Origin of the sequence: Pontibacillus salicampi (assembly GCF_042434395.1) — a bacterium.
Classification (GTDB): Bacteria; Bacillota; Bacilli; order Bacillales; family BH030062; genus Pontibacillus; species Pontibacillus salicampi.
The window spans coordinates 460259-516972 of the sequence record NZ_JBHLTP010000011.1 but is presented as its reverse complement, the minus strand read 5'-3'; the positions used below and the strand labels follow the sequence as shown (position 1 = coordinate 516972).

Here is a 56714-nt window from a genome sequence, read left to right as displayed (position 1 = left end):
CCTTGTACTGAGTGAACAAAATGCCACAATTCCATTAAAAATGTTCTACTTCTTTGGACAATATACGAAGCAATGGCATTTAGCATTAGCAGGTTTAACGATTGCCATTATCCCGGTTATTATTGGCTACTTCTTTGCGCAGAAGCAAATCCTGAAAGGGGTTTCTGAAGGAGCAGTGAAATAACCACGGTTAGGAGAGTAGATGACAGTGTCGGTCACGATTAAGGATGTAGCAAAAAAAGCTAATGTAGCACCATCGACTGTATCGCGTGTTATATCAGATAGCAGCCGTATCAGTGAGAAAACGAAACGTAAGGTGCGGAAAGTGATGGAGGAGATGGGCTATCATCTCAATATTAATGGGAGAGTCCTTGTGCGACAGTCTACCCAAACCATCGGAATCGTCATGAAAAATTCCTCCAGTCATTCGTTGCACAATCCGTTCTTCTTCGAAGTGCTTCGCGGAATTAGTAACGTATGCCATGAGCACCAATACAGTATTAATTTAACTACTGGAGACTCGGAAGAAGCCATCTTTCAAGATGTAGTCCATATGGTCCAGGGAAAAAGAGTAGACGGCATAGTCGTCTTGTATTCCAAAGAAGATGATAAGGTCGTTCCGTATTTACAAGAACAAAATTTCCCTTTCGTAATGATTGGCAAACCATTACTGTACTCAGGAAATATTATGTATGTGGATAATGATAACGTTCAAGCAAGTAAAGAAGTTACCGATTTTTTATTTCAAAGAGGACATAGGAATATAGGGTTTGTAGGAGGAGACTTTCATTTTGAAGTTACCAATGCGAGACTATCTGGTTATCAACTGTCTTTAATGGAACATGGCAGGGAGAAACGAGAAGAATGGATCAAGCATATGGAGTTAGATAATCAAGATGCGAATAAGGTCGTTGCAGAATTGTTGGATTTACCGAACCGACCTTCAGCCCTTGTTATTACCGATGATTATCAGGCGCTATCCATTATGCAAGCACTGCAAAGCAAGGGGATAACAGTGCCAGATGACATAAGCATTGTCTGCTTTAACGATACAATTATATCTAAGCTGTCCAATCCTTCTATGACTACAGTAGATACACAATCCTATCAACTGGGTTATGCATCCGCCAGCAGCTTAATTGAATTATTAACCAATGAAGAAATGATGAAGCGAAGTATTATTATTCCAACCAACATTATCGAACGGGACTCCAGTACACGGTTAAATAATCCTGTCGGCTAGACCAGTCGACGGATTACATTACATAGACTTTGAACCACTCATTTTTATGAATGTGGGGAAAAGTTATTACATACTAAAAAGGAGATGGAACGTATGAACATAGTCGTTTGGAATGAATTTAGACACGAAAAAGAGAATCCTGTAGTTAGTGATATTTATCCGGAAGGTATCCATGGAGCTCTTGCTTCCTTTTTAGAAGAAGATGGCCATCATGTTACTACTGCTACATTAGATGAGGAAGAGCATGGATTAACAGATGAGGTACTAAATAAAACAGACGTAATGGTTTGGTGGGGCCACAAAGCACATGAAGAAGTAAGCGAGGAGATTGCTGAAAAGGTGAAGCAGCGTGTACTGGATGGTATGGGGCTTGTTGTACTGCATTCTGGACATTTCTCTAAAGTGTTTAAGAAACTGATGGGTACATCTTGTGATTTGAAGTGGAGAGAAGCAGACGAGAAGGAACGAATGTGGGTGGTAGATCCAACTCATCCGATAACAGAAGGGTTAGGGGAATATATTGAAATTGAGAAAGAGGAAATGTACGGAGAACACTTCGACATCCCAACTCCAGATGAGTTGCTGCTGATAAGCTGGTTCGAAGGTGGAGAGGTGTTCCGCAGCGGTGCAACCTTCAAACGAGGACGCGGGAATATTTTCTACTTCCGTCCTGGACATGAAACGTATCCTACGTACTACCACAAGGATGTCCAAAAGGTTATTCAAAATGGAGTGAAATGGGTGTACAACAACGGTACGCCAAAGCATGTGTACGGCAATGCACAGCCGTTAGAAGCGATTACGTCTAAATAATATGGAGGAGGATGAAATATGACAATGATAAATATTGCTGTTATTGGGTGTGGAAGTATTGCCAAGCACCGTCATTTACCAGAGTACGCTCAAAACGAACATGTCAACATTGTCGCTGTATGTGACATAGTGGAAACGCGTGTTAAGACGATGGCAGAACAGTATGGGGCGAAAAGCTATACGGATTATACGGAATTGTTGGCACAAGAACAGGTGGACGCAGTGAGTGTATGTCTACCAAACGCCCTTCATGCACCTGTTTCCATTGCTGCATTAGACGCAGGTGCTCACGTGCTTTGCGAGAAGCCAATGGCTACTTCAAAAGAAGAAGCAGATCAAATGATTGAAGCAGCTAAGCGGAATGGCAAAAAGCTTATGATTGGTCATAATCAGCGCTTTGTTCCATCCCATGAGAAGGCTAAGCAGTTAATAGCATCTGGAGAAGCAGGCAAAATTTATAGCTTCCGTACTGCTTTTGGTCATGGTGGTCCAGAGGCTTGGAGTGCAGATGGAGCTGAGAGCTGGTTCTTCCGCAAAAAAGACGCTTTTATTGGTGCGATGGGCGACCTCGGTGTTCACAAGGCAGACTTATTACGCTATATCTTAGGAGAAGAATTTGTAGATGTAGCTGGTTTTATTGCCAACAATGCTAAAGAAAACATCACAGTCGACGATAATGCTGTGTGCATCCTTAGGAGTGAAAGTGGAGTAATTGGTACGTTAGCTGCTAGCTGGGCATATAAGCCACAGGAAGATAACTCTACTATTATATATGGCGAAAAGGCGACGCTTCGTCTTGAGGACGATCCTGAGCATTCCCTAATAGTTCAATATGCTACAGGAGAAGTGGTAAAGTATCAGCTGGGTAAAATCCAATCTAATGAAGAGGGCGGACAGTCTAATTCTCATGTAATCGACCATTTCATAGAGGCGATTGTTACGGATACAGAACCTTTAATTAATGGGGAAGAGGGAAAGCGATCCTTAGAGATTATTCTAGCTGCTATCCAATCAGAAGATAATAGACAAATGACTACGGTAGTGAAGTGATAGCATGAGTAAATTGAAAATGGGCATTATTGGAGTCGGTGGGATTGCACAAGGGCGGCATATCCCTGCCTTCCAATACCTTTCGGACAAAGTAGATATAGTAGCTGTCCAAGATGTGAATGAAGAACGGGCTCTTGAAGTTGCTAAGCAGTTTCAAATCCCGCATGCCGTAAAGTATTACCATGATATGTTCCATAAAGTGGATGCTGTAACGATTTGCACTCCAAATAAATTCCACGCAGAGATTACGATAGCCGCATTAGATGCTGGCGTACATGTAATGTGTGAGAAGCCTATGGCTATGTCTACAGCAGAATGTCAATCGATGCTGGATGCTGCTCATAGAAATAACCGCTTGTTATCAATAGCCTATCATTACCGCCATATGCCTCAATCGCAATTAGCAAAAGCAGCTATCATAAACGATGAAATAGGTACGCCGCTAGTAACGAGGGTTCAAGCAATGCGAAGAAGGAAAGTTCCAGGCTGGGGTGTTTTTACTAATAAGGAGTTACAGGGCGGAGGCAGTTTAATAGACTTCGGATGTCATTTATTAGATTTAGCTTTATGGCTTCTTGACGATCCGACTCCGGTTGAAGTGATGGGCAAAACATATGACCAATTAAGCAAGACTCCAGGTCAAGTAAACGACTGGGGGACATTTGATCATGAAGCCTTTAACGTGGATGACCATGTCACAAGCTATATACTGTTTAATAATGGAATGAGTATGCAGTTTGAGTGCTCATGGGCAGCCAATATTAAAGAGGATCACACTACGCTTAGTATTTCAGGTGTAGATGGTGGTCTGGATGTCTTCCCGCTTGAGTTTTACAAGGCTAAATACGGTGCCCTTTGGGATAATCAGCCAGTAGTAAAGCCGGATGAGGAATCAGACGGCATTCGTCAAGCTCGAAATTTTGTGGAAAGCTGCCTTGGAAACGAGGAGCTGACTGTCCAGCCAGAACAAGCTCTTAAGGTTACGAAACTAATGGAAGCTATATATATAAGTAGTGAGACAGGCGCAAGTGTTAAGCTAGTATAATAGAAAAAGGAGGATCTTCCTGATGAAATTAGGTGTATTTACTGTACTGTTTTCCGATAAGTCCTTTGAGGAAATGCTAGACCATGTACAACAGGCTGGATTAAAGGCTGTTGAAATTGGAACAGGTGGATATCCAGGGAACGCTCACTGTAATCTAGATGAACTATTAGAAAGTGAAGAAAAGCGTAAAGAATATTTGGATAAAGTACACGCTAGAGGATTAACGATTAGTGCATTTAGCTGCCATGGCAATCCCATTTCTCCAGATGAGCAATTTGCAAAAGATTCTCATGACACATTCGTTAAAACGGTTAAGCTTGCCGGTCTTATGAATGTTCCAGTTGTTAACACATTTTCTGGCACCCCAGGGGGGCATGAAGGAGATACAACCCCGAATTGGCCTGTTACTCCTTGGCCAAATGAATATTCCGACGTACTAGAATGGCAATGGAATGTAAAGCTTGTTCCCTATTGGAAAGAACAAGCTCAATTGGCCGAACAGCATGATGTAAAAATCGGTCTGGAACTACATGCAGGCTTTCTTGTTCACACCCCTTATACGATGCTGAAATTAAGGGAAGCAACAGGACCAGCCATTGGTGCAAACCTGGATCCGAGTCATTTATGGTGGCAAGGTATAGATCCAGTCGCCGCTATAAAAATTCTAGGCCGTGAAGGAGCTATTCACCACTTCCACGCAAAGGATACCTACATTGATCAGGACAACGTAAACATGTATGGTTTAACAGACATGCAGCCATATGGTAATGTTAAAACGAGAGCATGGAGCTTCCGCTCAGTAGGTTACGGACATAGTGTACAAGAGTGGTCTAACATCGTCAGTGCCCTTCGTACATTTGACTATGACTATGTTATTTCCATTGAGCACGAGGATCCCATTATGTCGATTAGTGAAGGCTTCAGCCAAGCTGTGAAAAACTTAAAAGCTATTAACATAGAAGAACAGCCAGCCGAGATGTGGTGGGTTTAAATAAGTGAATTACAGGAAGGAGAGAGGGACACATGAAGAATGCAACAGGAGTTATGGGAGGTTTTTACACAGTTAGTGAATGGATTATGCAATTCTCACTAGTGAATCTGCAATGGTTCCTGTTCAATCTTCCTATCACTCTCCTTCTCCTTAATCTATTATATGTTGAGCGTGTGGCGGATGCGGTTGTCCTCCTTGTCCCCATTTTGCTTTTACTCCCTTTCATATTCTTCCCTGCTACTGCTGCGGTGTTTGCAAAAGCGAGAGAGTGGGTGCGGAAAGAGGAAATAGAAGGAGCTACGAGGTCCTTTTGGAGCTACTATAAGGAGAATTATAAGAAGAGCATGATAGGTGGAATTGTTTTTACAATTCTCTGGGCGGTGCTGATTGGAGATATCTATTATTTTTCTGCAGCAAATACAGTGATGATGAACATTATGTTCGTACTGGCATTTCTGCTTTTTGTGTTCACGATTCATTTCCTTTCCGTTCTTGTCCATTATGACATGCAATGGAAAGCGGTCTTCAAGCAAGCATTTCTCCTAACACTAGGCAGCCCGGTCCTATTTATTGCTACAGTAGTTAGTGTCGGTCTTATACTGTACATTAGTACGTATGTATTCCCGCTGATCATCCCATTCTTTACTTGCTCTCTTGTTGCATTTCTAGCCTTCTCCGCCTTCTATCGGTTACATTTAAAGCTCACTAGTACAACGGAAGGGTAGAGGGACTTAGTTTGGTATTTTAACATTTATAGTGTGGACTTCCTGTACAGAATACTTAACGGTAGGACTTAGATAGGGATAGTTCCGTCGGGTGACCATCATGGATACAATAACAAAAACGTCCGAACCTTCATATGGGTTCGGACGTTTTTGGTTTATACAGAAAGTACATCTTTAATTTGATCAATAGCCCAATCCAAATCTTCTTGTTTAATTACAAGTGGAGGAGCGAAGCGGATAATGGTTTCGTGTGTTTCTTTACAAAGCAGGCCTTTCTGCTTCAATGCCTCACAATATGGGCGAGCAGCTTCTGTTAATTCTACGCCGATAAACAGCCCTTTTCCGCGAACTTCCTTAATCTTTGGATTTTCCACTTTCCTTAGCTCGCTCTTCATATATTCCCCTAGCTTTTGAGAACGAGCAGCTAATTGCTCTTCTTCAATTACTTCTAATGAAGCTACAGAAACAGCACATGCTAGTGGATTACCACCAAAAGTTGATCCGTGCGATCCTGGCGTGAAGACTCCAAGCACATCTTTATTGGCAACAACACAGGAGATTGGAAAGACTCCCCCACCTAATGCTTTACCAAGAATAAGAATATCCGGAGATACATTTTCCCAGTCACAGGCGAACATCTTTCCGCTGCGGCCAAGGCCAGCTTGTATTTCATCAGCAATGTATAATACATTATGTTCCTTACATATGTCATAAGCTTCGGATAAGAACCCTTCAGGAGGAATGTTTATGCCAGCTTCTCCTTGAATTGGTTCGAAAATAAACCCAGCAGTGTTCTCGGTAATAGCATCTCGTAATGCTTGAGTGTCCCCAAATGGAATAATTTTAATACCTGGTAATGTTGGTCCAAAGGCGCGCTTGTCTTCCTCGTCCGTTGACAGGGAAACAGCCGTCATAGTTCGACCGTGAAAATTTTCACTGCAGGCAATGATTTCAGCCTTGTCCTCCGGAACTCCCTTAACATTATACGCCCATAGACGTGCTGTTTTAATGGCGGTTTCTACAGCTTCTGCTCCGGTATTCATCGGAAGAGCCATTTCTTTATTCGTAAGCTTACATACCTTTTCATACCACGGACCTAGCTGATCGTTATGAAATGCTCTGGAGGTTAAGGTAACTCGTTCAGCTTGCTCCTTGAGTGCCTCAATAATCTTCGGATGACGATGTCCCTGGTTCACTGCAGAATAGGCGCTCAACATATCCATGTAACGGTTGCCTTCTGGGTCTTCTACCCAAACGCCTTCCGCTTTGGAAATTACGACTGGAAGCGGATGATAGTTTTTTGCTCCGTATTCTTGCGTTTGTTCAATAATTTGTTCACTCGTACGTAGGCTTTCCATTGTATCTCCTCCATGTATAATAAATTCCAGCAATAATGACATTATAACAGGTTTACAGAATTTTTTGTTTTCTTTGGAGGAATAATGTGAAATTTCTCTCATTTTATTCAGGTTTAACTTATAAGAGGGGAGAGCATAAGAAGTATTAACACTCGCTTTAGAACATGTTTTTTGGTATGATTGCGGTGGTATGATATAGAAAAAGGAGGAAACGAGAATATGTCCACACACTTACATATTACATCGTGGGTGCTTGCACTTGTCTTACTTGGTTTGTCATTTTGGTTCTACCGTGGTGGCAGAGCAAAAGCTGGTAAAATCACCCATATGATTCTGCGTTTAGATTATCTATTAATTCTTTATTCTGGCGGTTCATTGTTAGGAGCTTACTTTGGTGGCAGTGCTATGCTGGGAGAAGCAATTGTTAAAGCTCTAGCCGGAGTATGGGTTATTTATGCAATGGAAATGATTTTAATCCGCTCTTCTAAGAGTACATCATCCCGTAATGGGTGGATTCAGTTTTGGATTGCAATCATCATAGCACTTGTATTAGGATTTGGCCGCTTACCTCTAGGTGTACTTCCGATTGCAGGGTAAATATAAAAAACACGATTTTCCTTATTAAAGGGAAATCGTGTTTTTTTGTTGAGGGGGGTAGGAAGATTATCTGTTAAGTAGCAATCTTTCTACTAAATATGATAATGAGAATCGTTATCAATGTCAATAATAAAAATGAAATTTTTATTATTGTTAAGAGGCAAATACCGATGGTGTATTTTATATACCGTTTGAGAGCATGTAAGTATTGTTTCTTCAAAGCCTGTCTGTCAGCAAGTTTTGTTGAATTCCGCATATGTATGAATCATAGTTGTTAGAAATATGCTAGTGATAAGAGAGGATGAGTAAACATGTGTGGCATTAGTGGCTGGGTAGATTATGAGAAGGATTTAACACAGCAGGAGCATGTGGTTCAGCATATAGCCAACACATTGCATTATCGAGGTCCAGACGAGGCCAATTCCTGGATTAAGCCTCACATAGCTTTTGGGCATCAGCGGTTAATAGTAGTTGACCCTGATGGCGGACGTCAGCCGATGACTTTTCAATCTGGTGCTAACGCATACACCATTTGCTATAATGGCGAGCTATATAATACAGAAGATATTCGCAAGGAATTACAGGCACGTGGGTGGAGTTTTTTATCTCATTCTGATACTGAAGTGTTGTTAAAAAGCTATATGGAGTGGAAAGAAAAATGTGTGGATCATTTGAACGGTATTTTTGCATTTGGTATTTGGGACGGAGAAACGGAGTCTTTATTCTTAGCTAGAGACAGACTTGGAGTAAAGCCCTTATTCTATACAGAAAATGCCGGAGGATTTTTATTCGGTTCAGAATTGAAGGCACTTTTGGCCCATCCAGATGTCCAGCCGATTCTAGATCGGGAAGGAGTTAGTGAAATATTAGCTCTTGGACCATCCAGAACACCTGGAAACGGTGTATTTAAGGGGATTAAGGAGCTTCGTCCTGGTCACGTTGCCCGATTTAATAGGGATGGGCTGAAGGTCTCCCGCTACTGGAATGTGCAAAGTCATGAGCATACAGATGATGTAGAAAAAACGTCCTCCACTATTAGAGAGCTATTTGAGGATGCTGTAACAAGACAGCTAGTTTCTGATGTACCAGTTGGCACCTTCCTATCTGGAGGGGTTGATTCAAGTGCCATTACCGCAATAGCTGCCGACCATATGAAAAAAGAAGGTAAAGATCCTCTATCAACTTTTTCCATTAACTATCAGGATAATGAGAAGTACTTCCAATCTAGTACCTACCAACCGAATAGTGATGAATCGTTTATTGATCTTATGACTCAGACCCATCAAACGAATCATCAAACTTGTATAATGGATAACAAGCAGCTGGCTTATATGCTGAAAGAGGCAGTTCATATGAGAGACCTGCCAGGAATGGCTGACGTAGATTCCTCGTTATTATGGTTTTGCCGAGAAATAAAGCAAAAGGTAACAGTGGCCTTATCAGGAGAATGTGCTGATGAGATATTTGGAGGGTATCCATGGTTTTATCGAGAGGAAGAGCTTGCACGAGAAGGGTTTCCTTGGATACGTTCCTCCAATGTTCGCCACGAGCTGCTGGCACCTGAATGGAGGGAAAAGCTAGATCTTCATGATTACATGATGGGGCGCTATCGAGATACCATTCGAGAGACGCCTACTTTTGAAGGGGATTCAAAAGAGGAAGCGCAGCGTCGTGAAATGTTCTATTTAAATCAGCTTTGGTTTATGACGACGCTGCTGGACCGAAAAGATCGCATGAGTATGGGGGCAAGCCTGGAGGTTCGTGTACCATTTAGTGATCATCGCCTCGTCGAATATGTCTGGAACGTTCCGTGGGAGATGAAGCGGTATAAGGATCGAGAAAAGGGGATTCTGCGAAAGGCACTCGAAGGGCTGCTTCCGAATGAGGTATTATATCGTAAGAAAAGTCCTTATCCGAAAACACATAACCCGGATTACACAAATGCGGTTGTAGAATGGATGAATTATATTCTGGAAGATAATTTATCACCGCTGTTACAGTTATTTGATAAGAGTAAATTGCAAGAGCTCATCGATACAGAAGGGAAAGCTATTAAGGCTCCATTTTTCGGTCAGCTTATGACAGGACCACAATTACTTGCACACCTTGGTCAAATTAATTATTGGATGGAAGCTTATAAAGTGAAAATCGAAGTTTAGAGAGTTGGAGTCAGGTCGGGTATTAGACCTGACTCTATTTTTTTAGGAATTTAGTCTGTTCATGCAGGTTGTTGATATATCTGTATAGAGCCTTATATGGAAGATTTGAGGTCGAGATAAACTTATATGAGAGGAGGGTTTAGTCTGGCAAACACTCTCTTTCCTACCCTACACGACGTCTGGGTAGTTCGGTTTTGCTACACGATGTAGCGATTTTAACCTAACCTCCTTCATTTAGTACTTTTTTAGATAAATAGAATGATAGGAAGGCGATGATAAGCGAATGTCTTGTAAGAAGAGCAGCATCCTCTTCTTATACTTCAGTTAAGGGATTTTCGAAAAAATACCTTCGTTGCTCACCCAATTTATTCTTAGACATAAAATTGTCCTAAACATTCCCCATATTTCTAGTTGACTGATGGTATGCAAAAGGGATAGGCTACTTGTATATGAAACTGTTTTCAATAGGAGGAACGGAGAATGCGCAACACGAGTGTAAGGAGTGTTATTCTACTTATTCCGTTTCTTCTTTTTTATGGCCTGCCATTCGCAGGTGCGGCTGAAAAAGAAGAACGTAAGGTAGAGGAAGAAGTAATTTATTCCATAATGGTCGATCGATTTCATGATGGAGAAAATAGCAACAATCAACAAGTAGATCCTGATAACCCCGATGCATATCATGGCGGTGATTTGCAAGGGATTATAGATAAACTAGACTACATAAAAGAGCGTGGTTTTACGACCATCATGCTGTCACCGATAATGGAGAATGCAGAAGGTGGGTATCACGGTTTTTGGATAGAGGATTTTCGTAGCGTTGAGGAGCAATTTGGATCGTTAGAGGACGCCAAGCGTTTAGTAGAAGCTGCGCATCAGCAGGATATGAAAGTAATTCTAACCACACCATTACGCTATACCTCTGACTCACACTCATGGGTAGAGGATAGCAGTAAGGATAATTGGTATGAGGAATCACAAGAGAATAATACAGGAGAATTTTCTCGAAACTATACAGAAGGTTTACCGAAGCTTAACTTTTCGAATGCTAGCGTACAAGAATATGCTTTGGAAACGCTACGCTTTTGGAAAGAGGAAACAGGAGCAGATGGCTTTCGTATCTCCTCTATGGACGAGCTCCCAATATCTTTTATAGAGAAAGTCGATACAGAAATTGAGAATACGATTATTATTGGAGATGTACAACAAGAAAATAAAAGAGCTTCTCTTCAAAACGCAGGAGTTGATTTGGTAACACAGTATTCGCTATATGAGCAGGCAGCTAGCTTGTTTTCTGCACCAGGAGGAAATATTTCAGATATAGCCGAATACCAGCTTAATGAAGAACAAGGGTCTGCTATGCTTACATTTGTAGATAATTTATATACAGAGCGGTTTACCAATCGTGCCTTTCAGCAAAAACATAATCCAACGACAAGATGGAAGCTTGCATTAACCTATCTATATGCTACACCTGGAACACCTTCTTTGTATTATGGCAGTGAAATTGCTTTGGATAGTGATCATACAAATAATCCTATTATGAACTTTAAAAGCGGAGAATCTGATATTAAGGCTCATATGGAACAGTTAGCGGCTATAAGGGGTAGATTTCCTGCCTTGCGAAAGGGGAGTTTCGAACAAATAATAGACGATGGAGCTTTTGCAGTATTTAAACGATCCTATCAGGGGGAGACGGTTTACATAGCTATTAATAATGATGTTACAACCAAATCCGCTACCCTGAGTAATATATCAGAGGATAAACAGCTTCGTGGATTGGTATATGATACGATAGTCCGGAATCAAGGAGATAATCAATATAAAATTGCATTAGACAGAGAGACTGCAGATATATACGTAGAAGAAGACAATCAGGGTGTGAATTTGCTCTTCGTTGGTGCTGTAATCCTCGTAATGGGTGCGTTTATAGGCTTTGTAATAGTTGTTACAGTGAAAAACAAACAAAAGACATAGTAAGCGGTATTATGATAAAAGTAGGTGATTGAGAATGGGCATAACCATAAAGGATGTAGCAAAAGCAGCAAATGTAGCACCTTCCACTGTGTCGAGAGTGTTATCGGACAACCCAAGAATCAGTATGGCAACCAAGAAAAGAGTTCGAAAGGCAATGAAGGATCTTGGTTATCATCCCAATATCAATGCACGAAGTTTGGCTAACAATTCTACCCAAACATTAGGAATCGTCATGAAATCATCAGCAGATAAAGCGTTGCAAAATCCTTTTTTCCCAGAGGTACTAAGAGGAGTTAGTTCTGTAGCCCATAAAGAGCAATATTCCTTGAACATTTCCACAGGGGAGACAGAGGATGAGGTCATGGAAAGTGTTCGCAGAATGGTGGAAGGACATCAGGTGGACGGCATGATGCTTCTATATTCTAGCAAGGATGACAGAGTGGCTGATTATTTATTGGAGAGAGGCTTTCCATATGTGCTAATTGGAAAACCGACTGGAAATATGAATGAAGTAAATCATATCGATAACGATAATATCCAGGCAGCCATAGATATTACAGACGTTCTTATTGAGAAAGGCCATACCCGTATAGCCTTTGTAGGCGGCGATCCTAATTTGACCGTTACAGAGGATCGAGTTGCTGGATATAAACTAGCGCTTCAGCAAGCAGGCATACCGATAGACAATTCGTATCAGGTGTACACGGAGTTACTCACATCAGGTGGCAAGGAAGCAGTCAGGGAATTGTTTCAGATGGATAAACCACCCACAGGTCTTGTTGTGGCGGATGATTTAATGAGCGTTGGCATGTTGACCATGCTAGCTGAGTTCGGTATTAGGGTACCAGAGGATGTATCTCTTGTCAGCTTTAACAATGTCTACCTATCAGAAATTATAAGGCCAGCTCTGACAACTACCGATGTGCAAATTTTCCAGCTTGGTAATCAGGCTGCTAAATGCTTAATCGAGAATGTGAAAAACAAGGATGAACCTATTAAACGGATTATTGTTCCACATAACATTGTAGAGCGGGATTCCGTCAAGCAATTAGAATAGAATGTACCAAAGGTCACTTCCCTAATATAGGGAGTGACCTTTTATCTGTCCTTTGTCATGACGATGAAAAGAAGGAATTCTGCTTTTAAAGGCATTTAACCAATTAGTAAAATCAGCTTGCCTTAATGGTCTAATGAATAGTCTTTCTGTTTCTGAACGAATATCAAATGTGCTTTCTATTTTGCTCAATATACCTACTCCCTCTTGCAGGTGCTTATCTAATGAGGAATTATTAATTCCATATCAACAGCATTCATAATAACACAAAATACAAAATGTTCTTTACTTTTAGAACATCCTTCTATACAATAAGTAATTAAATCTAACGTTGCCGTTGAGGAAGAGAGTAATCTCATTAGAGTTGAACAGCGAATCAGGGATGGTGGAAGCCTGAGAACGAAAGTGGGATGAACCGGACTTCGGAGGCATTACCTTGAACTTACAGTAGGGGGAGTCGGTAGCTCGCGTTATAGAGCATAGAGTGCTTACAGGTGAATTGCGGTAGATTCTCCTGTGAAAGAAGAGTGGTACCACGGATAATACCCGTCTCTTTTCCAATATTGGAAAAGGGGCGGTTTTTTTTGGTTCACGCTAGAGCATTACCATAAAAGGAGGAGCAAATAATGACGTCAAAAACAGCCACGGCACAAGCCATATATGAACAGTTAGAAGGACAGCTATCTAAGGAGCGGGTTACTGAATTGCTTGAAGCTCCTAAATACGAGCATATGGGAGACATAGCTTTTCCATGCTTTGCTCTAGCCAGCTTGCAGCATCAAAATCCAAAGTTAATTGCTGAGGTGCTAGCGGAGCAACTGAGAGAGCAATGTTCTTCCCAGTTTGAACGGGTGGAATCGGTAGGACCATATGTGAATATGTTTTACCAAAAAGAAGAAGTAGCTACATCTGTATTATCCACTATTATAGAGAAGGGGAACGCATACGGTACTCAATACGAAGGGGATGGTAAGACCATAACGATGGATTTGTCCTCCCCTAATATTGCTAAACCTTTCTCCATGGGACACCTTCGTTCAACTGTAATTGGGAGTGCTATTGCCAATCTTTTAGAGAAGTGTGGGTATAAGGTTGTTCGCATTAATTATTTAGGGGACTGGGGTACCCAATTTGGTAAGCTCATTGCCGCTTACACTTGGTGGGGAGAGGAGGAAAAAGTACGTCTAAATCCAATTCAAGAGCTCTTAAAGCTGTATGTACGTTTCCATAGAGAAGCAGAACAGGATGATGCTTTAAATAACAAGGGGCGTGAATGGTTTCAGAAGCTTGAAAACGGTGATGCCTATGCAACGTCCTTATGGGAATGGTTTCGAGAAGAATCGCGAAAAGAATTCCAAAATATTTATGACCTTCTCGGTGTTTCCTTCGACTCTTATAAAAGCGAAGCTTACCATCACCCTCAAACACCAGCCATTATTACGAAGCTTCAGGAAAAAGGTTTATTGGTCCGTTCCGAAGGAGCTGAAGTGGTATCTCTAGATGACTATGGTATGCCTCCAGCACTCATCAAAAAATCTGATGGTACCACGCTTTATACGACCCGTGACCTTGCTGCTGCGGTCGATCGAATGGAAACGTATCACTTTACCGAGTCCTTGTATGTGGTTGGGAACGAACAGAGCCTGCATTTTGAACAATTAAAAGCGGTATTAGTAAAAATGGGTTATGAGTGGGCAGATAAGCTGATCCATGTTCCATTTGGAATGATGCTAAGAGATGGAAAGAAAATGTCCACTCGTAAAGGGAAAGTAGTTTTTCTCCAGGAGGTTCTGGAAAAAGCGATTCAATTAGCGGAAGCGAACATAGAAGAAAAGAACCCTTTGTTAGAAAATAAGGAGATAGTAGCGAGAAAAGTAGGGGTTGGTGCGGTTATTTTTCATGATATTAAGCATCATCGATCCAACGATATTGAATTTTCTTATGATGACATGCTACGTTTTGACGGTGAAACAGCACCGTATTTGCAATATACTTATGCTCGCGGCTGCTCTTTGCTTGCGAAAGGAGCACCTATGCCCCAAACTACCTCCTTGCTATTTGCACAAGATGACATGGAGACTATGTGGCCAATTATTAAATTACTACAAGAATTTCCGGATATTATAAAAGCTTCGGCTGGTGAGTACAACCCTGCTCGCTTGGCAAAGTATCTTCTTCAGTTAGCACAAAGCTTTAATCGATTTTATACGAAAGTCCGTGTGTTGGAAGAGAGTACTTTTCAGCAAACTCGTATAACTATTGTATTTGCTGTAACTACTGTTTTAAAAGAGGGGCTGCGTCTTTTAAATATAGAAGCCCCAACTAAAATGTAGCTTATCTTCTGATTACGTATTAAAAAAATTAAATAACAGATAGCTTGTACATTCCTTGAGAGTCCATATTTGTTACCTGTAAGTGCCTATAGAACAACAAAGTGCGTACTATTCAAATGTTAGACCAGGCTGCATAATCAATGTTGGTTCTTAGATGTAATAAGTCTTTCTAAAGAACCTGATAGTTACTTTAAAGTGCCTACCGAACCAGAAGGTACCTACAGCACTTTAAAGTACGTACTTCCCATTCGAATGGGTGTGCGCAATAATATGTTATGCAGTGAGGGAAAAACAAATGGCGCCGGCGTTTCACCCTCCAATCCACAACTCAAGAATAAGAACAATGCAATAAGGAGGAAACTAAGTATGGGTTCTCAAGCTCAAGCTATTCACACGCAACCAGAGGAGAAATCAAAAGGAAGTAATAAATTTGCTTTGTTAGCACTAGCGATTAGTGCTTTTGGAATAGGAACTACAGAATTTGTACCAGTGGGTTTACTGTCGTCCATCTCCGACGATCTCACTATCTCCATTACACTAGCGGGTCTTCTCGTTTCTGGCTACGCAATTGGTGTAGCTGTAGGAGCTCCAGTATTAACTGCATTAACCAGTAAGATGGGGCGAAAAAACTTATTAATAGCACTTATGGTTGTATTCATTTTAGGAAATGGAATTGCTGCTATCTCAACAAGCTTCAGCTTATTATTAGTTGCTCGATTTGTAACAGCATTTTCACATGGAATCTTTTTCTCTATAGGCTCTACCATTGCCGCAAGCTTGGTACCTGAGCACAAGCGAGCCAGTGCCATTGCGTTCATGTTTACGGGATTAACCGTGGCAACCGTAACGGGTGTGCCATTGGGTACATTTATTGGTCAAACATTCGGGTGGAGAGCGACCTTTGCAGGTGTTGCTTTATTAGGTGTAATTGGAATTATTGCTAGTGCCATTTTGGTACCGAAAAACTTGGAAGAGTCCCCACCAGCTAAATTTAGTGACCAGTTGAAAATTTTGAAAAACGGTAGAATTATGCTGGCCTTTTTAATTACAGCCCTTGGATATGGCGGGACCTTTGTCGCCTTTACGTACCTTGCCCCTCTCCTTGAGGAAGTAACAGGCTTTAAACCAGGTTTCGTAAGTATTATCCTTGTGTTTTATGGGTTAGCTGTGGCTATCGGGAATACAATCGGTGGAAAAGCCGCTAACCAAAATCCTATTAAAGCTTTATTTTGGATGTTTGTCTTCCAAGCCATCGTTCTCTTTGTACTAACGTTCGCCATTCCGTTTAAGGTAGTCGGTGTAATTGCAATATTCTTCATGGGGTTATTTGCTTTCATGAACGTGCCTACACTGCAAATTATCGTTGTGAACTTAGCAGAGAAGTATGTGCCATCAGCTGTTAACGTAGCCTCTGCATTGAACATTGCGGCCTTTAATGTGGGCATAGCTATCGGCTCATTCGTTGGCGGGCTTATCGTTGATTCCATCGGATTAATTCATACGCCTTGGATAGGTGGTGTCATGGTTGTCGGGGCTGTTCTGTTAACTGCATGGCTCCGTCGTATGGAAACTGCAAATCGTAAATAGCAGCCTAAGGGTGACTTCTATTAGTGGAGTCACCCTTATTTAATTTACCTGTACTAAAAGAACCTGAGACCAGTAATGCACTGTCATATAGCTCGCTTATATTCCTGCCATCCTCTGATGTAATGATTCTCCTTTCCTATACATGATTTACCTCCATGATGATAATAATTTAACCTAGAATGAGGTGATTTCTGAGCTTACATTATAGTAGTAAATTTTCACGGTACCATCTTTCTGTGAAAAGGAGTATAATGAACAGTTGTTCAGTATAATGTAAACAGGAGCATCGACATATGAAAAATATATGGACCATTTTTTCAACAGATTGGAAAAACATAGCTACAAATTGGGTAGCAGCTTTATTAATTGGAGGATTGACCATCCTGCCATCCTTGTACGCTTGGTTTAATATCGAGGCGTCGTGGGATCCCTACAGCCAAACAGACCAGCTTCCAGTTGGGGTGGTTAATGAAGACAAGGGTGCTACCATCCGTGACAAAGAGATTGATGTTGGAAAAGAATTAGTAACGAAGTTAAAGAAAGATGATAATTTTGATTGGCAATTTACTACGAAAGATAAGGCAATGGATAAGCTCGAATATGGAGACTACTATGCTGTAATTGTTATCCCAGAAAACTTCTCAGAGAAATTGAGTACTGTGATGAATGATGAACCGGAAAAATCTCAGGTACAGTATTATGTGAATGAGAAGGTAAATGCTATCGCACCTAAAATTACAGAAAAAGGCGCTAGTGTTATTGTAGACCAGATTACAAGTAACTTTGTATCGGAAGTGAATGGGACCATTGCTGAACTCTTCAATGATCTAGGAGTAGAGCTTGAGAAGGATTTACCTGATATTAAACAGTTTGAAGAGTATGTCTTTAAACTAGAAAAGAATCTACCAGAAATCCATGATTTAATATCTAGCTCATACAATGATTCCAAACGTGTCTCTACCATTATTAATGATGTACAAGGTCTGCTTCCACAAGCGAAGAATGTAACGAACCAGGGATTGAATACGATTGATGAAACAACAGCCTTTCTTAAAGAAGCAGAGCAGCGTTTAAATGAGCTCGCACCAAAGGTTGAGGAAGATTTAAAGAAAGCCCAGCAAACTGCACAGGATGTTAATGCATTTCTATCAGAGGCTCGATCAGCTGACATTGATTTAAGTTCAAGTAAGGCTATTAAGGATCAAATTTCCAAACAAACAAAAGAATCCAATCAACAGCTGGAAGAAATAGAAAAACTGCTTCAACAGCTTAAAGAACAGCAGCAAAATAGTCAATCCGGCAATGAAACTAATGGGGAACAAGGGGAAGGAAATAATGCATCCCAACAATCTATTGATCAAGCTATAAAGGAAGTTCAAGCAATACAAGAAAGCTTAAGCAACATTCAAAGTGACAGTACAGAGCTCGAAACTTTACTATCGGAACAGCAAGGTGAGATTGATGACACACTCAAGACATTACAGAATAAATCCAAGTCTACCGCTGATCAAATAGATGCCTTTGTAAAGGAATATAACAATAACATAGAACCTAAAGTGTTAGCGGAGATTGAAAGTGCCAAACAGACATTGCAAAATGCACGCTCCATTTTAGGAGAGGTGCAATCTACCATACCAGAAGTGGAAAGAATTTTAGCCAATACAGAAGGTAATATTGCTGAAGGTCAAGATATTCTCGAATATATGCTGAATGAATATCCTTATGTGAATGCAAAAGTCAATGAGCTCGCTGATCGTATTCGAGATATCCAAGGAGAAACAGATATCAATGAAATTATTGAGCTGTTAAAGAACGACCCTGCAGCAGAACAGAATTTCTTTGCGGAACCAGTTCAATTAAACAAGAACGCACTATTCCCTATAGAGAATTACGGAACAGGTATGACGCCATTTTATACCGTTTTATCTTTATGGGTAGGAGCCTTACTATTGGTGTCCTTGCTATCCACTGAACCTCATCACAGTAATGTGCATCGTAATTACGAGCGATATTTTGGGAAGCTAGCCACATTTATTAGTATTGGTATTCTTCAAACGCTGGTGGTAACGCTTGGGAATATCTTTTTGCTGCAAATAGGTATTACAGAAACTATCCCATTCATTGCATTCGGCTTATTGATAAGTGTTGTGTTTATGACGATCGTTTATACGCTTGTCTCTGTTTTTGGAGATGTTGGTAAAGCAACGGCTATTGTTATTTTAGTACTGCAGATTGCTGGATCTGGAGGAACATATCCCGTTGCATTGCTACCAGAATTCTTCCAATCCATACACCCATTCCTGCCTTTCACTTATGCTGTAGATTTAATGAGAGAAGCTGTTGGAGGAATGGTAAAGGCAAGAGTGCAAACAGATTTATTGTATTTATTAGGATTTCTTCTATTATTCCTTAGTATAGGAACATTCTTGAAGGGACCTTTAAGTAAAGGGACAAAAAAATTAACGAAGAAATCAAGAGAATCTGGATTATTTCATTAACAAAAAAACTTCCTATTCTTTGGCAAAATGCCAAGATAGGGAGTTTTTTCTTCATTTCTCCACATATACCGTTCCTATAAGGCTCTATTCTACATTTACTATAACTATACTAGGAAAAAGGTATGGTGAGGGACATGAGTTGTGGAAGTTGTGGGGGAAGTTACCCAGGCGGTGTACTAGCCAGACAAGGTGCTCAAGGGATACCAGGACCACCTGGCCCAGCAGGTCCAATAGCAACAGCGACATCTGGATTTGCAGCGAATACTCAAAATGACACCATTACAGTTGTATTAGGTGGAACGGACATACCATTGCCCGATGGTCAAAATTTCTCTACAGATATTACTCCGAACTTAACAAATACAGAATTTATGGTTACAGAAGCAGGAAGATATTATATCTCCTTTCATGTCAATCCTTCTGCATCTGTACTTGCTAGTGCACAGCTTGCAATAAATGGTACACCAATCTCCCAATCTATCGTTACGCCTACTGTAGGAGTTAATAAGTTAAGTGGAGAAGTTATTGTTTCGTTAAATGCTAATGAAAGCATATCCTTACAATTAGCTGGGATTGCTGCTTTGGTACTGTTGAGTTCCGGAGTTGGTGCTTCCTTAACTATTATAAGAGTAGAATAAAAAAAGGAATCAGGCAGCCTGATTCCTTTTTTTATGGGATTACCAGCATTTCCTTCCAAACCTTGGTACTTGGCACTGATCACAAACTGTGGAGATGGAAGGGTTGCTTTTTGCGATTTTACCGCAGCTAAATTCGACACTTGCTACGTTACTAATAAAGCAGTCACATCGTTTCACGATAACCTGAAAAAAAACTGTTACGGTATCTCCAACATCTATATCTGGTAATGCAACGCCAAATTGAGGATTAACACCCGGAAATGGAACTCCATCAATAAACAAGCTGTTTTCTACGAAAATACTTCCAGGAGGGATATCGTCAAAGAAAATAACATTATCGGCAGGGACGACACCGTTGTTTGTAATCGTAATAGTATAGGAGAGAACATCGTTGTAGACAGCAAAAGGTTTATCTACCGTTTTTGTTATATCTAGAACAGCATCTCCTTCATCGATTTGAACTCCAAGTGCATCGGGCATATAGGCGTCACCCGTTGAGGTGAAACGAAATACGGCACTATTCTGATTGTTAGGGAGTAAACCCGATCCGCTGACATTAGTAATATCCCACCCTTGTCGCCCTGCCACAATATTTGTTAGAGTAAATGGGTTTTGATTTCTCGTCCCAAAGGTTCCTGTGGTATCAAGGTTTCCACTATCATCATTGATTTGGGAGCCTGTAAAGTTGTTGGCGGGATTGTTTGGGCCGGATAGGACGGATAAGGACAGGGCATCAGGTCCAAATAACGTCTGGTCCCCTCCGATGTTGGCATCTCCTTCTTGAGCGGAGATTAATAATCGGGCATCCACCACGCCGTTCGGAGGGGTCATGAATCCAGAAACAGGTATGTCTATAATAGGGTTAACACCGGTTATTACGATACCTTGAGCCCCGACAAAGAGGTTCATGGAGCGATTAGGAAGTGTAGCGTTCTCATACACTACTGCTAACGTCCAGCCTGCGTGGTTCGTATTAGCTGTAGAGGCAATTAAGGGGTCTAATAACCCTGGCACCTGCCCCACCGTGTAGGTACCTGCACCAGCTGATTGAACAATGCTCGTCACATCATTTGATCTCATATAGAATCCTCTAGTTATTGGCGGGGTTCCAAGTGTAAACGTTGGCTGGTTGGCAGTTACTGGGTCAGGGGCAATGACATGGTCCACAGCTGTTGAGTCTGTTAACGTTACAGAATTATTGAGTAAACCGGTAATATCTTCATCTCTCGTTAGATAGTTTCCACCCCAAATCAGCTCTGCGTATAAAACCGTACTCCCTGTCGGAATGACCAATTCCGCACTGGAGCTATTCTCTAAATAATCTAAAGTGGTCCCTGCTGGGAAAGTTGGCACCTGCATTCCAACATCAGTAGTTATAAATGCTCCAATACTTCCAGCTGTACCAGCCTCATTTGTATTGGTCAGCTGACTTAAACCAAGTGTATTCCCTGTAAATGTCATGGCACCACAGGTTCTTATCGAGAATCGATTCACAAAGGGCATTCTATTTCGACTCCTTTCCTACCGACATAAGGAGATGATTATTCTACGTCACCGCAAATTTTGGGATATTGTATCGTTAAACAAAATCGTCCAGAGCATCTTGCTCCTGTTGTCTCACTCAGACACTGCACTTCAATCATCTCTATACCGTCCACCGTTACGGATTTGGACTGGTTTCTTTCGGTGACATTTAATATGGTAAGCAGTTGTCCGTTGATAACTGCTCTTACGTTCATCGTGCAGCCACTTCCGTTATACACAATAAGCGAACCGCTCGGTGCTTCCGGCAACCCTATGGTACTCCAATATTCCACCCAGCTTCCATCACACGGCTGTTCAATGTTTCCACACACTTCATTTTTTACAATCGTACAATTAGCAGGCGGGATTGGAGGAGGAGTAGGCTTTGGGGGGAATATGCCAGGACAGCCAGAAGGGGCCAGTTCCAAGTCGCATTCTTGTAAAAATTGTCTGTAGTTCACTTTGAATCTCCTCTCTTACAGTACTGTTCCTTCCTTACGGAACAGGACACTCTCATAAACCAAGAGTGTCCTGTACTTATATTTTTTTAGGTACTCACTACAGTGTACTGCAGGTCAGCTTCAAATGTACCAGTACATACGCCACCGGCAGGGATAGACGCAATACAAGTAAATGTAACTAATTCCAGACCAACTACTTCAAGTATAATAGCAGACTGCGGGCTGACGTTGAAGCTGGAAACTGTGCCACCGTCTTGTGTAATTTCTACTGTAATCGTACACTCGTCACCAGTATTGACGACTGAAATCACCCCACTAGGCAGACGATCAAAGGCAGTGGATGTTGATGAGTACACAATCGCTTCAGGATCTCCACAAATAGCTCTAAATGGGACGCAGCGCTTAACCGCGATTAATTCTCTTTTGGGCTGGAAATCTGTTGAGCATGTTGTTGGGCAGCAGATTCCTCCATTCATTCCACACATATCATATCTCTCCTTCATATAGTAAAGTCCTTATATGGTATGGAAATGTATAATTTATGTATGGACGTGTATCCACAAATGGGAAATTATTATAAGAAAGGTCTGCTAGCACATAGGCTAGCAGACTTAATTTGAAGCACTAGGAGTTACATTTGTCATAGAATTGTTTCGCATTATGATAAATAATCCACAAGCTACCACAAACTCTGATACCGGAAGAGCAAGCCAAATTCCTGGGGTTCCAAACATCCATGGTAGTGCTATCAGCATGAGAATTAGTACCAGAAACCCTCTCATTATCGTAATGAAAACAGATGGTTTTATGTGGCCAATAGATTGAAAATAGGTCATATACACGATATTAAAACCAAGAAATACATACCCGATGAAAAATAGGGAAATCCCCTGTCTTGCCAGGGAGATAATCTCACCGTCCACAATGCCAAATAGAGATATGATAAAATCTCCAGCGAGAATGGCAGCTAGGAAGAACAGGATACCTATTAAGGTAGAGCTCTTTATGGCGATTATAAGGGTTTGATGGATGCGATCTGAGAGTCTTGCTCCATAGTAATAACTAATCATTGGCTGAATTGCTGCACCAATTCCTAAAAAGGCTAGAAATATGAAGGTGTGTACATAATTGATTACAGAGAATGCAGCTACTCCTGTTGTTCCAATAGACCGAACCATTAATATATTGTAGCCTATTACAAAGACAAGAGAGGCGCTTTCCGAAAGAAAGCTTGGAAATCCTACTGATAGAATGCTTTTTACATAAGTTAGTTTTATAGAACGTAAACGAAAACGAAGCGGCGTACTGTTTTTATAAAAATGAAACAGTAATATGAAGAATCCGATGACTTCAGCTAGCACAGTCGCATACGCTGCCCCTTTAACACCAAGATCTAGAATAAATATCATGACGTAATTAAACCCGATGTTTGTAATCGCAGTAGTGGATAGGCTTATCATCGCTAGGTTTGGATTCCCATCATTTCGAACGAAGACACTTAACGATGATTCTAATCCCATAAATACACCAAAAAGTAACAGAATGGACAAGTATTCTATCACATATGGTTTTGTATCCTCATTTGCTCCCAATAGCAAAGAGAAGGGCTCTACCAATACATAGCCAATGACACCCACTACTACGGTGATGATGGTAATAACAGCCATAGATAACGAAAAGATGGATGTAGCCTGTTGAGCATCCCCTTTACCTATAGAGATAGAGTAAAGAGTACCTCCACCCATTCCAATCCAAAGGGATATGCCAAGAATAATTGTAAAGACAGGGACAGCAATGTTAACGCTTGCTAAAGCCGTTGAACCAACGCCGTTCCCTACAAATATTCCATCGACAAGAATGTTAATGGACATGAGCATCATGCCAACAAGAGTGGGGATGAGGTATTGAAAAAATACTTTCTTTACTGGCTGTTGAATTAACGAATTAGTTTCCCGCATGACAATCTCCTCCTGAATAGCATTACAAGAGTGAGTGTAAACCTTCAAGTAACTTGAAGGTCAATAATTATTTTGGAGGAAGGACTGGAATTTCGATAACAGTAACGAGCTGGTCCTCCTCATGCACGACAGATTCATCAATGATTGAAATTTCAATAGGATTGCCAATAGCGGTGTAGCCCTGTTTTTTGATTTGATCTCTTAGGTAGCGATGACTATTGGAAAGCGTTCGATAAGACCCTTTATGGGGAAAGTAAGCATAGGTTCCTTCTGGTAGAGAGGCTTGCTCGGAAGAGGGACTTTCCTCCCACAATAATTTAAATATACCGACATAAAGAAGGGGCCCGTCATTGTCTAGGCTAGCAGGATCTAGCATCGTTCCTATATCCCCAGAAAACAAATCGTTATGATTAGATGTGGCAGAGGTTCGTTCGAGTTCCTCCATATAAATATCCTCAAATTGATTTTCTAAGTCAATAGTATTCGATTGATATAAAAATTGAACGTGTCTTTTTGGATGGTACGTAAATTGCACGTCTGTTTGTTTGGCCAGCGCTTTGCCATCCTGCAGCGTCTTCATTTTCCATTTAAGCTTCTCTGAGGTTTGCTGTAGTGAGATAATTTGTTTCTCAATATCTACAAGCTTCTTGTCAAAAAGAGAATACGTATCATCGATGGTACGCTGATGTAGATGCTGTTCTATATCCTGAATGGAAAAACCGAGCTTTCGCAAGAACAATATCGTTTCGAGCTCCACAAATTGTTCGGCAGTATAATAGCGGTATTGATTTTCTTCATCTATGTATTTTGGCTGGAAAATTCCTTTTTCATCATAATAGCGAAGAGTGGAGGAGGGAATAGAATGAATGTGAGCTACCTCACCCACACGAAATTTCTTTTTCATTAGACGAACCCCTTTACCATTAGTGTATAGAAATGAATCCCAGCTTAACAATAAAGCTAAGCTGGGAAAATGGAAAATAGTAATACTATTTCAAGTAAGCATTTAATTCCATATCTTTAATATATGCTTCAGGGAACAAAATAGCTTCTGCATCAAAATCATTCATTTCTGTACCGTTCTTCACACGATGAGGAGCATCTGGATTGGCAAGAGCTCCTGTACCAAGGGAAATGAAATCAGCCTCTTCCTCTTGAACAGCCTTATGCGCCTGTTCTGGGCTGCCGAGCTTACCATTAGCTATTACAGGTTTTTTACCATAATGTTTTGCTGCTTGAGACATAGACAATGTATCTGCTCCAAACCCAGGTGCAGTACCATCCCCATCTGTTACGTGGATGTAATCAATTGCTTCACTGCCTATCGTACCGAAAATAAGCTTCGCTGCTTCCTCCCCATTTGGCCAACGGTAGCTCTGATCGGCAACTTTTCCTTGTGACAATCGAATACCAACGATATATTCCTCTCCAACTTGCTCTCGCACACTTCTAATAATTTCTTGGATAATCCGCAGCCCTTTTTCTAGAGATCCACCATACTCATCATCACGGTTGTTCATATAATCGGTAATAAATTCATCTAAAAGATATCCGTTAGCACCATGAATTTCAACTCCATCGAAGCCTGCCTCCTTCGCTTGCTGAGCTGCTGATACAAATGAATGAATAACGGATTGAATATCTGCCTTCGTCATTTTCTTTGGTGTTGGGAAGGGGCCAGAACCACCATAAAAGCCAAGCTGCTCTCCTTTTGGTGCAACTGCGGACGGCGCAATAGAAACATCCGTATATGCATTACCTTGTACTTGAGCACCAGCATGCATTAATTGCGCGATCATTTTTGTATTATATTCATGTACTTTATCTACTATCGGCTTCCAGGCAGCAACATGATTATCTGTCACCATACCAGGCTGATTGTTATAGCCCTGGCTGTGGGCATCATCAATGTACACTCCTTCAGAAATGATGGCACCAAATCCACCCTTCGCATATCGTTCATAATAGCGCTGCATACGCTCATTAGCTGTACCGTCCTCATTAGCACTCACACGGGTCATAGGAGCGACAATATATCGGTTATCAAATGATGTGTTATGGACAGTTACTTTATCAAAAAGTGTTTCAAAGTTGTTACTCATGGTATCATCCTTTCTGAAATATAAGCTGAAGTAGAGGAGACACTCTTATGAGGGGGGAGCAGATTTTGCAGGAATGAGGGAGAGCACAAACCCCGGTCCTAAGAGCTTATCTCCCTCAAGAAGTCCGTTAGTCCGTTCACAATAGGGTCGCTTCCTTCACTCAAACCTTCCTCATACTTCCTCCTATATATTTTGATTTCAAGGTAGAGGAAGTTCAATCATTCTGCTTAACCATGATAACTATGGTCCCCAATTGAACACGAAAAAACCCCAGAGCAGGGAACTCTGGGGTGGCTAGAAAGGGATATTCTATAATGAGTAACTGAAAAGAGAAAAGGCAGCACTCTGTATTTAGAGTGGATACCTTTTGTCACAACCAAACGTGTAATACTTTAGCAGAGCTTTTTTAGATGGTCAACGAAAGAAGAGGTGGTAATGTTATCCATGTGTAATGATACCGCCATTTATATGAAGGATTTGTCCGCTCATATAGGAGGAATCATTACTTGCCAAATACACATATGCTGGTGCTAGTTCTCTCGGCTGCCCTGCTCTCTTCATCGGAGTATCCGCACCGAATTGTGCTACCTTTGTGGGATCAAAGGTAGAGGGGATGAGCGGGGTCCAAATGGGCCCTGGTGCTACACCGTTTACTCGAATCCCTTTATTTATAACGTTTTCGGATAACGAGTATGTAAACGCATTAATGGCTCCTTTTGTCGCCGAATAATCAATCAAATCCTTCGAACCCTTATAGGACGTAATGGATGTTGTATTAATAATGGAACTGCCTGATTGCATGTGCGGCAATACAGCTTTTGCCATATAAAAGTAACTGAAGACGTTAGTGCGAAAGGTGCGCTCTATTTGGAAGCTGCTTATAGATGAGAGATCCTGTTGTGGATGCTGTTCAGCTGCATTGTTGACGAGAATATCGATGGCTCCGAAGGTTTTATTTACTTCTGCTACAGCGGTTTGGCAAAAAGCTTCATTACCGATATCTCCGCTTATTAATAAGCATGACTGTCCTGTGTTTTCTACTAGAGATTTAGTTGTGTTGGCATCTGCATGTTCATTGAGATACAGAATGGCGACCTGGGCTCCTTCTTTGGCAAAATATACACTAACTGCTCTTCCAATTCCGCTGTCTCCGCCAGTAATTATAGCCACTTTTCCTCTTAGCTTTCCAGATGGCTGGTAAGTGGAATCCATATAATCTGGCAAGGGATTCATTTCGTATTCATAGCCTGGCTGGTGGTCCTGATGCTGGGGAGGCTGTCCCTTTGGTAATGGTGTATGATCCATAATATAACTCCTTACGAAGGTAGATACCATTAGCTTATCCACCACTCGGATATTTATGAACCCAAAAAAAATTGCATAAAAAAAACCGATGTAAATACATCGGAAATGGATTAAACCGGTTGTGTCTGTGTCTCTTTATGAGAAGACTGCGCACCTTTTTCATGTAGCAGCTGAAACAAGGATCGATACGACTGAGAATCGAGTGTACCATTTACATATAAATGCTGGCAATAATCTAGTAACTGGTTAGCTGTTTCAGGCTCATGACCTTTTTCGCGCTGATAAGCTTCAGAGAGCTTCTCCAGGTGCATGGTTTAAATCCCCCTTTGAATTGTTAATATTATGTTAACATATATTTAACATTTGAAAAGGGGCATGGTAGATTTACTCTCCATCGTTTTTAGGTGATGATTTCCTTTTTCTTAGATAGAAGACAGCAAGTACGGTTAGTAATAGAATAGGTGCCAGCACAGGGGAGTAGCCTATCACTGCTACAAATGTAAAGGAAAAGAAGGCAAGAATCCCATTCCATGAATTCTGTAAAGCTTGCTTCGTTTTGACCCACGTTTGCAAGTCATCCCTATTGCTTCCAGAAACCGTCACCTTTGTTTCTTGTATGTTTAATGTTAAGGTAGAGAAATCACTCTGATTTTGTAAGTACTTCATTCTTCCTTGAATCGTCTCTATCTCTTCTTGCACCCTTTCTAAATCCTTGGAGATAGCGATTAAATCCTCAGTTTTTTCCGCTTTATCCATAAAAGATAACAGACGCTCTTCAATTTTTTCCTTTGCTTTCAAACGAGACTCTAAATCAACATATTGCTCAGTAACATCCTCTCCATTAATATTAGAATGTGATATTTCATCACTTATGGAAGGAACACTATGGACAAAAGGATAAAATTGTTCCTTTGGTACGCGCAGCGTAATAGTAGCTTGCATTTGCTCCTGTTCATTTTGGTGAGTAGAAGTATGGACCATATAGCCGTTCTTATCTTGAATGAGTTGTTCTAACTCTTGATAAAACTCCTCATAATCCTTTGTTTTAACAGTCAAATCCCCGTTATAAATAATCATTTTATCCTCTTGATTGGTTAGATTTGCCTTTGAGGCTTGTTTAACTGCCCCGACAGAAGGCTGCTCTTCTTGAGAGGATTCAATAGATTCAGTTGCTGAATGATCAGCGCTATCTTGAGAATTTTTTGCATTTTCCCCTTGTTCTGCAGAAAAATCAGAGCTTTCTTGTGTGGAATTTTCATTTGCATTGCTACATGCAGTAAGTAGTACAATGAAACAAACTAGCCATAACCATTTACGTTTCAACATACTAATTTCCCCCTTTTTAAACAGTTAGACGTATAGAGAAGGGGAATGTTACATGAGGTGTAATATTTTTGTTATCCTCTCGTTCTCGAAATGGGAACGTATGAAAGGAAGGGTATTTTGTATTTAGTTATAGGGGTAGCACTTGTTGTGCTGCTGTTCGGATTTCTATATGGGAGTAAAACCTCCTGGAACGTCGATGAGGAGAAGGTAACTGTGAAGGGAGGCTGGAGGAGAGCCGTTATTGACCTTGATGCAATCTATGAGCTCCGGGGCATCCATTCCTTTAATGCGGAGAAGGACGCTAGCTTTATCGGCTTTCCTGCTTTGGAAAAGAGGCGGTTAATGATTAAGACGCAGCAGAAAAATTACATCGTAGCTCTTCGGTCCTCGCACCTATTATGTGCTGCTATTATGGAAAAAACGGATAGCATTGATTATAAATCTGAAAGGATGTAAAAAGAGAGCCTGATTTCAGGCTCTCAGCAAGCTATAGTTTTGTATTGCTTTTTTTGGCTCTTTCTTCGAGTTTGGAATGAGCCTGTTGATCAGCACTATCTTCCGTACGCCCTTGTGGGTTAACACTCGACGCGATTTGTTTACCTGCATCTCGATTTTTGCCTTTACCCATATGACCACCTCCTGCTATCCGTAAGTTCCATTTCATTCGAGCTATTTATGGTCAGTTTTTTTTGAAAATTGACGCTCCCCATGCTGGCGGGAAGCTTCTCGTTCCTCATTTTTCTTGGCGCGGATAGCATTCTTGTCACGTGCCTTTTTATCATTATCAGACGTCATGAAAAAACCCCCTTTCTACACCTGATATTAGCGTGTGTAAAAAGGGGGGAGATTATTTATAAGGGGCGTTTAAGAAAAATAGCGCTATGGTGCCTGGACCAGAATGAGCCCCAATTGAAGATCCGACGGGATTGATTAAAATATCTTTTGGCTGAAACGCTTCCTGAATTAAAGCTGCCAACTGCTCCGCACGCTCTAAATCATCTCCGTGACTAATGGCAATAGTTTGGTGAGATACATCATCAGCTCGCTCCTCCATAACCTCTACCATTCGACTTAACACTTTCTTCGTGCCACGAATTTTCTCAAGGGGAATTAGCTTCCCATCCTCAACGTGAAGAAGAGGCTTTATTTTTAGCATAGTGCCTACAAAAGCAGCAGCCTTACTGACACGGCCGCCTCTTTTTAAATATTCCAAATCATCCACTGTGAAAATATGCTCCATATGATCCTTATGGTATGCTGCCATTTCCATTATGTCTTCCAGACTAGCGTTTTCTTGCGCCAATTGAGCAGCACGAAGGACGACTAAACCATAGCCAAGGGAAGCGCAATGGGTATCTACGATGTGTAAATTTAAGTCAGGGTACTCTTCCTCTACTTCCTGCTTCATCATGACAGCGGTTTGATATGTACCAGAAAGTTCAGAGGAGAACGCAAGATAAACACAAGGCTGGCCTGCCTTGGCATAGGATTCGAATAATTCCTTGAATGCTTGTGGGGAAACTTGCGAAGTCTTTGGAGCTTTTCCAGCACGCATGGCATCATACACTTCTTTGGAGTCGATTGTTTTTGCATCTAAATAATCTTTATCATCTAAATGTACCGTAAGTGAAACACGATCAATTCCATAATCATGGATAAGGGAATCGGGTAAGTCACATGCGGAATCTGCAATAATTTGAACACTCATATGTTCACCTTCTTTTCCATTAGGCCTTTTGTCAATAGTGTAATCTTATCCATAGACATAGTCAAAGGTTTTATGAGCAAAATAAGGGACTATGGATTGAAATACTGAATCTAGGGAAAATAAAGGAAGGCTTGATTTTGTACATGAAAGGGTGATACAAAGAAGAAGGGCATTCGTTCATCTAAAGGAGGCAGCATATGTTCATATTTGAGTTCAAACGATTTTTTGTAGTAATTTTCGGAGCAGCACTGAATGCTATTTCGCTAAACCTATTCTTAATTAAAGCAAATGTGTACGCAAGCGGATTTACAGGAGTTGCTCAGCTTATTTCAAGCCTTTCTCAAGACTATTTAGGCATAGGGGTAAGTACAGGGATTCTATTATTTCTCTTAAACATACCGGTTATTCTGTTAGGCTGGTTTAAGGTCGGCAGAGGTTTTACGATATATAGTATGATTTCCGTCTTTTCCACTACAGCATTTCTTGAATTTATTCCGGTTTTGCAGCTATCGGAGGATATCTTGTTAAATTCCGTATTCGGCGGAGTGATAGCAGCTGTAGGAATTGGAATGACGTTGAAATGGGGAGCCTCCACAGGTGGTATGGACATAGTAGCCATGGTCCTGTCGAGAATTAGAGATCGTCCTATCGGTACATATTTTTTCGTAATGAATGCATCCATCATTATTCTTGCCGGTTTGTTATATGATTGGGAAAAGGCACTTTATACTATTGTAACCTTATATGTATCCACCCGTATTATTGATGCGATCCACACTCGTCACGAAAAGCTGACAGCCATGATTATTACAACCGAAGCAGAGGAATTAGAAAAAGCCATTCATGCAAAGATGGTTCGTGGCATCACAACCTTCCCAGCTCGAGGTGCCTTTACGAAACAGGACAAGGATATGCTGATGATGGTAATAACCCGTTATGAGCTGTACGATTTAGAGCACATAATAAAAGATGTTGACCCACAAGCCTTTACAAATATTGTCCAAACTACTGGTATATTTGGTTTCTTCAGAAGGGATAACTAATTTATCGTCGAAGACAGTAAAACGGGAGACAGAAAAGGGGGCAACTATGAGACGTGTATGGATGATTTTGTTACTAGTGGCAGCGACAGCTGGATGTGCAAAAGCGGTCGACAGTACCTCTGATGAGGGAGAGCCTCCAGAAGGGGAGAATAGTATGCAAGCCCTGATAGAGCAATTAGAATTCTCTACTACAGCTAAGCCATTGGAAAGCCAAGCGACCTTCAATGCCTCTCTATCAAATCAATCGGATAAAGACGTTACCATTTCCTTTCGTTCTGGTCAAAAGGCAGAGATGATTGTAACGAACCAACAAGGAGAAGAAGTGTTCAAATCCTCTGAAGGAAAAATGTTCACTCAAGCTGTGGAAGAAGAAACTATTCCTCCTAACGATATATGGGAAATGGAGGAGCAATGGGATTATACCAATAAGGAAGGTAACGAAGTCACACCAGGTACGTATCAATTGGAAACGACATTACTAGTGGATACATTAAACGGTCAGTCGCTTGAGGCCAAACCTTTCGTGGAAACAATTACTTTCGTGATTCCGGATAATGATAAGGTGTTAAGGGATGTTACGATAAATGGTTCCAATGGAAATTACACCGTTACAGGAACCATTCAAGACAATGATGCAGCCCTCCATTATTCGGTAGAGGACGGGCATAACCTTATTATTGAGAAGACAGAAGTTAAACAGAAAGAGGTCCAAAAAAATGGTTCCTTTTCATATAAGGTGGATATTACTATTCCGAAGGCAGACATACCAAAGAACGGTACACTCACTGTTGTATTTACCATCGAATCGTCAGCAGGCGAACCTATCCGAAAATCATTTAAGCTGGAATCTTTTTCATAAGCACAAAAAAAGCGGGGCAGTCCTATGAACAAAGGGACGCCCCGCTTTCTTTCTCTTTAGTAACCGTAAGTTTCGAATACTTCTTTTACCTTTGGGACCATTTCATCCCAATTAGCATCAGATTTTTTATTCACAGTGATGAAGTTTTGAAAACCGAATACGTTGTCAACGCCCTCCACTGCCATAAGATCGTTTAATATTTTGTGGTCACTTGTTTGTCCAGGCATAACAGAAACGCTTCCGTCGCCTTCGAAAATCAGACGATCTGTTGTGAATTTAAAAGCATTTGGGTTAGGTGTTTCGTGTGCTTGTACAGCCATACTATCCCTCCTCATGTACTCATTCATATATTAGCATGAAATAACCAAAGACAAAAGAAAGGTAATGGATTGAAACCAATCAATTTCACGAATTTTGGTTGTTATTGTGATATATTGAACATAACAGAGTGCAAGATAGCATATTCACATTATTATTTTCAACAGGGATTAGCTTACAATATAGGCAATAGCATTACTTTGCTTCAGACAAAAAGGGGGGGGAAGAGGTATGATAAAAAAGGGATTCCTGATTGGAACGATTACAGGGTTCCTGCTTGGGCTTGTATTATGGCTGATGGAAGCTACATCAGGAATTTTAGTGTACACATTATTATTAAATGTTGATTTCATCCCTATAGTTGGTAATATTGCATGGCCTTTATGGATAGAGTGGTTGTTTCATTTAACAATTGCGTGGGCAATAGGTATTACGTATGTGGTCTGGATTAAACAATTTACAGACGGAGGACGAAACAGCAGGTGGTCTATTGCATTACTGTTGAGTGTTATGGCAGCCCTTACGTATTTTCCGTTAACTGAGCTTGCTATTAAGGAAACTCCTTCTTTAACAGATTCAAATGCTATTAGCTTGTGGTTTGGAGCGCATTTCCTGTTTGGTATTGCTCTTGTGAAATTGTATGAATGGGTTAACTGACGGTATGAAACGTATAGAAGCACAATGCAATATTTGTTACACTCCCGTTAGGAGGAAAGAGTACCGAGTCACTATACTCTAGGAGGTTTCGATGGACCAAACCAAATTTTCTACCATTGCACATAAGCAACACCAGTTTTATAATCCGATCCGTGCAGATAAAGTAGATCAGATTATTGACCTATTAAATCTGAATGAGGCTAGCCGCGTTTTAGATGTAGGTGCAGGGAAGGGAGAAATACTGTTCCGTCTCATACACAAATATGGGGCGAGCTGTACAGCCATTGAACGAACCGCTGCATTTGCAGATCAATGCAGAAAAGAAGCGGAAAATAAAGGGATGTTGTCTAGACTAACTATTTATGAAAACGACGCGAAGGAAATTCTCCCCACACTTTCTCCATCGTATAATGCAGCTGTTTGTATAGGGGCTTCTCACGCTATTGGAACGTATAAGGATACTCTAAATACATTGTCGGGTTTAGTTATCAAAGGTGGCTATGTTCTTGTAGGGGAAGGCTTCTGGGCAAAAAAGCCAAACCCAGCTTACCTTTCCTTTTTAGGAGCGGAAGAGCAGGAGCTGCTCTCCCATTCTGAGAACGTTTTGTTTGGAGATGATTACGGTTTAACCCCTATTTGGTCCGTTGTATCTAGCCAGGATGAATGGGATGCATATGAATGGTTGTATTCGAAATCCATTGAAGACTACTGCTACTATCATCCAGAAGATACAGACTGTCCAGAGATGCTAGCGAAAATTAAAGAATGGCGAAAGCATTATTTGCAATATGGGAGAGAAACGCTAGGATTTGCTTTATATTTATTCCGAAAACAGTGAAGTGTTTAGCCAATTTATGCAGGTGTGAAATATACTATGTCCCTTTCCCGCACAGAAAACAAGGGCTTAGACTGCATCAACCTTTGGTAAGGAGTATTTTCCACCTATTACCTGTGAGTAGTTGATGTAATGAACGCTGTTCTTACATAAACGTCTGTTAATTTAATGCTAACTGCTGGTACAAGCCCATACGTGGAAGATTACGGGAGCATATAACTTAAAAAAATAGCGTAAAGACAACCCTTCCTCTCATAAACTAGTCAAGGAGATGCAATATTAGGAGGGGAAAGGGAGATGAATTATAAAGTAAATGCTCAAGATTTAGGGTTGAACCCCCGTGACGCAAGATCGGCAGCACAAGCTTTAAATGAATACTTAGCAAACTTGATGGTGTTGTTCGTAAAAGTCCATAATTTGCATTGGAATGTTGTAGGGCAAAGTTTTTTTGATATTCATGCGAAGACTCAAGAACTTTATGAACACATTGGAGATGAAATTGATGTTATTGCAGAGCGTGTTAAAATGCTTGGGTACTATCCAACTGGTTCGTTGTCTGAAGCGTTACAACTATCTACAATTAAGGAACTGCCTAATGATATTCATCCCAATGGTCCGTCAGTAGCAAAGGTGGTAGTCGATGATCTTCAAACCATTATTAGGCAGCTTAGAGAAATAAGTGAGAATAATGATAGCGCGTACACAGGTGGGTTAGTAGAAGAAGCACTAACCTATTATGAAAAGCTGCATTGGTTATTTAGCGCATATTTAACAAAAGAGAAGGAATAAAGAAAGCAGCGACGCTTAGTCGCTGCTTTCTACACGTGAAAGAGATTAACGTAACCCTTCGTGGCGTTCGATTTCGTTTTGGAACTCCTGCAATTGAGACTGTTCTTCTTCAGAAGCATTGGAGCGAGCTGAGTTTATACAGTTCTTCGCAATGCTGATCTCTTCTTGGCTGGCAGCTCCATTGCGGTTGGTAATATTATTGACAGCATCTTTCGCCTGTTCGAATAAGTTATTTCTTTTCTGCAACCTGAAAACCTCCCACAGTATAATAAGCGACTGTTAACGTTTCTTCTCTACTTCAGAGAAGGTTTCGCGATAAGGAAATCGCTCATCATGTTTCTTAACGGCATCTTTTCCTTGCTGAACAAAACGCTTTGATTTGCTTCTTTTGCTCAAGCTATATCCCCCCACAGATTGAAAAAAGCCTGAACCCAATGCAGCTATTGCTGGGTTCAAGCTTAGTATGGTCACATAGAAAGGTATCATGTGTTTCAAAATATGGAAAGGCTACATGGCTTTTCTAGAAAGGTTTAAATAGTCAAGCAAGAAGGTGGAGATACCATCCCCTTCATTAGAATGGGTTACATAATTTGCAACATCCTTCAGCTCTGATATAGCATTGTCCATCGCTACACCTACACCAGCATACTCAAGCATTTCCAAATCATTATCCTCGTCTCCAAAAGCAATGATTCTTTCTGGTGGGATATGATAATAATGGGCAATCTTTTGCAGACCAACCGCTTTATTCAAGCCTGCACGTACAATTTCAATTACGTGCCATGGAGCACCCCATTTTCGATGATCAATCATTTCAGCATGATAATTCGTTAAATGGTCCCTTAGCTCTTGAATCTTATCTACCTCGGGATGAATAAGTATCGAAGTTGGGTCTGTTTTTAATTCATTTTTTAAGCTGCCTACTTTAATAGGCGTATCGGAGGTTTGGAATATATTCATTAGCTCTTCATCATATTGATCAAGGAAGACATCATCTCTAACTTCGGCTAGAATATTCTTGACGCCTAATTCATAACAAGTATGTATGATGGCATGAGCTGTGCGAATAGACATTGGGGAGTGGATTGCGTCCCAATAATGATTTTTAGGATGATGAATTAATGCACCATTGAAGTTGACCATTGGTGTATCTAATTCCATCTCATGATAATAATTTACGCTAGCACGATGAGGTCTTCCTGTTGCAATACAAACAATGTGTCCTTCTTCTCGAGCCTTTCGAATCGTGTTTAAATTGCGTTCGCTAATTACTTTGCTGTCGGTTAAGAGAGTACCGTCTAAGTCTAAAGCAATTAAATGTTTCTCCATTCTCAACACCACCCTTTACGAATTTAAGTGTATAACTCTTAAATAGGAAATGTAAAGGTAGATACCCTTTTTCTTTTCTTTCCTATTGGAGAGTGTTAGCATAGAAATTGTTGAAATAGATAAAAATGGAATACATATTGTTTGAAAAAGGAAGGGAACCACAGACATGATAGGCATATATAGAGAAACTATTAAGGGCATACCAACCTTATTCGTTGTTGACTCTGCCAAAGAAAATGAGCCACTCCCTGTAGTAACCTATATCCACGGAGTTACAAGTGTAAAGGAGCAAAACCTGCCTATAGCATATGCACTGGCACGGAAAGGATACAGAGTAGTCCTACCGGATTGCTATCTGCATGGGGAACGGGAAGAAGGACTAAATAAACAGGAACAATCCTATCGACTTTGGGATGTAGTTGTTCAGAATCTAAAGGAACTCCCTATTCTAAGAAATGAATTGGAAGCGCGCAATCTTATCTTGGACCACCGGTTTGGTCTGGCTGGAACAAGCATGGGAGGCATCACAACGAGTGCCGCTCTTACTCAATATAGCTGGATAAAGGTAGCGGCTGTGATGATGGGGTCCCCCCAGCCTGTACGCTTTGCCAAAGAGCAAGTAAGGTCTATTAAAGAAATGGGCATGGAAATTCCAATGACAGTGGAAGAGCAGGAAAAGCTAGTAGCATCTCTTTCTGATATTGATTTGTCTGAGCAGATGGATAAGCTGAACGGCCGACCGCTTTTCTTCTGGCATGGGGAAGAGGATGATATTGTACCATTTGATCATTCCTACAGCTTTTATAACCAGGTCATTTCCCATTACAAGAATCCAGAGAATATTCGGTTCTTAAGAGAAGTTGGCAGGGATCATAAAGTTTCAACCTACGCAATTGGCGAAGCTGTAAATTGGTTTGAGCTTCATCTTTAACTAAGAGGCTCTCTCCCTTTTATTCTATGCCAAATTTCGTTATAATAAGCTATAACACAAATGAAGGGGGACGACACCTATGGATCAAGCATTACACGATAATATGATGGGTGCTCTTGAAAATGTAATTGACCCCGAGTTAGGCATTGATATTGTTAACCTCGGATTGATATATGGCGTGGATGTAGACCAGGACGCTGTAGCTCATGTACAAATGACTTTAACAGCAATGGGCTGTCCATTAGCAGCTACTATTGAACAGGACGTAAAGCGTGCATTATCTGATATTCCTGAATTAAATGATGTGCAAGTTCAAATTGTTTGGAGCCCGCCATGGACTAAGGATAAAATGAGCCGTTACGCGAAAATTGCACTTGGTATACCGGATTGATGGAAAACCCTTGTTGGATAGCCAACAAGGGTTTTTTATATACTAAATTCAGGTATATGCGTAATAGAGAGGATGTATGAACATGGGATCAAGATTCCCTTTCTTTGTATTTCAAATAGTGGGCTATAAGCATAGTGGGAAAACCACACTGATGGAGAAAATAATCAAAGCTCTAGAGAAGGAGGGGCTTCGGGTAGGCACCTTTAAGCACCACGGTCATGGAGGATTTCCGGATATAATGGAGAATCAGAATGACAGTGAGAAGCATCGCCTTGCGGGGGCAGTGGTAAGTGGAGTTGAAGGGGAAGGGCTGCTTCAGCTGGTTGGGAAGCAATCAACATGGAGTCTGGACGAAGTATTATCAGCATATGAATCATTCCATTTAGACGTAGTCCTCGTAGAAGGCTGTAAAGCAGCAACATTCCCAAAATGTGTCCTGCTTCGAGGGCGAGAGGATATGGACTTATTAGATTTACCAGCAGTGGAAGTAGTCATTACTAAAGAAACGATAAAAGAAAGCTGGAGTGTTCCATGCTTCAGGAGAGAAGAGGAGGAACAATACATTCCTTGGCTCATTCGTCATGTGAAAGAGAGGAGAAGCTAGATGGGAAAACAATTTTCTGTTACAGACCAGTTTATCAATGTAGATGAAGTGGTACATAAAGTTGTAAGGCCAGAGAGCGGTGCAGTCAACACGTTTATCGGTACCGTACGTGAATTTACAAAGAATAAGCGGACGCTCTACCTGAAATACGAGGCCTACGTTTCAATGGCAGAAAAAAAGCTGGCTCAAATAGGGGATGAAATAACATCCAAATGGCCTGATGCCAAGTGTGCCATTGTACATCGTATTGGAGAACTGCACATATCTGATATTGCTGTAGTAATTGCGGTATCCACTCCACACCGTGCAGATGCCTATGATGCAAGCCGCTATGCAATTGAACGAATGAAAGAAATAGTACCAATATGGAAAAAAGAACACTGGGAGGATGGTACTTCTTGGATTGGCGATCAACAAGAATTAAAACGCTATCCAACCGGTGAGCCACTGGAGGAGGATTTATAATGGTTAAAGTATTATTATTTGCACAGTTTCAAGAGGCAGCGGGTCGTGAAAGCGTAGAAATAGACGCAGCAGGTCAGCCTGTATCCCATGTAAAATCCGTATTGAAAGAAAATTACGGACTACTTGAATTAGATCATGCAAAAGTTGCTGTGAATGAAGAATACACTGACATGGATAGAGAGCTACAAGATGGTGACACAGTTGCCATCATTCCACCAGTGAGTGGTGGCTGATAGATAAACGAACTGTCGAGCTTAGTATGGCTCGGCAGTTTTTATTGATTTGTGAAAGAGGAGGAGCATTCCAATAATTTAAGAAATTGTAACTAAGAATAGGGTAATTGCGTTAGTATCCCTAAAAATAAAAGGCTAGGGACTGTTTCTGCCAGTCCCTAGCCTTTTTATTAGAGTAGTCAACGCCTCATGCCTTTCACGAGGTTGATAATAAGTAATACCAATGCAATGACGAGTAACAAATGAATAATTCCACCGCCGATTTGTAAAGAGAAACCGAGCAACCATAATATTAGTAAAACAACTAGTATGGTCCAAAGCATACTATATCTCCTCCTTTCAGTATTAACATCCCCTTGGAGAAAGAGATTTAAACGTATAAGAAGACTACAATTACATTACAAATTACTATGGTAATAAAGTCTCTCTCCCTTCCATAAAAAAAGCACTCCCTCTTATGAGAAAGTGCTTGTACTTTATAAGAAAATAAATGCCAGCGCACCGACGATAAAGCAATAGAAGGAGAAGTATTTTAGGTTTCCTTTAGCCATAATATTCATAAACCATAGCAGCGCGAAATAGGAAGCGACAACGGAGCCTAAGAACGCTAATGCGTATGGAATGAAATTATTAGAGAGAACCCCGAGCTCAATTAGTTCGCCAATACTCATTACAACTGTACCAAGACTGACTGGTATGAATAGTAGAAAGGAGAAACGCAGCGCAGTGGCCTGCTTCCAGCCGATTAGCATGGCAGCAACAATGGTGGCACCTGAACGGCTAATGCCAGGGATCAAGGCTACAGCCTGAGCTAGTCCTACAATTAAGACTTCCTTCCAGCCAATTTCTCTATCTCCTTTATATCCTTTAAGGTTACGAATAACCCATAGCGCCAAACCAGTAATAATGAGCATTAACCCTACAAAGCTAGCTGTGTTACCAAATGTAGCCTCTATCCAATCCTCTAATAGAATTCCAAGGACACCTGCTGGAATGGTACCAATAATTAAGTATAGAATAAAACGAAAATCGTCCTTTTGCACCTCTGAACGATTTTTGGATAAGAGATAGCCTGTTCCATTAACAATAAGTCGTATAAGGTCTTTTCGGTAAACAATCAGAACAGCAATGAGAGATCCGAAGTTCACCAGGACTTCAAAGGTTAATCCTTGCAACTGCCCACTCAATCCAAATATTTCCTTCACCATAACAAGGTGACCACTAGATGAGATGGGTATTGGTTCTGTAAATCCTTGAAACAATCCTAGAAATAAGAATTGGAGCAGTTCATATAATTTTTCCATCTTGTATTATCCTCCTGTGTTGACCTTTTTCTTTCCTAGGTACTTACCCTATTTAAGTAACTAAGTTCCACTGTACATCATTCGTACGCACATAGATGGGTATGGGTGAATATCCTATAACTAAAAGAGGGAGGTCGTTTCATTTGAAATTTGGTAAAGGGCAAAGCCAGAACTATCCTCATATGTATTCATTGTGTAACAAGCATATGAAACAATACGTGCTTGCAGAGCTGGCTGACGGACAGTATGTAGACGGCATAATCACCGGCCTCGACGGAGAATATGTATATATTGCTGTACCACAAAATGTAGAAGGTACTTCTTCGATGGCTGCACCGCCTCATCATCAGGTCAAAGCAAATATTTCCTTACGACAGCCGTATCAAAGACAAGGAAATCAGGCTGCCTACAATACCTACCAACCACCAAAAAGGTTCCAAAGATATATTTTACCATTAGGAGCGCTTCTTGGCATCAACCCATTACCCTGGTATTAAAATATTTACCTTTCGTATAAAAATCCCCATCCAACTCAAACTACACGTAAAGACAAATAAAAGGAGTTAAGCAAATGGGGCAAAGACATCAGTTTAAGCATGGCGATAAGGCGCCAAATAATGGTGTATATGTAGAAATCGGTGAAACAGGAAGTATGGTGAAGGATCCAAGACAGGTCCGCCTTCATTCTGGTCAGACATTTCCTGAAAACACCAATCAAGATCGTGTTTGGACCTATAAAAGAAAACCATAATATAACAATAGAAAACCACACAAAAAATCCTCCTTCCTCAGCTGGAAGGAGGATTTTCTGCATTTACCTCGAAAAAGAACGAATAGATATTATCTATCGTCCTAGGAATCTGATTCTTCTTTAAGACCGCCTTCAGCAAGGAGGACTACGGTTAAGGTGAAACCGACTGTTAACACGATAGCATTGGTTAGCTTAAATGGACCAACATTGATGCTTGAAACAACATATGTAACCATTAAGCTTAATAAAAAGCTCCAGAAAATAGTCCAGAATAAACGCATATAGCTCACCTCTAATTCGACATTCTGCTTTAAGTTTATCAAACGTTTTCAAAAAAAGAAACCAAAATTTTTTAATGGGATGGGGATTACTTTTCAATAACAAGGCATTCGACCATACAACGTAATATTACAAACATACATTATAAAGGATATAACCCTTTTATAAAGGATGAGAGACGTATGGATAACTCCCAGGCAACTATCACTAGAACGTTTACGCTAGATAAACAGCCGTGTCTTCTACACATACCAGAAAAACCGAACGGATTCCTGGTGCTTTATTTAGGAGATGCTGGTCATTATGTAGAAGAGCATCAGTCTTTTTGGAGTGAACATCCAGCTAGGGCAGAGTTATTGCAATCACTATTAAATAGAGGATACACATTATTTACGTGTCATTTATATGGAAATGGGTGGGGCAGTCCTAAAACGACTCACCTTTTACAGCAAGTCTTCCAAACTGTGAAGCGGCAGGAGATTGTAAATCCCTTTATACATGTAGTATCCGAAGGCATGGGAACATACACTGCATTTCGGTGGGAATTAAAATACGATATTCCTATCCGTTCCCACATTATGTTTACACCATGTCTTGACCTGAAAGCAATGTATAATCAAGAGCAATCCAACCAGTTATACTTTAAAAAGCTAAATAAAGAGCTGGCTAAGGCATATGAAATAGAAGAGAAACAAACAGAAGAGCAGGTTATCCAGCCAGCTACATTGGTTTCGACTAAAGCGCCCTCTTTAATTTTTCATGATGTGCAAAGTCCTTATTATTCTGTTCATGAGCATAGTAGGCGTTTTGAAGAGAACCAAGAGCAACAAGGTATCCCTGTTTGGTTAAAGCTCGCCATTCAACCAATATTACCTCGTGTCACCCCATCCATCGTACATTTTTTAATGCAGCAGGAAACAAGACTCGACTCCCCTATATAAGCATGATTCATCATTTTCTTCATAGTGTATAGTAGGAGGGAATAGATATGACATTTATGATATGGGGCTGTTTAGAAGGATTGGGGTTTCATTTATTGCAGCGGCTGTTAGAACAAGGTGTTAAAGTAATCGGCATTGATAAGCTTACTAAGCAAAAAGAAACGGTGTATTTATATGTCGGAAGGAATGCTAATTTTTCCTTTTATGAATCAATAGAAGAATGCTTGCAGGAAGAGGAGGATAAAGTAAGGGCGATATTTGTAATGGAGCAGAATGGTGTGCAAGTACCTTATGAACGTCTCCAATCCTTATCGTCCACTTCTCGCATTCGTTTTGTGTTTAACGGAAGTAAACCGACTCCAATGGAGGGCTGGACAACCGTTTGGGGGCCGAGCTTATATGGCCCTTGGATAGATACTCCCGTGGAGGAGCTTGGAGAGGAGTCTATCCCTGTAGAGGACTTTCTTCCACGGATAGTAAATGAAGAAGACTATAACGAAAAGACATTAGTTACAGTTGGAATGGACGATTGTGGTGACAAAGAGCATGATATCGAACTAGGTCGGTCTGTTGCTTATGACAAAAGGAAGCAGGCTTATCTCAAACATCGCCAACAATTTGCTGGATATTATACTTCGTAAATTCATCTCATCCTCGAAATATTTACGAATCATGGAGAACAAGGTACAATATCACTAGATTTGTACAATGTTTCGAAAAGATTTCTTGTGAATGAGGTGCTCGCTTGTGAAATGGAGATTAGCAATGGTAATGGTGGTAGTGTTCATAGCTTCAATAGCTGTAACCGGTTGCTCTAACGCTATGGGGCAAGGGAATGTCCATAAAGTGGGCATGCTGGTAGAGCATACTGTGCAAGATCAAGTGTGGGGCAAGAAAGGGTATCTTGGCCTGTTAGATATAAAAGAAGAGCTTGGTGTTGATGTCTATTTTAAACAGCATATACAAAATAAAGAAGCCGCTCAAAAGGCTGTTGAAGAATTTTCGAACGAAGGTGTAAACCTAGTATTTGGCCATGGCAGCAGTTTTGGAAAATACTTCGATGAACTCCAGGAGGAATACCCTGATATACATTTTATCTTCTTTAATGGAAATGACCGTGGAGAAAATATCACGAGTCTGAACTTCGACTCTCATGCAATGGGGTTTTTTGGTGGCATGGTAGCAGCGGGAATGTCAGAGACAAATCATGTTGGAGTAGTGGGTGCATATGAATGGCAGCCAGAAATTGAAGGTTTCTATGAAGGTGCTAAATATCAAAATACCGATGTCGACATCTCTATTCAATACGTAAATAGCTGGGATAATTCCGCTAGAGCCAAGCTCTTGTTTAAGGAGATGAAGTTGGATAATGTGGATGTTTTCTATCCAGCTGGGGATGGCTTTAATGTTCCCTTGATGGAAACGATAAAGGAAAATGAATTACAGGCTATCGGCTATGTTTCAGATCAATCAAATTTTGGTGATCAAACGGTTTTAACGAGCACTATTCAGCACGTAGACCGTCTATATTTACAAGCCGCCAAGCAATTTCATAAGGGAGAACTGCCAGAAGGCGTTTTAACCTATGACTTTCAAGAGGATGCAATATCCCTTGGTGAATTTAGCTCCACTGTACCCGACTCGCTTCAGAAGAAAGTGGTACAAGCTGTAGAAACCTATAAAGAGTCGGGCAAATTGCCAAATGAAACGAATAAAGACATGAGTAGCAATAAAAAGAAGTAAAATAGCCTATATAACTAAAATCCTCGTCCCTTATAATTAGGAGGACGAGGATTTATTTGTACTGTTAGCCTTTCCATTTTTTAATCATGTTCGTTATTTCTTTAACATAAGGGGAAAGCTGATGGTACGTTTCGATTATCGTTTCTGTCGTATCCACTAAATCAAAGGAGCCTGCTTCTTCTTTATTGGTTTCTTCTTCTTGCTCAGAAGACGTATCAGTTCTTTTTCCAAACATAAAGTGGTTAAAGTCGACAGAAGTTTTTTCTTTCTCAGCCATTACCTCATCACCTCCACATAAACGCATCCAACCGTTGTTTGGTATTATCATATGGTAGGGTGAGGCGAATTGATAGGGCGTTTGTCTAACGATGACGATGAGTTTTACTTGAATATCATGTAATATTATCTTAAAATTAGTACCAAGTCATAAGAATTGATAATAGAAACTACCTTTAAGGGGCTGAATATATGAGAAACGCAGGGATTTTAGGAGTTGGCCATTATGTGCCAGATCGCGTATTCACAAATCTTGATATGGAAAAGCTGGTTGATACGAATGATGAATGGATTCGTACACGGACAGGAATTGAAGAGCGTCGTTTGGCCACAGATGAAGTAGACACATCAGATATGGCATATGAAGCATCTATTAAAGCATTGGAGCATGCGAATCTTAAGCCAGAAGATATTGATTTAATAGTTGTAGCAACCGTAACACCGGATTCTCCGTTCCCATCCGTCGGAAATCTGGTACAGCATAAGCTAGGTGCAACAAATGCCGCATCCATGGATATGTCTGCAGCTTGTGCAGGCTATATGTATGGTATGATTACAGCGGCCCAATTTATCCAGAATGGTGTATATGACAATGTCCTAGTCATTGGAGCTGAGAAGCTATCCAAGATTACTGACTGGACAGACCGTAACACCTGTGTTTTATTTGGAGATGGAGCTGGTGCTACCGTTATTGGACCTGTTAGTGAAGGGAAGGGGATCCTATCCTTTGAGCTAGGTGCCGACCCAAGCGGAGCAGAGCATTTATACCAAAGCAAAGAAGACAATTTTATTAAAATGAATGGCCGAGAAGTATTTAAGTTCGCAGTAAGGCAAATGCCAGAGTCCTCTATAAATGTCTTAGAAAAAGCAGGACTCACTAAAGAAGAAGTAGATTTCCTCATTCCGCACCAGGCCAATATTCGTATAATGGAAGCAGCTAGGCAGCGATTGGAGATTCCAGAGGATAAAATGGCTACTTCAGTGAAACGGTATGGAAATACTTCTTCATCAACTATTCCAATTGCCTTATCAGAGAACGTAGAAAACGGTAAAATAAAAGACAACGATGTTGTAGTGCTAGTTGGTTTCGGTGGCGGACTCACCTGGGGCGCAGTAGCATTACGGTATGGAATTTAATTGAAGGAGGAAGTTCTTATGGATGCAAGAAGAGTAGTAATTACTGGAATGGGAGCTGTATCCCCCGTCGGTAATGATGTAGAAACAATGTGGGATAGCCTTGTGAATGGAAAGTCAGGTATTGGCCCCATTACACGAGTTAATAAAGAAGAATTTCCTGTACATGTATCAGGAGAACTTAAGGATTTTGACCCTGCAAATTATATGGATAAAAAAGAAGCCAAAAAGATGGACCCATTCACGCAGTATGCACTTGCAGCAGCCAAAATGGCAGTTAAGGATGCAAATCTTGAAATAACGGAAGAAAACGATACACGTACGGGAGTATGGATTGGGTCTGGAATTGGTGGTATGACCACATACGAGGATAACTTCCGTAAATTCTTAGATAAGGGTGCACGTCGTGTTAGTCCTTTCTTTGTACCAATGATGATTCCGGATATGGCAGCAGGTCAAGTATCTATCGCCCTTGGGGCAAAAGGAATTAACTCCTGCACCGTAACTGCCTGCGCATCAGGTGCTAACTCCATTGGAGATGCTTATAAAGTAATTGAACGTGGAGATGCAGATATCATGATAGCAGGAGGTACAGAAGCACCACTAACCAATATCTCTTTTGCTGGATTCTCTTCAATGAAGGCACTTGCTACAGAGGAGGACCCAACCAAAGCGAGCCGTCCTTTTGATAAGGAGCGTGGTGGCTTCGTAATGGGAGAAGGTGCTGGTGTCCTTATTATGGAGACACTGGAATCCGCTCAACAACGTGGAGCAAACATTCTTGCTGAAATTGTAGGATATGGATCTACTGGAGATGCCCATCATATTACAGCACCTGCTCCAAGCGGAGAAGGTGCGACTCGTTCTATGAAGCAGGCACTGGAGAATGCTGGTTTGAGTCCTGAAGAAGTAGACTACATTAACGCTCACGGTACAGGAACAGCATTGAATGATAAATTTGAAACAGAAGCAGTAAAAAACGTATTTGGCGATTATGCATACAAACTAGCCATGAGCTCCACTAAATCCATGACAGGACACCTGCTAGGTGCCGCTGGAGCAGTAGAAGCAGTTGTTTCAATTAAAGCCATTTTAGATAACACCCTGCCCCCTACCATTAATTACGAAAACAAAGATCCAGACTGTGACCTGGATATTGTGCCAAACGAAGCTAGACAATCAAGTGTAAATACTGTTCTCAGTAATTCCTTAGGCTTTGGTGGACACAACGCCACGTTAATCTTCAAACGCTTTGAAGGATAATACTCACAAGCACCTCCAATTTGTTGGGGGTGCTTGTTTGTTAGGCTCTCATGATTGTTAAACTGTATGGTGACTTTGTTGGAATATTTGATTTGAAATATAAGGAATATTTCTCCAACAAAAATTATTGCGATTCCAAGTCTGCCACTATCTCCCTCCTTATATGTATGAATCAACCTAACCTCAACTTTAGGCTAAACAAATCCATGCAATAAAAAAGAGAGCCTCGCTGGCTCTCTTGTTAAGATGGTGAGGAAATGGATTCCTCATTAGTAGATTCCGTTTCCGTATTGGCTGTTGCGCCTGTACCGTTTAAGAATTCTTGTATAGCTTGGCGGTTTTGTTCCTCGTTATGGGATAAAACTGCACCCTTGCCTTCAATACGTTCATTCGTGTAAGAACCTTCGACTGGAATTCGTTTGGTTTCCATGTTCTCTGGAGGGTCTAGTAAGAATTTACGTCCATAATTCATTATTTCTGTGTTGGTCATATCAGTAGCAATATAGGAAGTGAGTAAGCCAGCTGTCTTAGGAAGGCTTGGTACACTGCTAAAGGAAAGCATTTCTTCTTTCAGAGCGGACATCACCTGCTGCTGACGACGAACGCGACCGAAATCACTTTCGCTATCACTGCGGAACCTTGCATAGTTTAACAATTCTTCTCCGTCCAGCATTTGCTCACCAGGATATAAATCGATATTTACATCACCTGAACCACTCTGATATTGCATTCTTTTTTCAACATCCATCTCAATTCCACTTGGTGCTATAGTATTAATGATGTCCTTGAACCCATTAAAGTTTACGACAGCATAGTGATCAATTGGAACTCCGAAGTTGCTCTCGATGGTTTCCGTTAGAAGTGCTACGTCTCCGATGGCATAAGATGCATTAATTTTGTTATAGCCATATTCAGGAATCTCAACGAATGTGTCCCTCATGATGGAAACGAGTTTTGCTTCGCCGCTTTCCGTATCATATTGACCAATCATGATCGTATCTGTTCTAGAGACTTCTTCCTCTCGTTGGTCGCTCCCTACAAACAGTATGTTGATTTTTTTATCTTCCGGCTCCTCAAAATCATATTCCTGACGATTTTCAAATTGCTCCGTTTTTTCTTTGTTTTCATCTGAATTGCCAATCCCACCATTCTCAGAACCGAGGTTTTGACCGGCTACAAATTGAAAGGATGAATAAGAGACTATAGATAATAACAGTACAATGATGCCGGCTAGCAGTACTCTTCTTTTTCTAAGTCTTCTTTTCTTTCTGACACGAACTACTCGTTTTCCAGACATCCATGTACCTCCTCTCCCATTAGGCTGCGATAATTTCTGTTATTAGTTTGAATTATCTAACATCAAAGTGGTAAGAAAAAAACCACATATTTAATAAAATACTCTTTATTAGTATTGAAGTAAAGAGTTTCTTTCATACTTGAATAACATTTCGTATAAAAAGAATGGAATGAGGGGGTAGGCTTGTACATATATATAGGAAAAATGGGACGGGCAGGGGGGAGAGGCGATGTGGGTATCCATCTTTCTTTTTTTGACTGGGTTCGGATTTGCTGTGTCAGGAGGCGTTACCATCATTGCGTACTTAAACTTTCTGCCTGCTGGGTTTGGCTGGATAGATTATTTATTATTTATAAAAACAAGACCTGAATGCTATTTACTACCGTTTGGAATAGTGCTTATTACAGTAGCAATGATTATATTTCCTGATGATTCCTGTTAAAAGTTGGGTGATTTCGAATAAAATTTCCTGTGCTGGTCATACTGATTTCTACAGAAGAAAACGTTTTGGAAAAGAGGGTTCAGAATGCTGTATTTACATGATGTATGGGTGAATTGGTTCGAAGGAGAAGAGAATGGCTATAACGTTTGTTCATTCCATGAATGGCGGAAAGAAGATGGGATTGAGCTCTTAGACCAGGTACCACTATTGTATGTACAAGCATCGCTCTATCATTACATTGAAAATGACCTCCAGGATTTACCAAAATCGTTGTTAGATGCGGTGTATAAACGAGCATATTTACGTAAGAACCAAGAAAGGATATCCTTAGAGTACGCTTTTATTGTCACAGACGGTACTTCCATTCTAGCTGTTGATACAATGGGGTACACACTTCCTGTAAGAAAAAGCCGGTTAATTCCACGTCAGGAGAGACTGGTCTATGATATGGTGGAACAGCACTCTCCTGAATCGTATGATTTTCACGAGGATGAAGGAGATAAAGAGTATCATATTCTCTCTCCCCACCCTGTAACCATGATTGGTTTGACGCGAAAGGAACGCCAGCTTAAGCAACTGTTAATGATGACGTTGGACCAATTAAAAACAGTTCAAAATCTTTCTGAGGTACGTTATTGGTTAACTGAATGGGATCCTGGCTATTACGGATCCATTAATCAGCTCGACTTTCATCAAGCCTGGCAGCAGCTTTACAACGGTGTAACAGATGGATGGACAAAAGAGCATGAAGAGCTTTGCAGGAAGCTAGTGAAAGGACAACCTTTCTTTGAAAAACTATGGGAACTAGAACAAAATAATGAAGTGAACAAGGGAGTCTAACCCTCGTGCTATATTGCACATGGGGTTAGCCCCTTTTTTTCTGTGCGGGTAGAATATTATAATGGAAACGATATTACCAAGGAAATAAAAAATGGATACATAGTACGGAGTTTGGAGGTACATCAGTGGAAAACATCAAAATAATTGAATTATATCGTTCTTTTTTTGATCAGCCTTCTATAGAAGCGTTGCTTCAGCGATCTTTAGCTGTAGACACGGAAAAAGTAACCTATTATATTACCGAATTGGCAGAGTTGTTTAAACGAACTGGAATGGGGTATGCTTTATGGACGGATCAATCCTACCATGATGAAAAGGTGAAGTATTTTCCAAGCATGGAACAAGCGAAAAAGCATATTTACTTTCAATTAGAAGATAGCTAATGAGAAAAACAAGAAGCAGCCGGATTGCACCAGCTGCTTCCTTCTTATGCTACTATCTCTTCTTTTTTACTCGTCCAAGTCCAACCGCTTTCTTTGCCTTACGAAGGATTTTCATAGCATCTTGATTAGCTTTTTCTGCACCATGGTCTAGTATTTCATCTAATTCGTCCGATTCCATTAACGCATAATAACGTTCCTGAATAGGCCGCATAGCTTCTTGTACAACCTTAGCTAAATCCCCTTTGAAATCACCATATCCTTTTCCTTTATACCTTTGTTCGATCGCATCCACGCTCTCGCCAGAGAAGCTGGAATAAATCGTGAGCAGGTTGGAGATACCTGGTTTATTTTCAGCATCATATTGGACAATTCCTTCAGAATCAGTGACTGCACTTTTAATTTTCTTCTCAATCTGTTTTTCATCATCCAGCATAGAAATAAATCCTTTTTCATTGTCATCGGATTTACTCATTTTTTTTGTAGGGTCTTGAAGGGACATAATCCTTGCTCCCACCTGAGAAACACTTATTTCTGGTATAGTAAAGATGTCATTATACTTACTATTAAAACGTTGTGCTAAATTACGTGTCAGCTCAAGATGCTGCTTTTGGTCATCTCCAACAGGTACCACATCAGTACCATAAAGTAGAATATCTGATGCCATAAGAGGGGGGTAGGTTAATAATCCTGCAGATACGCCTTCTTTTCCTTGTTTAAACGATTTATCCTTGAACTGTGTCATTCGTTCTAATTCACCGATATAAGCTACACATTGAAGAATCCATCCTAATTGAGTGTGGGCAGGAACCTCGGATTGAATAAATAGAGTGGATTTTTCTGGGTCAATACCACATGCAATATAAAGAGCCGCCAAAGAGCGAATGTTCTGTCTTAGTTCTAATCGATCCTGTGGCACAGTAATAGCATGCTCATCCACGATACAAAAATAAGTATTGTTCTCTTCCTGAAGCGTTGGGAAATGCTTCATAGCTCCAAGGTAGTTTCCAATCGTAAGCGTTCCACTTGGCTGAATGCCGGAAAATACAGTTTTCAATTACATCACCTCATCAAATTATTCGAAATTCCACAAAAAAAGTTCATTCATCTCCTACAACTGTGTGTAGGGACGAATGAACCGTGGTGCCACCCTAATTATCTCTCCAAAGAGAGATCGCTTTTCCCAATATCGCCTGGGGCGCGATACTCCTTACTCATCAGAAGTACTGCTCCAAAGTCCAATTCCATCTCAACGTGCCATCTGTTTCCACCAACCACAGACTCTCTATAGACAGAGGAAGAGATGTACTACTCTTTCTCAACGCATCATTATTTAATTCGTATTTGCATTATATGCAATTACAAGCAGGAATGCAAGTTACAACATATAGAAGTAAGCTAGCAAGACAATCATCCCAAAGCTAAGAACAGCACCTTGAAAGAACAAAGCCTTTAGAACAGATGGTCTAACCCATTCGGAAGGCAGTTTTTTAGTTTTCCATTCATCCATCAAGTCTTGATCCTTCATCATTCGATTTTGAAACCTTCTCAAGCTGTAAGTGAAGGCATCGAAAAATTTCCCTTTAATAACAAACAATAATAGTGCAGCCATTAAATAAAAATAGGAAACATAAAAAACAGAGTTGATAAAATGATATAAGTTATATATGGGGGCAATTAGTAAAAAGAAAACAATACTAAATACTACATTAATAAGAAGGAACCACCATTTGTTTTGCAAAATGACCATGCAATTCTACTCCTTTATTCTAATCTAGTACATATTATAGCATGTCCAAGCTTAGTACTGAATTGTAAATAATGTAAAATAGACTGAAAATTATGTAAGGTATATTTATTCTCTCAAATTGAAGATATATAGTGTGAATGGTCAAATATCATAAGTGTTACATAAAATGAGAGTGAATAAATACAACAATATGATACAAAAAGTGCTAAATTAAACTTAAATTTTATAGGTAATTATACCTATTTTATGTCACACAAACGTAATTTTTAAAGGTTTTCTTAAAATTTGTGCAAAAAAAGTAATGCAAAATTGTCCGAAAACTTGTATAATTTGATTTGTAGATGAAAACCATCTGCCAAATAATAGAATTATTTATTTCAGGGGAGGTCATTTCTTACAATGAGAAACTCAAAATGGTCGCTGCTTCTCGTGCTTGGACTAATGCTAACATTATTTTTAGCAGCGTGTTCAGGTGGATCTGATAGTGATACAGGTTCAGAAGGCGATAGCGGCGAAAACAGCGGGGAAACAGAAGGTGACGCTTCAGGTGATGAAGCATCAGGAGCAGAGAACGATGATGAAACACTACGTATCTCTGAGCCAGCAGAAATTCCATCAATGGATTCCAGTGTAGCCCAAACGTCTACAGGAATTCAGTTCACTTCTGCTACACAAGAAGGTCTATTCCGTTTGAAAACTGGCGGAGAGATTGTAGATGGTGTAGCTAAGAAAGATGAAACTGAAGTAAGTGAAGATGGTAAGACTTATACGTTCCATTTACGCGATGATGCTAAATGGGCTAACGGTGACTCTGTAACAGCAGAAGACTTTGTATTCGCTTGGAGAAGAGCTCTTAAGCCTGAAACAAACTCTGTGTACGGACCATACTTAATGGACGGTAACATCAAGGGTGCTTCCGAAATCCTTGAGAAGATTGATAACGAAGAAGAAGTTACGGAAGAAGACTACGCTAATCTTGGTGTAGAAGCAGTTGATGAAACTACTCTTAAAGTAACTCTTGCTAAACCAGTACCATACTTTGAATCCTTTGCTGCATTCCCAACTTTCTATCCTCTTAACAAGAAGTTCGTGGAAGAGCAAGGCGATAAATATGCTTTAGAAGCTGATACTCATCTTTCCAATGGTCCTTACAAGCTAGATAGCTGGGAGCATGAAGCTAGCTGGAAACTTGTTAAGAACGATCAGTATTGGGACAAGGATGCAGTTGATGTTGAAAATATCGATGTGCGTGTAGTTAAGGAACGTGCTACTAACGTGAACCTTTATAACACAGACAAGCTGGATCGTATTCCTCTTGGCGGTGACTTCATCGACAAGTATAAAACAGACGCAAACTACAAGGAACTTACTGAAGCTGTATTGTTCTACTTGAAGTTCAACCAAAAATCTTCTGAAAAAGGAAAATTCATGCAAAATGAAAACTTCCGTAAAGCAATTGCTATGGCATTCAGTAAAGAAGATTATGTTGACGTCACAGTAGGTAACAGCAGTTATGCTGCAGACTACTTCATTCCTAAAGAATTTGTACAGCACCCAGAGAACGACAAAGACTTCCGTGAAATCAATGGTGACGAATTACTTCCTTACGATTTAGAAAAGGCGCAAGAGCACTGGGCTAAAGCGAAAGAAGATCTAGGCTTTGATACTATTGAACTTTCTTTCCTTTCTAGTGATACTGAAGCTGCAAAACTTACTAGTGAATTCTTCAAGAACCAATTGGAGAAAAACCTAGAAGGTCTTACTATTAACCTTAAGAATGTTCCATTTAAAGAGCGTGTTCGTATCGAAAACGCATCTGAATATGAGCTTTCCTTCTCCGGTTGGGGTCCTGACTACAAGGATGCTATTAGCTTCCTAGACCTTTGGGTAACTGGCGGAGCTAACAATGACATGGGTTACTCTAACGAAGAGTACGACAAACTGATCAAATCTGCTCGTGGCGACCTTGCTACTAAGCCAGTTGAGCGTTTTGAAGCAATGTTAGAAGCAGAGAAAGTTCTTCTAGATGACGCGGCAATTGCACCAGTTTACCAGCGTAAACGTTCTGTACTTTCTCAGCCGTACATCAAGAACATGGATCAGCTTAACCCATTTGGTAACGACTACAGCTACAAATATGTAGAAATCGAAAAATAAGATTCTACACGAAGCCTTTTAACACATGAAGAAGGAGAGTATGTGGGAGTTAGCAATCACATACTCTCCTTTTCCCTGTTAAGGGGTAATTTTTCAAACAATAATGAATATTGGTTCATTTCAGCAAATTCAGACATTGTTAGACATTAACTGACCAAACCTTACAATAATATGTTCCAATTTTCTAAATTATGATAACCTTAATAGTAAGAAAATTAACAACAGGAGGTGTTGTATCTTGGGTAAATATGTAGTGCAACGAATCATTTATATGATTATTACCCTATTTCTAATAGCTTCGATTACTTTCTTCTTAAGTAAATTGTTACCGGGATCTCCTTTTACAATGGAAGATAAGATGTCAGCTCAGCAATTAGAAATGATGGAAGCACGTTATGGGCTGGATGACCCGGTACCTGTGCAATATATAAGATACATTGGAAATATAGCAACTGGAGATCTAGGGATTTCCTTCCAATATGATAATCGTGAAATATCTGGATTAATTGCAAGTAAGATTGGACCTTCCATGCAATTAGGAGGACTTTCATTACTTTTAGGACTAGTAGTTGGCATGCTGCTTGGCATTGCCGCTGCAATTCGACATAATACCATCGTGGACTATGGTGCTACCTTCTTAGCTGTTCTAGGCAAATCAGTACCTAACTTCGTGTTTGCTGGTATTCTTCAGTATTATATTGCTGTTAAACTTGGCTGGCTTCCAGCAGCATTCTGGGAAGGTCCACAATACATGATATTGCCAGTTGTTGCTCTTTCTATGTTTACGATTGCAACAGCAGCACGTTTCATGAGAACGGAAATGTTAGAAGTATTAGGATCAGATTTTATTATTACAGCACGTGCAAAAGGACTTAGCAAAACGCTTGTGACCTTTAAGCACGGATTGCGTAATGCGATTATTCCGCTAATTACTGTCGTTGGACCATTAGCTGTATCATTGATGACAGGAAGCCTAGTTATTGAGAACATTTTCTCTATCCCAGGGTTAGGGGAGCAATTTGTAAAGTCTATTCAGACGAATGATTTTCCTATGATAATGGGAACTACATTATTATTCTCCTTCTTGTTCATCTTTATAGTATTAGTCGTTGATATTCTGTATGGAATCATTGATCCAAGGATCCGACTAGCAGGAGGAGAGAAATAATGGCAGACGAAAATCAAAACCGTAACTACAGCAAAGATCAGTTCGAGCCGTACGATATTACGGGCCAAAAGAGCGAAGAAATCTCCAGACCTCAACTTAGTTACTGGCAGGATGCTTGGATTCGTATTCGAAAAAATAAGGGTGCGATTCTTGGTATCATCATTCTTCTTTTCGTTGGTCTGATGTCTATCTTCGGTCCGTTCTTTAACGATTATTCTTTTAAAGAGCAACATAAAGAGCGTACGAATCTACCGCCTCGTGTACAAGGGTTAGAGGGTGTCTCCTGGCTTCCACTTAGTGGGACCCAAACGGAAGTTTTAGAGGGAGAGTCTGTTGAGGCCTTAGAGGAAAAAGCATTATATGTGTTTGAAGCAGAGCCAGAAAATATTGAATCACGTGTAATCAATGAAGCATCTGGTGATAAACTAGCAAAAGTAGAATTCAAGCATGATGTGTATGCCACCAACGGAGTGGAAGAACATTATTTCTGGTTTGGGACAGACCAGCTTGGACGAGATTTATGGACAAGAGTATGGACAGGTACACGAATTTCTCTGTATATTGCGATACTTGCAGCAGTCATTGACATGATTATTGGTGTAGCCTATGGTGGCATCTCTGCCTATTATGGCGGGCGTGTTGATAACTATATGCAGCGTGTTGTAGAAATATTAGTTGGTATCCCGAACTTAGTGGTAGTTATTCTGATGATTCTGGTGCTAGAGCCTGGAATTGCCTCTATTACACTCGCCTTAACGATAACCGGTTGGGTAGGGATGTCGCGTATTGTACGAGGGAATATCCTAAAGCTGAAAAATCAAGAATTCGTTCTTGCTTCGAGAACGTTAGGTGCCAGCGATTCTAGAATATTAATGAAACACTTAATTCCGAACGTTACTGGTTTAATCATTATTAATACAATGTTTACCATTCCACAAGCAATATTCTTCGAGGCTTTCCTAAGCTATATCGGATTAGGATTACAGCCACCGCTTGCTTCTCTTGGTACATTAATTGATGATGCATTCAAATCGTTCCAAATATATCCTTATATGCTATGGTTCCCGTCTATCGTAATCTCGTTGATTATGATTGCATTTAACATCGTAGCAGACGGACTTCGTGACGCATTAGATCCGAAAATGCGTGATTAGAAAGGTAGGTGTGTAGAATGGAAAAAATACTAGATGTAAAAGATTTACGGGTATCCTTTGATACGACAGGTGGGGAAGTGGAAGCCGTTAGAGGTGTCGATTTCCACGTAAACAAAGGAGAAACGTTAGCAATAGTGGGAGAATCAGGTTCTGGTAAATCCGTTACAACAAAAGCACTAATGGGTCTTATTCCGAAACCTGCTGGTCAGCTTAAAAGTGGCGAAATTCTGTTTGAAGACAAAGATATAGCGAAATATACGGAACGTCAAATGTCTAAAGTCCGTGGTAAAGATATTTCTATGATATTCCAGGATCCTATGACATCGCTGAACCCTACTATGAAAGTAGGTAACCAGATTATGGAGGGGCTTATTAAGCACCAAAAGATGAATCGTACCAAAGCAAAGAGTAGAGCGATTGAGCTTTTGGAAATGGTAGGTATCCCAAATGCGAAGCGTCGTATTACCCAGTACCCGCACCAATTTTCTGGGGGTATGAGACAGCGGGTGGTTATTGCGATTGCACTTGCGTGTAATCCAAAGCTCCTTATTGCGGACGAGCCGACCACTGCACTGGATGTAACAATTCAAGCGCAAATATTAGAGTTAATGAAAGATTTACAAAAGAAAACAGAAACATCTATTATATTTATTACGCATGATTTAGGTGTAGTAGCAAATGTTGCTGATCGTGTTGCAGTAATGTACGCTGGGAAAATTGTAGAGATAGGTACAGTGGATGATGTTTTCTATAATCCACAGCATCCATATACATGGGGGCTGCTAGGTTCCATGCCGACATTGGATGATGAAGAGGATCAGCTTACAGCTATCCCTGGTACACCACCAGACCTATTAAATCCACCAGTAGGAGATGCTTTTGCTGCTCGTAACAAATATGCTATGAAAATCGACACCCAAGAAGAGCCGCCA

At 40.5% G+C, this 56714-nt stretch carries 65 protein-coding genes and 2 other annotated features (2 of these 67 running past the window's edge); of the genes, 40 read left to right on the top strand and 25 right to left on the bottom strand.

The window, feature by feature from the left end; all coding sequences use genetic code 11:
• The 7 genes from ACFFGV_RS14695 to ACFFGV_RS14665 form a co-directional block, all read left to right on the top strand.
• Positions 1-184, top strand: the final stretch of a protein-coding gene (locus ACFFGV_RS14695; protein ID WP_377349263.1) for a carbohydrate ABC transporter permease. It extends 635 nt beyond the left edge of the window; only the last 184 of its 819 coding nucleotides appear in the window; its start codon lies beyond the left edge, outside the window; the stop codon is at positions 182-184.
• Positions 185-208: 24 nt separating this feature from the next.
• Positions 209-1243, top strand: coding sequence for a LacI family DNA-binding transcriptional regulator (locus ACFFGV_RS14690; RefSeq protein ID WP_377349330.1), 1035 nt, complete (start codon positions 209-211; stop codon positions 1241-1243).
• Positions 1244-1336: 93 nt separating this feature from the next.
• Complete coding sequence (locus ACFFGV_RS14685; RefSeq protein WP_377349261.1) at positions 1337-2056, top strand: ThuA domain-containing protein; 720 nt, start codon at positions 1337-1339, stop codon at positions 2054-2056.
• An 18-nt stretch (positions 2057-2074) separates the two neighbouring features.
• Positions 2075-3106 carry a Gfo/Idh/MocA family protein gene (locus tag ACFFGV_RS14680; RefSeq protein WP_377349259.1) on the top strand — a complete coding sequence of 344 codons (1032 nt, stop codon included), beginning with the start codon at positions 2075-2077 and terminating at the stop codon, positions 3104-3106.
• 4 nt (positions 3107-3110) lie between these two features.
• Positions 3111-4151 (top strand): Gfo/Idh/MocA family protein, encoded by a 1041-nt coding sequence (locus tag ACFFGV_RS14675; protein ID WP_377349256.1) that lies wholly within the window; start codon positions 3111-3113, stop codon positions 4149-4151.
• A gap of 22 nt (positions 4152-4173) precedes the next feature.
• Positions 4174-5142 (top strand): sugar phosphate isomerase/epimerase family protein, encoded by a 969-nt coding sequence (locus ACFFGV_RS14670; RefSeq protein WP_377349254.1) that lies wholly within the window; start codon positions 4174-4176, stop codon positions 5140-5142.
• Positions 5143-5174: 32 nt separating this feature from the next.
• A complete protein-coding gene (locus tag ACFFGV_RS14665) occupies positions 5175-5867 on the top strand; it encodes a YesL family protein (protein WP_377349252.1) in 693 nt (230 codons plus the stop codon).
• Positions 5868-6022: 155 nt separating this feature from the next.
• Here ACFFGV_RS14665 and ACFFGV_RS14660 read toward each other — a convergent pair whose 3' ends face one another.
• A complete protein-coding gene (locus ACFFGV_RS14660; RefSeq protein ID WP_377349249.1) occupies positions 6023-7225 on the bottom strand; it encodes an ornithine--oxo-acid transaminase in 1203 nt (400 codons plus the stop codon).
• Between the two features lie 219 nt (positions 7226-7444).
• Between ACFFGV_RS14660 and ACFFGV_RS14655 the strand changes: the two genes are divergently transcribed.
• From ACFFGV_RS14655 to ACFFGV_RS14640, 4 genes are all read left to right on the top strand, one after another.
• Positions 7445-7822 (top strand): YisL family protein, encoded by a 378-nt coding sequence (locus ACFFGV_RS14655; RefSeq protein ID WP_377349247.1) that lies wholly within the window; start codon positions 7445-7447, stop codon positions 7820-7822.
• Positions 7823-8133: 311 nt separating this feature from the next.
• Complete coding sequence (asnB, locus tag ACFFGV_RS14650; RefSeq protein ID WP_377349245.1) at positions 8134-9981, top strand: asparagine synthase (glutamine-hydrolyzing); 1848 nt, start codon at positions 8134-8136, stop codon at positions 9979-9981.
• A 480-nt stretch (positions 9982-10461) separates the two neighbouring features.
• A complete protein-coding gene (locus ACFFGV_RS14645; RefSeq protein ID WP_377349243.1) occupies positions 10462-11955 on the top strand; it encodes an alpha-amylase family glycosyl hydrolase in 1494 nt (497 codons plus the stop codon).
• 34 nt (positions 11956-11989) lie between these two features.
• The gene (locus tag ACFFGV_RS14640) at positions 11990-13012 is read left to right on the top strand and encodes a LacI family DNA-binding transcriptional regulator (protein WP_377349241.1); all 1023 of its coding nucleotides are present in this window, start codon (positions 11990-11992) and stop codon (positions 13010-13012) included.
• Positions 13013-13033: 21 nt separating this feature from the next.
• Here ACFFGV_RS14640 and ACFFGV_RS14635 read toward each other — a convergent pair whose 3' ends face one another.
• Entirely contained in the window at positions 13034-13201 is a 168-nt protein-coding gene (locus ACFFGV_RS14635) for a hypothetical protein (protein ID WP_377349238.1), read from the bottom strand.
• A gap of 136 nt (positions 13202-13337) precedes the next feature.
• Positions 13338-13566: a binding site (T-box leader), on the top strand.
• Positions 13567-13635: 69 nt separating this feature from the next.
• On the opposite strand from ACFFGV_RS14635, the gene argS reads away from it, so the two are divergent.
• The 4 genes from argS (at position 13636) to ACFFGV_RS14615 (ending at position 20065) form a co-directional block, all read left to right on the top strand.
• Positions 13636-15342 carry an arginine--tRNA ligase gene (gene argS / locus ACFFGV_RS14630; protein ID WP_377349235.1) on the top strand — a complete coding sequence of 569 codons (1707 nt, stop codon included), beginning with the start codon at positions 13636-13638 and terminating at the stop codon, positions 15340-15342.
• 366 nt (positions 15343-15708) lie between these two features.
• Positions 15709-16929 (top strand): MFS transporter, encoded by a 1221-nt coding sequence (locus ACFFGV_RS14625; RefSeq protein WP_377349233.1) that lies wholly within the window; start codon positions 15709-15711, stop codon positions 16927-16929.
• Between the two features lie 293 nt (positions 16930-17222).
• Positions 17223-19427 carry a YhgE/Pip family protein gene (locus ACFFGV_RS14620; protein ID WP_377349231.1) on the top strand — a complete coding sequence of 735 codons (2205 nt, stop codon included), beginning with the start codon at positions 17223-17225 and terminating at the stop codon, positions 19425-19427.
• A 134-nt stretch (positions 19428-19561) separates the two neighbouring features.
• Positions 19562-20065, top strand: coding sequence for a BclA C-terminal domain-containing protein (locus ACFFGV_RS14615; protein ID WP_377349228.1), 504 nt, complete (start codon positions 19562-19564; stop codon positions 20063-20065).
• Positions 20066-20104: 39 nt separating this feature from the next.
• Here ACFFGV_RS14615 and ACFFGV_RS14610 read toward each other — a convergent pair whose 3' ends face one another.
• The 9 genes from ACFFGV_RS14610 to ACFFGV_RS14570 form a co-directional block, all read right to left on the bottom strand.
• Positions 20105-21568, bottom strand: coding sequence for a DUF11 domain-containing protein (locus ACFFGV_RS14610; protein WP_377349225.1), 1464 nt, complete (start codon positions 21566-21568; stop codon positions 20105-20107).
• Positions 21569-21606: 38 nt separating this feature from the next.
• A complete protein-coding gene (locus ACFFGV_RS14605; RefSeq protein ID WP_377349222.1) occupies positions 21607-22050 on the bottom strand; it encodes an S-Ena type endospore appendage in 444 nt (147 codons plus the stop codon).
• 86 nt (positions 22051-22136) lie between these two features.
• Positions 22137-22535 carry an S-Ena type endospore appendage gene (locus tag ACFFGV_RS14600; RefSeq protein WP_377349220.1) on the bottom strand — a complete coding sequence of 133 codons (399 nt, stop codon included), beginning with the start codon at positions 22533-22535 and terminating at the stop codon, positions 22137-22139.
• Between the two features lie 126 nt (positions 22536-22661).
• Positions 22662-24008 (bottom strand): MATE family efflux transporter, encoded by a 1347-nt coding sequence (locus ACFFGV_RS14595; RefSeq protein ID WP_377349217.1) that lies wholly within the window; start codon positions 24006-24008, stop codon positions 22662-22664.
• Between the two features lie 67 nt (positions 24009-24075).
• Positions 24076-24912 carry a MerR family transcriptional regulator gene (locus ACFFGV_RS14590; RefSeq protein ID WP_377349215.1) on the bottom strand — a complete coding sequence of 279 codons (837 nt, stop codon included), beginning with the start codon at positions 24910-24912 and terminating at the stop codon, positions 24076-24078.
• Positions 24913-24997: 85 nt separating this feature from the next.
• Positions 24998-26110, bottom strand: coding sequence for an oxidoreductase (locus tag ACFFGV_RS14585; RefSeq protein WP_377349212.1), 1113 nt, complete (start codon positions 26108-26110; stop codon positions 24998-25000).
• A gap of 438 nt (positions 26111-26548) precedes the next feature.
• Positions 26549-27415, bottom strand: coding sequence for an SDR family oxidoreductase (locus ACFFGV_RS14580; RefSeq protein WP_377349209.1), 867 nt, complete (start codon positions 27413-27415; stop codon positions 26549-26551).
• 110 nt (positions 27416-27525) lie between these two features.
• Complete coding sequence (gene yppF, locus ACFFGV_RS14575) at positions 27526-27726, bottom strand: YppF family protein (protein ID WP_377349207.1); 201 nt, start codon at positions 27724-27726, stop codon at positions 27526-27528.
• A 73-nt stretch (positions 27727-27799) separates the two neighbouring features.
• Complete coding sequence (locus ACFFGV_RS14570) at positions 27800-28741, bottom strand: DUF4349 domain-containing protein (RefSeq protein WP_377349205.1); 942 nt, start codon at positions 28739-28741, stop codon at positions 27800-27802.
• 117 nt (positions 28742-28858) lie between these two features.
• On the opposite strand from ACFFGV_RS14570, the gene ACFFGV_RS14565 reads away from it, so the two are divergent.
• Complete coding sequence (locus tag ACFFGV_RS14565) at positions 28859-29197, top strand: SunI/YnzG family protein (protein WP_377349203.1); 339 nt, start codon at positions 28859-28861, stop codon at positions 29195-29197.
• Positions 29198-29228: 31 nt separating this feature from the next.
• Here the strand turns inward: ACFFGV_RS14565 and sspL are convergent, their stop codons facing one another.
• From sspL to ACFFGV_RS14550, 3 genes are read right to left on the bottom strand one after another with little or no spacing between them, the layout of a single operon-like run.
• Positions 29229-29369 carry a small, acid-soluble spore protein L gene (sspL, locus tag ACFFGV_RS14560; protein WP_377349201.1) on the bottom strand — a complete coding sequence of 47 codons (141 nt, stop codon included), beginning with the start codon at positions 29367-29369 and terminating at the stop codon, positions 29229-29231.
• 41 nt (positions 29370-29410) lie between these two features.
• Positions 29411-29536 (bottom strand): DUF3941 domain-containing protein, encoded by a 126-nt coding sequence (locus ACFFGV_RS14555; protein WP_377349199.1) that lies wholly within the window; start codon positions 29534-29536, stop codon positions 29411-29413.
• Positions 29537-29588: 52 nt separating this feature from the next.
• Positions 29589-30449 carry a fatty acid kinase binding subunit FakB gene (locus tag ACFFGV_RS14550; RefSeq protein WP_377349197.1) on the bottom strand — a complete coding sequence of 287 codons (861 nt, stop codon included), beginning with the start codon at positions 30447-30449 and terminating at the stop codon, positions 29589-29591.
• 197 nt (positions 30450-30646) lie between these two features.
• On the opposite strand from ACFFGV_RS14550, the gene ACFFGV_RS14545 reads away from it, so the two are divergent.
• Positions 30647-31492 carry a YitT family protein gene (locus ACFFGV_RS14545; protein WP_377349195.1) on the top strand — a complete coding sequence of 282 codons (846 nt, stop codon included), beginning with the start codon at positions 30647-30649 and terminating at the stop codon, positions 31490-31492.
• 46 nt (positions 31493-31538) lie between these two features.
• Positions 31539-32351 carry a BsuPI-related putative proteinase inhibitor gene (locus ACFFGV_RS14540; RefSeq protein WP_377349193.1) on the top strand — a complete coding sequence of 271 codons (813 nt, stop codon included), beginning with the start codon at positions 31539-31541 and terminating at the stop codon, positions 32349-32351.
• A 56-nt stretch (positions 32352-32407) separates the two neighbouring features.
• Here ACFFGV_RS14540 and ACFFGV_RS14535 read toward each other — a convergent pair whose 3' ends face one another.
• Positions 32408-32671: a NifU N-terminal domain-containing protein gene (locus ACFFGV_RS14535; protein ID WP_377349191.1), complete on the bottom strand. Its 264-nt coding sequence runs from the start codon at positions 32669-32671 to the stop codon at positions 32408-32410.
• A gap of 229 nt (positions 32672-32900) precedes the next feature.
• On the opposite strand from ACFFGV_RS14535, the gene ACFFGV_RS14530 reads away from it, so the two are divergent.
• The 3 genes from ACFFGV_RS14530 to ACFFGV_RS14520 all read left to right on the top strand — a co-directional run bounded on the left by ACFFGV_RS14530 (position 32901) and on the right by ACFFGV_RS14520 (position 34950).
• Positions 32901-33326 (top strand): hypothetical protein, encoded by a 426-nt coding sequence (locus tag ACFFGV_RS14530; protein WP_377349189.1) that lies wholly within the window; start codon positions 32901-32903, stop codon positions 33324-33326.
• 91 nt (positions 33327-33417) lie between these two features.
• Entirely contained in the window at positions 33418-34164 is a 747-nt protein-coding gene (locus ACFFGV_RS14525) for an SAM-dependent methyltransferase (protein WP_377349187.1), read from the top strand.
• Between the two features lie 294 nt (positions 34165-34458).
• Positions 34459-34950, top strand: a complete 492-nt coding sequence (locus tag ACFFGV_RS14520) for a Dps family protein (RefSeq protein ID WP_377349184.1) — start codon at positions 34459-34461, stop codon at positions 34948-34950.
• Positions 34951-34995: 45 nt separating this feature from the next.
• On the opposite strand, the gene ACFFGV_RS14515 is transcribed toward ACFFGV_RS14520, so the two are convergent.
• The 3 genes from ACFFGV_RS14515 to ACFFGV_RS14505 form a co-directional block, all read right to left on the bottom strand.
• Positions 34996-35196, bottom strand: a complete 201-nt coding sequence (locus ACFFGV_RS14515) for a DUF3813 domain-containing protein (RefSeq protein WP_377349182.1) — start codon at positions 35194-35196, stop codon at positions 34996-34998.
• 33 nt (positions 35197-35229) lie between these two features.
• Positions 35230-35346, bottom strand: a complete 117-nt coding sequence (locus ACFFGV_RS14510; RefSeq protein ID WP_377349179.1) for a competence protein — start codon at positions 35344-35346, stop codon at positions 35230-35232.
• A 111-nt stretch (positions 35347-35457) separates the two neighbouring features.
• Positions 35458-36279 (bottom strand): Cof-type HAD-IIB family hydrolase, encoded by an 822-nt coding sequence (locus ACFFGV_RS14505; protein WP_377349177.1) that lies wholly within the window; start codon positions 36277-36279, stop codon positions 35458-35460.
• Between the two features lie 166 nt (positions 36280-36445).
• Between ACFFGV_RS14505 and ACFFGV_RS14500 the strand changes: the two genes are divergently transcribed.
• From ACFFGV_RS14500 to moaD, 5 genes are all read left to right on the top strand, one after another.
• A complete protein-coding gene (locus ACFFGV_RS14500; protein ID WP_377349175.1) occupies positions 36446-37210 on the top strand; it encodes a prolyl oligopeptidase family serine peptidase in 765 nt (254 codons plus the stop codon).
• Positions 37211-37289: 79 nt separating this feature from the next.
• Entirely contained in the window at positions 37290-37601 is a 312-nt protein-coding gene (locus ACFFGV_RS14495) for a metal-sulfur cluster assembly factor (RefSeq protein WP_377349172.1), read from the top strand.
• 82 nt (positions 37602-37683) lie between these two features.
• Entirely contained in the window at positions 37684-38205 is a 522-nt protein-coding gene (gene mobB, locus ACFFGV_RS14490; protein ID WP_377349169.1) for a molybdopterin-guanine dinucleotide biosynthesis protein B, read from the top strand.
• On the top strand, positions 38206-38670 hold the full coding sequence (locus ACFFGV_RS14485; protein WP_377349166.1) for a molybdenum cofactor biosynthesis protein MoaE: 465 nt from the start codon (positions 38206-38208) through the stop codon (positions 38668-38670).
• Positions 38670-38903 carry a molybdopterin converting factor subunit 1 gene (moaD, locus tag ACFFGV_RS14480; RefSeq protein ID WP_377349164.1) on the top strand — a complete coding sequence of 78 codons (234 nt, stop codon included), beginning with the start codon at positions 38670-38672 and terminating at the stop codon, positions 38901-38903. Before ACFFGV_RS14485 ends, moaD begins: the two co-directional genes overlap by 1 nt.
• A 179-nt stretch (positions 38904-39082) precedes the next feature.
• Here the strand turns inward: moaD and ACFFGV_RS14475 are convergent, their stop codons facing one another.
• Positions 39083-39226, bottom strand: coding sequence for a lmo0937 family membrane protein (locus tag ACFFGV_RS14475; protein WP_377349162.1), 144 nt, complete (start codon positions 39224-39226; stop codon positions 39083-39085).
• A 153-nt stretch (positions 39227-39379) separates the two neighbouring features.
• Entirely contained in the window at positions 39380-40207 is an 828-nt protein-coding gene (locus ACFFGV_RS14470) for an undecaprenyl-diphosphate phosphatase (RefSeq protein ID WP_377349160.1), read from the bottom strand.
• A gap of 143 nt (positions 40208-40350) precedes the next feature.
• On the opposite strand from ACFFGV_RS14470, the gene ACFFGV_RS14465 reads away from it, so the two are divergent.
• Both ACFFGV_RS14465 and ACFFGV_RS14460 read left to right on the top strand, forming a co-directional pair.
• Positions 40351-40704, top strand: a complete 354-nt coding sequence (locus tag ACFFGV_RS14465; RefSeq protein WP_377349158.1) for a hypothetical protein — start codon at positions 40351-40353, stop codon at positions 40702-40704.
• A gap of 74 nt (positions 40705-40778) precedes the next feature.
• Positions 40779-40958 (top strand): YjzC family protein, encoded by a 180-nt coding sequence (locus ACFFGV_RS14460; protein WP_377349156.1) that lies wholly within the window; start codon positions 40779-40781, stop codon positions 40956-40958.
• A 101-nt stretch (positions 40959-41059) separates the two neighbouring features.
• On the opposite strand, the gene ACFFGV_RS14455 is transcribed toward ACFFGV_RS14460, so the two are convergent.
• Positions 41060-41239, bottom strand: coding sequence for a YjzD family protein (locus ACFFGV_RS14455; RefSeq protein ID WP_377349154.1), 180 nt, complete (start codon positions 41237-41239; stop codon positions 41060-41062).
• A gap of 180 nt (positions 41240-41419) precedes the next feature.
• Between ACFFGV_RS14455 and ACFFGV_RS14450 the strand changes: the two genes are divergently transcribed.
• The 3 genes from ACFFGV_RS14450 to ACFFGV_RS14440 all read left to right on the top strand — a co-directional run bounded on the left by ACFFGV_RS14450 (position 41420) and on the right by ACFFGV_RS14440 (position 43921).
• Positions 41420-42178: a hypothetical protein gene (locus tag ACFFGV_RS14450; protein WP_377349152.1), complete on the top strand. Its 759-nt coding sequence runs from the start codon at positions 41420-41422 to the stop codon at positions 42176-42178.
• A 47-nt stretch (positions 42179-42225) separates the two neighbouring features.
• Positions 42226-42819: a hypothetical protein gene (locus ACFFGV_RS14445; protein WP_377349150.1), complete on the top strand. Its 594-nt coding sequence runs from the start codon at positions 42226-42228 to the stop codon at positions 42817-42819.
• A 106-nt stretch (positions 42820-42925) separates the two neighbouring features.
• A complete protein-coding gene (locus ACFFGV_RS14440; RefSeq protein WP_377349148.1) occupies positions 42926-43921 on the top strand; it encodes a BMP family ABC transporter substrate-binding protein in 996 nt (331 codons plus the stop codon).
• Between the two features lie 64 nt (positions 43922-43985).
• On the opposite strand, the gene ACFFGV_RS14435 is transcribed toward ACFFGV_RS14440, so the two are convergent.
• On the bottom strand, positions 43986-44198 hold the full coding sequence (locus ACFFGV_RS14435) for a hypothetical protein (RefSeq protein ID WP_377349147.1): 213 nt from the start codon (positions 44196-44198) through the stop codon (positions 43986-43988).
• A 191-nt stretch (positions 44199-44389) separates the two neighbouring features.
• On the opposite strand from ACFFGV_RS14435, the gene ACFFGV_RS14430 reads away from it, so the two are divergent.
• Positions 44390-45334, top strand: coding sequence for a beta-ketoacyl-ACP synthase III (locus tag ACFFGV_RS14430; RefSeq protein WP_377349144.1), 945 nt, complete (start codon positions 44390-44392; stop codon positions 45332-45334).
• Between the two features lie 18 nt (positions 45335-45352).
• Positions 45353-46594 carry a beta-ketoacyl-ACP synthase II gene (gene fabF / locus ACFFGV_RS14425; protein ID WP_377349142.1) on the top strand — a complete coding sequence of 414 codons (1242 nt, stop codon included), beginning with the start codon at positions 45353-45355 and terminating at the stop codon, positions 46592-46594.
• Positions 46595-46835: 241 nt separating this feature from the next.
• On the opposite strand, the gene ACFFGV_RS14420 is transcribed toward fabF, so the two are convergent.
• Positions 46836-47891 carry an LCP family protein gene (locus ACFFGV_RS14420; RefSeq protein WP_377349140.1) on the bottom strand — a complete coding sequence of 352 codons (1056 nt, stop codon included), beginning with the start codon at positions 47889-47891 and terminating at the stop codon, positions 46836-46838.
• A 229-nt stretch (positions 47892-48120) separates the two neighbouring features.
• Here ACFFGV_RS14420 and ACFFGV_RS14415 point away from each other — a divergent pair, with 229 nt between their 5' ends.
• From ACFFGV_RS14415 to ACFFGV_RS14405, 3 genes are all read left to right on the top strand, one after another.
• Complete coding sequence (locus tag ACFFGV_RS14415) at positions 48121-48333, top strand: YuzI family membrane protein (protein WP_377349138.1); 213 nt, start codon at positions 48121-48123, stop codon at positions 48331-48333.
• Between the two features lie 84 nt (positions 48334-48417).
• Positions 48418-49173 (top strand): YjbA family protein, encoded by a 756-nt coding sequence (locus tag ACFFGV_RS14410; protein WP_377349136.1) that lies wholly within the window; start codon positions 48418-48420, stop codon positions 49171-49173.
• A 125-nt stretch (positions 49174-49298) separates the two neighbouring features.
• On the top strand, positions 49299-49556 hold the full coding sequence (locus ACFFGV_RS14405) for a hypothetical protein (protein ID WP_377349133.1): 258 nt from the start codon (positions 49299-49301) through the stop codon (positions 49554-49556).
• 52 nt (positions 49557-49608) lie between these two features.
• Here the strand turns inward: ACFFGV_RS14405 and trpS are convergent, their stop codons facing one another.
• Positions 49609-50610, bottom strand: coding sequence for a tryptophan--tRNA ligase (gene trpS, locus ACFFGV_RS14400; protein WP_377349130.1), 1002 nt, complete (start codon positions 50608-50610; stop codon positions 49609-49611).
• Between the two features lie 65 nt (positions 50611-50675).
• Positions 50676-50884: a binding site (T-box leader), on the bottom strand.
• A gap of 47 nt (positions 50885-50931) precedes the next feature.
• A complete protein-coding gene (locus ACFFGV_RS14395) occupies positions 50932-51303 on the bottom strand; it encodes a DUF3899 domain-containing protein (protein ID WP_377349127.1) in 372 nt (123 codons plus the stop codon).
• A 399-nt stretch (positions 51304-51702) separates the two neighbouring features.
• Here ACFFGV_RS14395 and ACFFGV_RS14390 point away from each other — a divergent pair, with 399 nt between their 5' ends.
• From ACFFGV_RS14390 to ACFFGV_RS14375, 4 genes are all read left to right on the top strand, one after another.
• Positions 51703-53460 carry a peptide ABC transporter substrate-binding protein gene (locus tag ACFFGV_RS14390; RefSeq protein ID WP_377349125.1) on the top strand — a complete coding sequence of 586 codons (1758 nt, stop codon included), beginning with the start codon at positions 51703-51705 and terminating at the stop codon, positions 53458-53460.
• A 238-nt stretch (positions 53461-53698) separates the two neighbouring features.
• On the top strand, positions 53699-54628 hold the full coding sequence (gene opp3b, locus ACFFGV_RS14385) for an oligopeptide ABC transporter permease (RefSeq protein ID WP_377349122.1): 930 nt from the start codon (positions 53699-53701) through the stop codon (positions 54626-54628).
• On the top strand, positions 54628-55782 hold the full coding sequence (gene opp3C / locus ACFFGV_RS14380; RefSeq protein WP_377349119.1) for an oligopeptide ABC transporter permease: 1155 nt from the start codon (positions 54628-54630) through the stop codon (positions 55780-55782). Before opp3b ends, opp3C begins: the two co-directional genes overlap by 1 nt.
• Before the next feature lie 17 nt (positions 55783-55799).
• Positions 55800-56714, top strand: the 5' portion of a protein-coding gene (locus ACFFGV_RS14375; RefSeq protein WP_377349117.1) for an ABC transporter ATP-binding protein. 153 nt of this gene lie beyond the right edge of the window; the window shows 915 of its 1068 coding nt (coding positions 1-915); the start codon lies at positions 55800-55802; its stop codon lies beyond the right edge, outside the window.

Coding starts and splice junctions, on each gene's coding strand:
- ACFFGV_RS14685 (WP_377349261.1), top strand. CDS start 1,337: ATGAACATAGTCGTTTGGAATGAATTTAGACACGAAAAAGAGAATCCT.
- ACFFGV_RS14680 (WP_377349259.1), top strand. CDS start 2,075: ATGACAATGATAAATATTGCTGTTATTGGGTGTGGAAGTATTGCCAAG.
- ACFFGV_RS14675 (WP_377349256.1), top strand. CDS start 3,111: ATGAGTAAATTGAAAATGGGCATTATTGGAGTCGGTGGGATTGCACAA.
- ACFFGV_RS14670 (WP_377349254.1), top strand. CDS start 4,174: ATGAAATTAGGTGTATTTACTGTACTGTTTTCCGATAAGTCCTTTGAG.
- ACFFGV_RS14665 (WP_377349252.1), top strand. CDS start 5,175: ATGAAGAATGCAACAGGAGTTATGGGAGGTTTTTACACAGTTAGTGAA.
- ACFFGV_RS14660 (WP_377349249.1), bottom strand. CDS start 7,225: ATGGAAAGCCTACGTACGAGTGAACAAATTATTGAACAAACGCAAGAA.
- ACFFGV_RS14655 (WP_377349247.1), top strand. CDS start 7,445: ATGTCCACACACTTACATATTACATCGTGGGTGCTTGCACTTGTCTTA.
- asnB (WP_377349245.1), top strand. CDS start 8,134: ATGTGTGGCATTAGTGGCTGGGTAGATTATGAGAAGGATTTAACACAG.
- ACFFGV_RS14645 (WP_377349243.1), top strand. CDS start 10,462: ATGCGCAACACGAGTGTAAGGAGTGTTATTCTACTTATTCCGTTTCTT.
- ACFFGV_RS14640 (WP_377349241.1), top strand. CDS start 11,990: ATGGGCATAACCATAAAGGATGTAGCAAAAGCAGCAAATGTAGCACCT.
- argS (WP_377349235.1), top strand. CDS start 13,636: ATGACGTCAAAAACAGCCACGGCACAAGCCATATATGAACAGTTAGAA.
- ACFFGV_RS14625 (WP_377349233.1), top strand. CDS start 15,709: ATGGGTTCTCAAGCTCAAGCTATTCACACGCAACCAGAGGAGAAATCA.
- ACFFGV_RS14620 (WP_377349231.1), top strand. CDS start 17,223: ATGAAAAATATATGGACCATTTTTTCAACAGATTGGAAAAACATAGCT.
- ACFFGV_RS14615 (WP_377349228.1), top strand. CDS start 19,562: ATGAGTTGTGGAAGTTGTGGGGGAAGTTACCCAGGCGGTGTACTAGCC.
- ACFFGV_RS14610 (WP_377349225.1), bottom strand. CDS start 21,568: ATGCCCTTTGTGAATCGATTCTCGATAAGAACCTGTGGTGCCATGACA.
- ACFFGV_RS14600 (WP_377349220.1), bottom strand. CDS start 22,535: ATGTGTGGAATGAATGGAGGAATCTGCTGCCCAACAACATGCTCAACA.
- ACFFGV_RS14595 (WP_377349217.1), bottom strand. CDS start 24,008: ATGCGGGAAACTAATTCGTTAATTCAACAGCCAGTAAAGAAAGTATTT.
- ACFFGV_RS14590 (WP_377349215.1), bottom strand. CDS start 24,912: ATGAAAAAGAAATTTCGTGTGGGTGAGGTAGCTCACATTCATTCTATT.
- ACFFGV_RS14585 (WP_377349212.1), bottom strand. CDS start 26,110: ATGAGTAACAACTTTGAAACACTTTTTGATAAAGTAACTGTCCATAAC.
- ACFFGV_RS14580 (WP_377349209.1), bottom strand. CDS start 27,415: ATGGATCATACACCATTACCAAAGGGACAGCCTCCCCAGCATCAGGAC.
- yppF (WP_377349207.1), bottom strand. CDS start 27,726: ATGCACCTGGAGAAGCTCTCTGAAGCTTATCAGCGCGAAAAAGGTCAT.
- ACFFGV_RS14570 (WP_377349205.1), bottom strand. CDS start 28,741: ATGTTGAAACGTAAATGGTTATGGCTAGTTTGTTTCATTGTACTACTT.
- sspL (WP_377349201.1), bottom strand. CDS start 29,369: ATGGGTAAAGGCAAAAATCGAGATGCAGGTAAACAAATCGCGTCGAGT.
- ACFFGV_RS14555 (WP_377349199.1), bottom strand. CDS start 29,536: ATGACGTCTGATAATGATAAAAAGGCACGTGACAAGAATGCTATCCGC.
- ACFFGV_RS14550 (WP_377349197.1), bottom strand. CDS start 30,449: ATGAGTGTTCAAATTATTGCAGATTCCGCATGTGACTTACCCGATTCC.
- ACFFGV_RS14545 (WP_377349195.1), top strand. CDS start 30,647: ATGTTCATATTTGAGTTCAAACGATTTTTTGTAGTAATTTTCGGAGCA.
- ACFFGV_RS14540 (WP_377349193.1), top strand. CDS start 31,539: ATGAGACGTGTATGGATGATTTTGTTACTAGTGGCAGCGACAGCTGGA.
- ACFFGV_RS14535 (WP_377349191.1), bottom strand. CDS start 32,671: ATGGCTGTACAAGCACACGAAACACCTAACCCAAATGCTTTTAAATTC.
- ACFFGV_RS14530 (WP_377349189.1), top strand. CDS start 32,901: ATGATAAAAAAGGGATTCCTGATTGGAACGATTACAGGGTTCCTGCTT.
- ACFFGV_RS14525 (WP_377349187.1), top strand. CDS start 33,418: ATGGACCAAACCAAATTTTCTACCATTGCACATAAGCAACACCAGTTT.
- ACFFGV_RS14520 (WP_377349184.1), top strand. CDS start 34,459: ATGAATTATAAAGTAAATGCTCAAGATTTAGGGTTGAACCCCCGTGAC.
- ACFFGV_RS14505 (WP_377349177.1), bottom strand. CDS start 36,279: ATGGAGAAACATTTAATTGCTTTAGACTTAGACGGTACTCTCTTAACC.
- ACFFGV_RS14500 (WP_377349175.1), top strand. CDS start 36,446: ATGATAGGCATATATAGAGAAACTATTAAGGGCATACCAACCTTATTC.
- ACFFGV_RS14495 (WP_377349172.1), top strand. CDS start 37,290: ATGGATCAAGCATTACACGATAATATGATGGGTGCTCTTGAAAATGTA.
- mobB (WP_377349169.1), top strand. CDS start 37,684: ATGGGATCAAGATTCCCTTTCTTTGTATTTCAAATAGTGGGCTATAAG.
- ACFFGV_RS14485 (WP_377349166.1), top strand. CDS start 38,206: ATGGGAAAACAATTTTCTGTTACAGACCAGTTTATCAATGTAGATGAA.
- moaD (WP_377349164.1), top strand. CDS start 38,670: ATGGTTAAAGTATTATTATTTGCACAGTTTCAAGAGGCAGCGGGTCGT.
- ACFFGV_RS14475 (WP_377349162.1), bottom strand. CDS start 39,226: ATGCTTTGGACCATACTAGTTGTTTTACTAATATTATGGTTGCTCGGT.
- ACFFGV_RS14470 (WP_377349160.1), bottom strand. CDS start 40,207: ATGGAAAAATTATATGAACTGCTCCAATTCTTATTTCTAGGATTGTTT.
- ACFFGV_RS14460 (WP_377349156.1), top strand. CDS start 40,779: ATGGGGCAAAGACATCAGTTTAAGCATGGCGATAAGGCGCCAAATAAT.
- ACFFGV_RS14455 (WP_377349154.1), bottom strand. CDS start 41,239: ATGCGTTTATTCTGGACTATTTTCTGGAGCTTTTTATTAAGCTTAATG.
- ACFFGV_RS14450 (WP_377349152.1), top strand. CDS start 41,420: ATGGATAACTCCCAGGCAACTATCACTAGAACGTTTACGCTAGATAAA.
- ACFFGV_RS14445 (WP_377349150.1), top strand. CDS start 42,226: ATGACATTTATGATATGGGGCTGTTTAGAAGGATTGGGGTTTCATTTA.
- ACFFGV_RS14435 (WP_377349147.1), bottom strand. CDS start 44,198: ATGGCTGAGAAAGAAAAAACTTCTGTCGACTTTAACCACTTTATGTTT.
- ACFFGV_RS14430 (WP_377349144.1), top strand. CDS start 44,390: ATGAGAAACGCAGGGATTTTAGGAGTTGGCCATTATGTGCCAGATCGC.
- fabF (WP_377349142.1), top strand. CDS start 45,353: ATGGATGCAAGAAGAGTAGTAATTACTGGAATGGGAGCTGTATCCCCC.
- ACFFGV_RS14420 (WP_377349140.1), bottom strand. CDS start 47,891: ATGTCTGGAAAACGAGTAGTTCGTGTCAGAAAGAAAAGAAGACTTAGA.
- ACFFGV_RS14415 (WP_377349138.1), top strand. CDS start 48,121: ATGTGGGTATCCATCTTTCTTTTTTTGACTGGGTTCGGATTTGCTGTG.
- ACFFGV_RS14410 (WP_377349136.1), top strand. CDS start 48,418: ATGCTGTATTTACATGATGTATGGGTGAATTGGTTCGAAGGAGAAGAG.
- ACFFGV_RS14395 (WP_377349127.1), bottom strand. CDS start 51,303: ATGGTCATTTTGCAAAACAAATGGTGGTTCCTTCTTATTAATGTAGTA.
- ACFFGV_RS14390 (WP_377349125.1), top strand. CDS start 51,703: ATGAGAAACTCAAAATGGTCGCTGCTTCTCGTGCTTGGACTAATGCTA.
- opp3C (WP_377349119.1), top strand. CDS start 54,628: ATGGCAGACGAAAATCAAAACCGTAACTACAGCAAAGATCAGTTCGAG.